The sequence below is a fragment of the Rhodococcus sp. JS3073 genome, from assembly GCF_026810085.1.
Taxonomy (GTDB): domain Bacteria; phylum Actinomycetota; class Actinomycetes; order Mycobacteriales; family Mycobacteriaceae; genus Rhodococcus_F; species Rhodococcus_F wratislaviensis.
Genome location: NZ_CP113951.1, coordinates 229,748 through 286,989, shown reverse-complemented (window position 1 = coordinate 286,989; position 57,242 = coordinate 229,748). Strand labels below are relative to the sequence as shown.

General features: G+C 64.8%; 52 protein-coding genes and 2 pseudogenes (2 of these 54 running past the window's edge). 20 read left to right on the top strand and 34 right to left on the bottom strand.

Translation table 11 applies throughout. The features are described from left to right. Together OYT95_RS01335 and OYT95_RS01330 are read left to right on the top strand one after the other, a co-directional pair. Nucleotides 1–120, top strand: the 3' portion of a protein-coding gene (locus OYT95_RS01335; RefSeq protein ID WP_167344014.1) for a hypothetical protein. The gene continues 30 nt to the left of window position 1, outside the view; the window shows 120 of its 150 coding nt (coding positions 31–150); its start codon lies beyond the left edge, outside the window; the stop codon is at nt 118–120. Nucleotides 121–407: 287 nt separating this feature from the next. Continuing rightward, nucleotides 408–788, top strand: a complete 381-nt coding sequence (locus tag OYT95_RS01330) for a hypothetical protein (protein WP_200887698.1) — start codon at nt 408–410, stop codon at nt 786–788. 200 nt (nt 789–988) lie between these two features. Here OYT95_RS01330 and OYT95_RS01325 read toward each other — a convergent pair whose 3' ends face one another. The 8 genes from OYT95_RS01325 to OYT95_RS01290 form a co-directional block, all read right to left on the bottom strand. Continuing rightward, complete coding sequence (locus OYT95_RS01325) at nt 989–1,315, bottom strand: hypothetical protein (RefSeq protein WP_268790683.1); 327 nt, start codon at nt 1,313–1,315, stop codon at nt 989–991. A 151-nt stretch (nt 1,316–1,466) separates the two neighbouring features. Beyond that, complete coding sequence (locus OYT95_RS01320) at nt 1,467–1,907, bottom strand: VOC family protein (protein WP_037227661.1); 441 nt, start codon at nt 1,905–1,907, stop codon at nt 1,467–1,469. 262 nt (nt 1,908–2,169) lie between these two features. Further along, complete coding sequence (locus OYT95_RS01315; RefSeq protein ID WP_128638733.1) at nt 2,170–2,661, bottom strand: pyridoxamine 5'-phosphate oxidase family protein; 492 nt, start codon at nt 2,659–2,661, stop codon at nt 2,170–2,172. A gap of 159 nt (nt 2,662–2,820) precedes the next feature. Further along, entirely contained in the window at nt 2,821–3,102 is a 282-nt protein-coding gene (locus OYT95_RS01310; protein ID WP_235214439.1) for a hypothetical protein, read from the bottom strand. A 516-nt stretch (nt 3,103–3,618) separates the two neighbouring features. Further along, nucleotides 3,619–4,674: an acyl-CoA dehydrogenase family protein gene (locus tag OYT95_RS01305; RefSeq protein WP_268790682.1), complete on the bottom strand. Its 1,056-nt coding sequence runs from the start codon at nt 4,672–4,674 to the stop codon at nt 3,619–3,621. Between the two features lie 8 nt (nt 4,675–4,682). Further along, nucleotides 4,683–5,921, bottom strand: a complete 1,239-nt coding sequence (locus tag OYT95_RS01300; protein WP_268790680.1) for an acyl-CoA dehydrogenase family protein — start codon at nt 5,919–5,921, stop codon at nt 4,683–4,685. Then, nucleotides 5,918–6,682, bottom strand: a complete 765-nt coding sequence (locus tag OYT95_RS01295) for an enoyl-CoA hydratase-related protein (RefSeq protein ID WP_037227650.1) — start codon at nt 6,680–6,682, stop codon at nt 5,918–5,920. The genes OYT95_RS01300 and OYT95_RS01295 overlap by 4 nt, the downstream gene beginning before the upstream one ends. 7 nt (nt 6,683–6,689) lie before the next feature. After that, the gene (locus OYT95_RS01290) at nt 6,690–8,288 is read right to left on the bottom strand and encodes an AMP-binding protein (RefSeq protein ID WP_268790679.1); all 1,599 of its coding nucleotides are present in this window, start codon (nt 8,286–8,288) and stop codon (nt 6,690–6,692) included. 221 nt (nt 8,289–8,509) lie between these two features. Here OYT95_RS01290 and OYT95_RS01285 point away from each other — a divergent pair, with 221 nt between their 5' ends. Together OYT95_RS01285 and OYT95_RS01280 are read left to right on the top strand one after the other, a co-directional pair. After that, nucleotides 8,510–9,301, top strand: coding sequence for a FadR/GntR family transcriptional regulator (locus tag OYT95_RS01285; RefSeq protein WP_052032899.1), 792 nt, complete (start codon nt 8,510–8,512; stop codon nt 9,299–9,301). A gap of 146 nt (nt 9,302–9,447) precedes the next feature. Continuing rightward, nucleotides 9,448–10,794, top strand: a complete 1,347-nt coding sequence (locus OYT95_RS01280; protein WP_268790678.1) for an MFS transporter — start codon at nt 9,448–9,450, stop codon at nt 10,792–10,794. A gap of 24 nt (nt 10,795–10,818) precedes the next feature. On the opposite strand, the gene OYT95_RS01275 is transcribed toward OYT95_RS01280, so the two are convergent. Both OYT95_RS01275 and OYT95_RS01270 read right to left on the bottom strand, forming a co-directional pair. After that, nucleotides 10,819–10,989, bottom strand: coding sequence for a hypothetical protein (locus OYT95_RS01275; RefSeq protein ID WP_156046537.1), 171 nt, complete (start codon nt 10,987–10,989; stop codon nt 10,819–10,821). 343 nt (nt 10,990–11,332) lie between these two features. Further along, nucleotides 11,333–11,464: a hypothetical protein gene (locus OYT95_RS01270; protein WP_255221370.1), complete on the bottom strand. Its 132-nt coding sequence runs from the start codon at nt 11,462–11,464 to the stop codon at nt 11,333–11,335. Between the two features lie 747 nt (nt 11,465–12,211). Here OYT95_RS01270 and OYT95_RS01265 point away from each other — a divergent pair. Further along, the gene (locus OYT95_RS01265; protein ID WP_128638726.1) at nt 12,212–12,559 is read left to right on the top strand and encodes a hypothetical protein; all 348 of its coding nucleotides are present in this window, start codon (nt 12,212–12,214) and stop codon (nt 12,557–12,559) included. A gap of 261 nt (nt 12,560–12,820) precedes the next feature. Here OYT95_RS01265 and OYT95_RS44605 read toward each other — a convergent pair. Both OYT95_RS44605 and OYT95_RS01260 read right to left on the bottom strand, forming a co-directional pair. After that, a pseudogene (locus OYT95_RS44605) lies at nt 12,821–12,902 on the bottom strand (transposase); the annotation flags it as partial. Between the two features lie 889 nt (nt 12,903–13,791). Beyond that, nucleotides 13,792–17,211: a protein kinase domain-containing protein gene (locus tag OYT95_RS01260; protein WP_128638724.1), complete on the bottom strand. Its 3,420-nt coding sequence runs from the start codon at nt 17,209–17,211 to the stop codon at nt 13,792–13,794. 296 nt (nt 17,212–17,507) lie between these two features. On the opposite strand from OYT95_RS01260, the gene OYT95_RS01255 reads away from it, so the two are divergent. From OYT95_RS01255 to OYT95_RS01225, 7 genes are all read left to right on the top strand, one after another. Further along, nucleotides 17,508–18,968, top strand: a complete 1,461-nt coding sequence (locus tag OYT95_RS01255) for an aldehyde dehydrogenase family protein (RefSeq protein WP_128638723.1) — start codon at nt 17,508–17,510, stop codon at nt 18,966–18,968. A gap of 43 nt (nt 18,969–19,011) precedes the next feature. Continuing rightward, the gene (locus OYT95_RS01250; protein ID WP_128638722.1) at nt 19,012–20,145 is read left to right on the top strand and encodes an NAD(P)-dependent alcohol dehydrogenase; all 1,134 of its coding nucleotides are present in this window, start codon (nt 19,012–19,014) and stop codon (nt 20,143–20,145) included. After that, nucleotides 20,138–21,733 (top strand): class I adenylate-forming enzyme family protein, encoded by a 1,596-nt coding sequence (locus tag OYT95_RS01245; protein ID WP_268790676.1) that lies wholly within the window; start codon nt 20,138–20,140, stop codon nt 21,731–21,733. The genes OYT95_RS01250 and OYT95_RS01245 overlap by 8 nt, the downstream gene beginning before the upstream one ends. A gap of 128 nt (nt 21,734–21,861) precedes the next feature. Continuing rightward, nucleotides 21,862–22,278 (top strand): PEP-utilizing enzyme, encoded by a 417-nt coding sequence (locus OYT95_RS01240; RefSeq protein WP_128642115.1) that lies wholly within the window; start codon nt 21,862–21,864, stop codon nt 22,276–22,278. A gap of 44 nt (nt 22,279–22,322) precedes the next feature. Then, nucleotides 22,323–23,759 (top strand): hypothetical protein, encoded by a 1,437-nt coding sequence (locus tag OYT95_RS01235; RefSeq protein ID WP_128969999.1) that lies wholly within the window; start codon nt 22,323–22,325, stop codon nt 23,757–23,759. A 96-nt stretch (nt 23,760–23,855) separates the two neighbouring features. Next, entirely contained in the window at nt 23,856–24,476 is a 621-nt protein-coding gene (locus OYT95_RS01230; RefSeq protein ID WP_128638721.1) for a hypothetical protein, read from the top strand. Nucleotides 24,477–24,489: 13 nt separating this feature from the next. Beyond that, nucleotides 24,490–26,991 (top strand): pyruvate, phosphate dikinase, encoded by a 2,502-nt coding sequence (locus OYT95_RS01225; RefSeq protein ID WP_268790675.1) that lies wholly within the window; start codon nt 24,490–24,492, stop codon nt 26,989–26,991. Nucleotides 26,992–27,112: 121 nt separating this feature from the next. On the opposite strand, the gene OYT95_RS01220 is transcribed toward OYT95_RS01225, so the two are convergent. The 8 genes from OYT95_RS01220 to OYT95_RS01185 all read right to left on the bottom strand — a co-directional run bounded on the left by OYT95_RS01220 (nt 27,113) and on the right by OYT95_RS01185 (nt 35,277). Then, on the bottom strand, nt 27,113–29,311 hold the full coding sequence (locus tag OYT95_RS01220) for a helix-turn-helix domain-containing protein (RefSeq protein ID WP_158461216.1): 2,199 nt from the start codon (nt 29,309–29,311) through the stop codon (nt 27,113–27,115). Nucleotides 29,312–29,338: 27 nt separating this feature from the next. Next, nucleotides 29,339–30,376 carry an alcohol dehydrogenase catalytic domain-containing protein gene (locus OYT95_RS01215; protein WP_128638719.1) on the bottom strand — a complete coding sequence of 346 codons (1,038 nt, stop codon included), beginning with the start codon at nt 30,374–30,376 and terminating at the stop codon, nt 29,339–29,341. After that, nucleotides 30,373–31,704 carry a malate dehydrogenase gene (locus OYT95_RS01210; protein WP_268790674.1) on the bottom strand — a complete coding sequence of 444 codons (1,332 nt, stop codon included), beginning with the start codon at nt 31,702–31,704 and terminating at the stop codon, nt 30,373–30,375. Before OYT95_RS01210 ends, OYT95_RS01215 begins: the two co-directional genes overlap by 4 nt. Then, a complete protein-coding gene (locus OYT95_RS01205; RefSeq protein WP_268790673.1) occupies nt 31,701–32,336 on the bottom strand; it encodes a hypothetical protein in 636 nt (211 codons plus the stop codon). Before OYT95_RS01205 ends, OYT95_RS01210 begins: the two co-directional genes overlap by 4 nt. Continuing rightward, on the bottom strand, nt 32,333–33,142 hold the full coding sequence (gene eutJ / locus OYT95_RS01200) for an ethanolamine utilization protein EutJ (RefSeq protein WP_052032892.1): 810 nt from the start codon (nt 33,140–33,142) through the stop codon (nt 32,333–32,335). The genes OYT95_RS01205 and eutJ overlap by 4 nt, the downstream gene beginning before the upstream one ends. Next, entirely contained in the window at nt 33,142–34,518 is a 1,377-nt protein-coding gene (locus OYT95_RS01195) for an aldehyde dehydrogenase family protein (RefSeq protein WP_200887694.1), read from the bottom strand. Before OYT95_RS01195 ends, eutJ begins: the two co-directional genes overlap by 1 nt. A gap of 73 nt (nt 34,519–34,591) precedes the next feature. Beyond that, entirely contained in the window at nt 34,592–34,915 is a 324-nt protein-coding gene (locus OYT95_RS01190; RefSeq protein ID WP_052032891.1) for a BMC domain-containing protein, read from the bottom strand. A 71-nt stretch (nt 34,916–34,986) separates the two neighbouring features. Next, nucleotides 34,987–35,277 (bottom strand): EutN/CcmL family microcompartment protein, encoded by a 291-nt coding sequence (locus OYT95_RS01185; protein WP_037227912.1) that lies wholly within the window; start codon nt 35,275–35,277, stop codon nt 34,987–34,989. A gap of 259 nt (nt 35,278–35,536) precedes the next feature. On the opposite strand from OYT95_RS01185, the gene OYT95_RS01180 reads away from it, so the two are divergent. The 4 genes from OYT95_RS01180 to OYT95_RS01165 all read left to right on the top strand — a co-directional run bounded on the left by OYT95_RS01180 (nt 35,537) and on the right by OYT95_RS01165 (nt 38,693). Next, a complete protein-coding gene (locus tag OYT95_RS01180; RefSeq protein ID WP_268790672.1) occupies nt 35,537–36,532 on the top strand; it encodes a DUF7064 domain-containing protein in 996 nt (331 codons plus the stop codon). Next, nucleotides 36,430–37,491 (top strand): HAD family hydrolase, encoded by a 1,062-nt coding sequence (locus OYT95_RS01175; protein WP_268790671.1) that lies wholly within the window; start codon nt 36,430–36,432, stop codon nt 37,489–37,491. Before OYT95_RS01180 ends, OYT95_RS01175 begins: the two co-directional genes overlap by 103 nt. Further along, nucleotides 37,488–38,285, top strand: coding sequence for a 5'/3'-nucleotidase SurE (surE, locus tag OYT95_RS01170; RefSeq protein ID WP_268790670.1), 798 nt, complete (start codon nt 37,488–37,490; stop codon nt 38,283–38,285). Before OYT95_RS01175 ends, surE begins: the two co-directional genes overlap by 4 nt. Nucleotides 38,286–38,405: 120 nt before the next feature. Beyond that, nucleotides 38,406–38,693: a BMC domain-containing protein gene (locus OYT95_RS01165; RefSeq protein WP_037227571.1), complete on the top strand. Its 288-nt coding sequence runs from the start codon at nt 38,406–38,408 to the stop codon at nt 38,691–38,693. 399 nt (nt 38,694–39,092) lie between these two features. Here the strand turns inward: OYT95_RS01165 and OYT95_RS01160 are convergent, their stop codons facing one another. From OYT95_RS01160 to OYT95_RS01150, 3 genes are read right to left on the bottom strand one after another with little or no spacing between them, the layout of a single operon-like run. Further along, nucleotides 39,093–39,869 carry an enoyl-CoA hydratase gene (locus OYT95_RS01160; protein WP_268790669.1) on the bottom strand — a complete coding sequence of 259 codons (777 nt, stop codon included), beginning with the start codon at nt 39,867–39,869 and terminating at the stop codon, nt 39,093–39,095. Next, on the bottom strand, nt 39,866–40,945 hold the full coding sequence (locus tag OYT95_RS01155; RefSeq protein ID WP_268790668.1) for an enoyl-CoA hydratase/isomerase family protein: 1,080 nt from the start codon (nt 40,943–40,945) through the stop codon (nt 39,866–39,868). Before OYT95_RS01155 ends, OYT95_RS01160 begins: the two co-directional genes overlap by 4 nt. Further along, nucleotides 40,942–42,105, bottom strand: coding sequence for an isobutyryl-CoA dehydrogenase (locus tag OYT95_RS01150; RefSeq protein WP_268790667.1), 1,164 nt, complete (start codon nt 42,103–42,105; stop codon nt 40,942–40,944). The genes OYT95_RS01155 and OYT95_RS01150 overlap by 4 nt, the downstream gene beginning before the upstream one ends. 203 nt (nt 42,106–42,308) lie before the next feature. On the opposite strand from OYT95_RS01150, the gene OYT95_RS01145 reads away from it, so the two are divergent. Both OYT95_RS01145 and OYT95_RS01140 read left to right on the top strand, forming a co-directional pair. Then, nucleotides 42,309–42,830 (top strand): MarR family transcriptional regulator, encoded by a 522-nt coding sequence (locus OYT95_RS01145; protein WP_268790666.1) that lies wholly within the window; start codon nt 42,309–42,311, stop codon nt 42,828–42,830. Further along, nucleotides 42,827–43,738, top strand: a complete 912-nt coding sequence (locus OYT95_RS01140) for a LysR family transcriptional regulator (RefSeq protein WP_128638713.1) — start codon at nt 42,827–42,829, stop codon at nt 43,736–43,738. The genes OYT95_RS01145 and OYT95_RS01140 overlap by 4 nt, the downstream gene beginning before the upstream one ends. Before the next feature lie 85 nt (nt 43,739–43,823). Here the strand turns inward: OYT95_RS01140 and OYT95_RS01135 are convergent, their stop codons facing one another. The 7 genes from OYT95_RS01135 to OYT95_RS44410 form a co-directional block, all read right to left on the bottom strand. Then, nucleotides 43,824–45,038: a CaiB/BaiF CoA transferase family protein gene (locus OYT95_RS01135; RefSeq protein WP_268790665.1), complete on the bottom strand. Its 1,215-nt coding sequence runs from the start codon at nt 45,036–45,038 to the stop codon at nt 43,824–43,826. Between the two features lie 14 nt (nt 45,039–45,052). Further along, nucleotides 45,053–46,555 carry an aldehyde dehydrogenase family protein gene (locus OYT95_RS01130; RefSeq protein ID WP_268790664.1) on the bottom strand — a complete coding sequence of 501 codons (1,503 nt, stop codon included), beginning with the start codon at nt 46,553–46,555 and terminating at the stop codon, nt 45,053–45,055. A 52-nt stretch (nt 46,556–46,607) separates the two neighbouring features. After that, complete coding sequence (locus OYT95_RS01125) at nt 46,608–47,177, bottom strand: adenylate kinase (protein ID WP_112302352.1); 570 nt, start codon at nt 47,175–47,177, stop codon at nt 46,608–46,610. 77 nt (nt 47,178–47,254) lie between these two features. Further along, nucleotides 47,255–48,160, bottom strand: a complete 906-nt coding sequence (mmsB, locus tag OYT95_RS01120; protein WP_112302353.1) for a 3-hydroxyisobutyrate dehydrogenase — start codon at nt 48,158–48,160, stop codon at nt 47,255–47,257. Between the two features lie 282 nt (nt 48,161–48,442). Further along, complete coding sequence (locus OYT95_RS01115) at nt 48,443–50,149, bottom strand: DEAD/DEAH box helicase (RefSeq protein ID WP_268790663.1); 1,707 nt, start codon at nt 50,147–50,149, stop codon at nt 48,443–48,445. A gap of 647 nt (nt 50,150–50,796) precedes the next feature. Further along, a complete protein-coding gene (locus OYT95_RS01110) occupies nt 50,797–51,258 on the bottom strand; it encodes a QcrA and Rieske domain-containing protein (RefSeq protein WP_052033557.1) in 462 nt (153 codons plus the stop codon). Nucleotides 51,259–51,522: 264 nt separating this feature from the next. Continuing rightward, nucleotides 51,523–51,663 (bottom strand): hypothetical protein, encoded by a 141-nt coding sequence (locus OYT95_RS44410; protein ID WP_328286529.1) that lies wholly within the window; start codon nt 51,661–51,663, stop codon nt 51,523–51,525. 34 nt (nt 51,664–51,697) lie between these two features. On the opposite strand from OYT95_RS44410, the pseudogene OYT95_RS01105 reads away from it, so the two are divergent. Next, a pseudogene (locus tag OYT95_RS01105) lies at nt 51,698–51,829 on the top strand (IS6 family transposase); the annotation flags it as partial. A gap of 57 nt (nt 51,830–51,886) precedes the next feature. Here the strand turns inward: OYT95_RS01105 and OYT95_RS01100 are convergent. From OYT95_RS01100 to OYT95_RS01085, 4 genes are all read right to left on the bottom strand, one after another. After that, nucleotides 51,887–53,152: an ATP-grasp domain-containing protein gene (locus OYT95_RS01100; RefSeq protein ID WP_128638709.1), complete on the bottom strand. Its 1,266-nt coding sequence runs from the start codon at nt 53,150–53,152 to the stop codon at nt 51,887–51,889. A gap of 8 nt (nt 53,153–53,160) precedes the next feature. Beyond that, on the bottom strand, nt 53,161–54,330 hold the full coding sequence (locus OYT95_RS01095; protein WP_268790662.1) for an MFS transporter: 1,170 nt from the start codon (nt 54,328–54,330) through the stop codon (nt 53,161–53,163). An 83-nt stretch (nt 54,331–54,413) separates the two neighbouring features. Beyond that, complete coding sequence (locus OYT95_RS01090) at nt 54,414–55,523, bottom strand: AMP-binding protein (RefSeq protein WP_245973279.1); 1,110 nt, start codon at nt 55,521–55,523, stop codon at nt 54,414–54,416. Between the two features lie 289 nt (nt 55,524–55,812). Further along, the gene (locus OYT95_RS01085) at nt 55,813–56,343 is read right to left on the bottom strand and encodes a phosphopantetheine-binding protein (protein ID WP_268790661.1); all 531 of its coding nucleotides are present in this window, start codon (nt 56,341–56,343) and stop codon (nt 55,813–55,815) included. Nucleotides 56,344–56,712: 369 nt separating this feature from the next. On the opposite strand from OYT95_RS01085, the gene OYT95_RS01080 reads away from it, so the two are divergent. Continuing rightward, on the top strand, nt 56,713–57,242 hold the 5' end (the start) of the coding sequence (locus OYT95_RS01080; protein ID WP_268790660.1) for a KamA family radical SAM protein. The gene runs 931 nt beyond the window's last position; only the first 530 of its 1,461 coding nucleotides appear in the window; its start codon is at nt 56,713–56,715; its stop codon lies off the right edge, out of view.

Genomic DNA, 57,242 nt, shown 5'->3' with positions numbered 1-57,242 from the left:
GTCGCCTGGGGTGCTGAGGGTTTTCTGAACGGAAATCCGGTGCAGTCGGCAGTGGGTGCGGTGCTGTTCCTGGGCCTGGGACTCTGGGACCTCGTCACGGGTGCGCCCATCGTCATCTGAACCGGCCACACGTACGGTACTTGCCAGAGAATGCCCATCTGTGGGCTGAGCCTGGCCGAGGCCGATGGTTGACCCGAGGTCCGAGACATTCCGAGTCCGGCCACTCGACGCCGGACAACATCCGTGGCACAGCCGTGCCCAGTCTTCGCATCGACCCTCTTCTGGGCCTAGTGGATTCGCAAAAGAACAGCAACGTCCTGTCACCGGGCGATGGGCGGGCCGTCGGTCATCGGACGGGCCCAGCAGGACTGCTCGGCACCAGACGTATTGCTACTGAAAGGATCTCAATGAGAAGCACAATTAGGGCTACAGCACGCGTCACGGCCGCCGTCGTTACGGGTGTCGCCTTCGCGGCGATCATCGGCTCCGGCACCGCCCAGGCGGCCCCCCAGGACTGCGTCATCCAGCGGGATGCCTTCAGCGCGACGGCGACCTGCCATGACACCGACGCACCCCCTGGTAGGGAGTACGCGCTGATCGTCGACTGCTGGGGCCTTCACGGCATCCCCAACGCCTTTCCGTTCTATGCGATCGGGCCCTTTAGCCAGTCCAGTCGCTCATTCGTGCCGACAGGTCAGGCCACAGGGGCTTGCGGCACGAATTGGGGTGCCCCCGCGTTGGATGCCGGCGTGATCACCAACGCCCACGTGGAGATCTATCGCCAGTAGCAGGTACCAGGGACGCGATCCGCGTGTCCGCCGAAGCTGTGCACCTGGTTGACGATCCACATCCCGACCTCGACATCGCCAGCCACGAAGGACTAGCGCGTCGTCTTGGGATGGGGCCAAGGGAGCAGTTTCGCGATCGTGCTGCGCGCGTTCAAGTCTGAGAGCTGGACCGTCCCGATGCCTGCTGACGGAGAGTGTGGCTACTCGGGGAGTGTGTCGCCCGGGAAGCCGAGGCACGGGAGGACCTCACAGGTCATGATTCCGGCCTGCACACACGGGTCGGCGGCCATGATCTGCCGCGCCCGTTCAAGGGGCTCGGTCATGATCGCCACGCCGGCAACGGAGTCAGAGATGACGGGACAGAGGATCGCGATCACACCTTCGGCGCGCAGCGACACCATGCGACGTTGGTGCTCGAGTTCGATCGCCTCGGCTCCGTCCTGGTATCGGTCCGAGCTCCATCGAAGCTGAACCAGGCTAAAGGGCTTGGCGGTCGCGGCCAGGGCTTGAATCTGGTCGTCAGTCACGTCCGAGCTCATCTCGTTCACATCCCTCCTCTTGGCGTTCGACTTCGATCAAACCTACGACCCGCTCCTGATCTCGTCCGTACGGCGCCTCTTGCCACGCCGTTGTAGACGATCTGGGCGCACAGACACACGTGGGCAACGCGCACGCGCGTCAGCCGATCTGCTCGAACAGCGACACGATGATCCCTTCGGGCCCGCGCACGTAGGCCATCCGCACGCTGTTCTCGTACTCGCCGATGCCGCCGATGAGCCCGTACCCGTCCGCAGCCACCGCATCGACGGCCGCCTGGAGGTCGCCGACCTCGAAGGACACGTTGCGCAGGCCAAGCTCGTTGGCCATCGCCGAGGGCGATCCGGGCTCGTGGTCGGGCGTGACGAAGGTCGCGAGCTCCAGCCGGGACCCTCCATCGGGCGGCCGCAGCATCGCGATCTCACAGTGCGCGCCGGGGATGCCGCAGACGGTCTCCACGAACTCGCCCTCCACGGATCCGGTGCCCTCGACCTCGAGACCCAGTCCGACGAAGAACGCCGTCACCGAGTCGAGGTCCGCGACGGTGATGCCGATGTGGTCGAAACGTTGTACGTGTGCCATGGGACCATCCTCCATTGTTGTCGGTGCCGATTCGATGCTGGGACGGAGCCGGTGCTGGGATCTCGACATGTTCTTGCCGCAAAGCTGCAGTCAACCTAAGGGTTCGACAGATCGTGCGGGACGACAGGTTGCTTTCGCGGCTGGAAGACCCGGGCACGCCCCTGGTGCATGACGGTCCCCGTGAACCACTCGCGACCTTTCGTTGGGTGTTCGCCGGCGTTGTCCCGGCGCGCAATCGACCGATCCTAGATGCCCGAGACAGTCACCCGGTCCGCTCGACCAGCTGCTGCAGGAAGTGCGGAAGTCGGCCGGCGCCGAAGTCGAAGTAGCGCACCCAGTGCGGCGTGATCGCGATACGCGCCATCTGGTCGTACAGCTCGCGGCAGTTCTGCTCGAACTGGGCCGCCGCCTCGGCGTCCATGGCCTTCCTGGCGCTGGCGAGGTATTCCTCGGTCACCCCGTCGACGATCTGGACACTCGCCCGTCCGCGAATCGACAGGGATCGTGCGTCGCCGGGCGTGTCGCCGCTGTCGATTGTCAGGGCGACATCCGGGTGGGCTGACAGCGCCGCGACCTTGGGTGCGGTCGCGGCGGTGCAGACCACGATCTGGTCGCCCGTCCAGTAGAAACCGATCGGGATCACCCGCGGGGTTGCGTCCGTTGCGAGGTACGCCAGGCGGGCCACCGAGCTGGACGTGAGCAGCTGCTGCGCGCCGGTGCTGGTGAGTTCGTCGTCGATCTCGTGCCGCTTCATGCGTGTTCACCTTCCGTCGTAACGCGGCCTTTATGGCCGGTTCACATCAGGGACGGCGCCGGCCGCGGATTCTCGACATCGGTCCGCGGAGGAATTCGCAGCAGCCCCGACGACACTGGGTCGCACGGTTTCCACACCTGCGAGCAGGTCCGCGGGTCCTCAAGTGGTCGAGGGCCGGCCGAGTACTCGGTCCCACCAGTCGGCGAGCGGGCTGGGGTCGGGCCAGACGATCGGATCGTCGGGTAGCGACAAGGATTTGCTCGGGTCCTCGCCCTCGGATTTTCGATCCGGATCGGCGTCGGCCAGGGGGCGCCGCACAGCCCCGCACCGGCCGGCGGCCAGAGTCGGTGATCGGTCCGGGTGAGTCGCTTGTCGGAGCGGCGGCGGATCGGCGGGCGGTGGTGGGATGCGGACTGTGGGGTGGATTTCGTTCTCGCGCACGAACGTTTGCTCCTTCGCTGCATGCATCGGTTACCGGACGTGTGGTGCCGGCCGGTCTCCATCGCGGGGGTGATCCACCCACGTCACTGTCGATGCCCCTCAGTTGTATCCGACCCGGCCCGCCCTGTCAGCTGAACGTCTTACACTGCCGCGGTTCGGGGACATCCCCACTGCAAGGACCGCGGTCGCGGCGAGGGCCGAGGCGGACCTGCGTTGCGCCGACGCCCATCGCAAATGGACGTCCGCGAGGACCCGAAACTGACGTTGCGAACCACGCGTTAACGCGCATCTCATTGAAGGTCGGTCGGTGAAGCGCAACTTGGACTCGGAAAGTGTCGTGCCCGTCGATCGCACCCTGCAGACGACATTCTCACCAGACTGAAAGCGGACAGTGGGCCGCTCCATCCGAACTCGCTCGTCCGGGCACGTCCGTGTGTCAACCGGCAACTGATGGTGATCAGCTGCGATCATTCCGGCAGGCGATTCCGGCTGCGGGCGGCCGTCCGCTCCGAACCCCTATATCACCGAAGCTGCAATGACCTCGTGGTGCGTCTCTGTACTGCCGAATAGCAGTGAGTCACTCTTGGCTCGCCGAAAGTACCTGTGTAGGGGGTGTTCCCAGGTGAATCCGATGCCGCCGTGGATTTGGATGGACTCTTCGGCGGCGAAGGTGAAGGCCTCGGACGCCAGTACATGAGCGATGCTCGCTGCAGTGGCCAGTTCGTCCGTTGGCCGGTCGTCAGCGTTCGCCGCGTCCAGCACTGCGGCGTGCGCCAGCTCGAGTGCCACCAGAATGTCGGTGAGGCGGTGCTTGATCGATTGGAACGAGCCTATCGGTCGGCCGAACTGCTCCCGGTTCTTGGCGTACTCGACCGACATTTCCAGGCACGCCTCGGCAGCGCCGACCTGTTCGGACGCAAGCGCCACGAGGGCTGACGCCTGCGCGCGTGGCAGCGTCGCAGCCAGGTTCGGGTTGCCGACCGCCTGCGCGTGGGCGTCGAAGAACTCGATCCGGGTCAGTGGGCGGGTGGTGTCAAGGGACTCTAGGGGGGTACGCACGACGCCGGGTGTGGTGCCGTCGATGACTGCTAGCTCGAGGCCCTTCTCTCCGCGTGCGACAACGACGAGGAGGTCTGCATTGGCGCCGTCTACCACGAATTCTTGTGTGCCCCGCAGAATCAACTGGCTGTTACCGGTTGCGGTGGCGGTAATCGGGGTGTCCGAGTAGGGGTACCCGGCGACCAGCGTGGCAGTGCGTTCGCCTGCTGCGATTGCGGGCAGATGTGTGGCGCGGCCCGTGTCGGAGGAGCATTCCGAGAGGGTGAGCCCGGCAAGACACACGGACGAGAAGAAGGGGGCGTTGGAGATGGTGCGGCCGAGTTCGTGCATTGCGACGGAGGTGTCTTTGAGGGTGCAACCGGCTCCGCCGAAGCGTTCGGGGAAGGGGATCTCGGTCAATCCCAGGCCGGTGAGCCCTTCCCACAGTGCTTGTTCGGTGTCGGCGTTCTTCGTAAGGAAGGCGCGGACGCTGTCGCGAAGTTGTTCTTGTTCGTGGGTCAATTCGAGGGCCATGTTTGCTCCTAGCGCGGTTCTCTGGGCAGCCCGAGGCCGCGTTCGCCGATGATGTTTCGCTGGATCTCGTCGGAGCCGCCGGCGATGCGGTAGCCCGGGGCGCCCAGGAGATGCTCGGTCCAGGCATAGGTGTTCGGAATGCCCGTGTCGGCGAGGATGCGGGGTCCGAGGAATCGGGCCGCGGCGTCGCCGATGCGCTTGAGATTCTGCGTCCACACGAGCTTGGCGATCGAGCCCTCGACTCCAGGAACATGGCCGGCGAGTTCACGTTCGGCATAGCGGGCGTTGAACATTGCGGTGGCTCGCTCGTAGACGACGACTCGGGCAAGTGTCTGACGCACGTGGGGGTCGTCGGTGATACCAAGTTGCTTGGCCAGGCGGATCAGATCGGCTGCGCTTCCGCCGGCGGAGACGATTCCGCCGCTGGAGCTGCGTTCGAAACCGAGGGTGGTCAATGCGACGTTCCAACCGTCGCCGATCTCGCCGAGACGCAGCGAGTCAGGCAGTTCGACGGCGGTGAGGAATACCTCGTTGAACGTGGAACCGCCGGACATCTGGCGGATTGGCCGGGTTTCGATTCCTGGGGCGTCCATCGGCACCAGGAACGCTGTCATTCCGCGGTGCTTGGGTGCGGCGGGGTCGCTGCGCGCGATGAGTAGTCCCCACTCGGAGAATTGTGCGCCGGAACTCCACACCTTCTGACCGGTGATCTTCCAGCCGGTGTCGGTGCGAACTGCGCGGGTCGCGAGCGCGGCCAGGTCGGATCCGGCGCCGGGTTCGGAGAAGAGCTGGCAGCACAGTTCGTCGGCACGCAGGAACGGTTGCACGAATCGTTGTTTGTGTTCCTCGGTGCCGAGCAGGTGGATGGTCGGTGCGATCAGCTCCACGGTCACCAGGATGGTCTCGTGCCGCTCCGGGGCACGGAACTGACGTTCGAGCTCGACGTAGATCCGTTCGTGGGAGGCGGTCAGGCCCGGTCCGCCCCATTCGGGGCCCCAGGTGATCGCGCCGAATCCGGCGTCGACGCGTGCGGATTGCCAGGCCTTGCCGCGGACGAGTAGTTCGCGCTCTTCGGCCACTGTGCGGTTGTGGAAGATGGCGTAGGACGGCTCCGCGTCGTTTCCTGGCAGGTTGGTTTCGGTGGCCGGGGGATGCCGGTCCAGCCGCTGTGACAGCCACGCGGTGGCGCGTTCCTCGAACGCGTCCAGGTCTTCCGGTGTTGCCAGTTCGCTCGTTGCCGTACTCATATGTTCTTGCCGTTCGTTAGTGCGGCCATTCGTGCCTCGACTGCAGTCTTGGAGTCCGGATGCTCGGACAGCCGGACGGTGAAGGTCTGTTCGAGCTCGTAGCCGCGCTTGAGATCCATACCCTCGCAGCCGTTCAACGATTGCTTCGCCAGGGTCAGCGCGTAGCGGCTCTTCGAGGCGATGGACCGTGCGCGGGTGAGCGCCGTGGTCATGAGTACGTCGTGGGGGACCACCTCGATCGGCGCGCCCCACCGCTCGAGGGTGTGTGCGTCGACGGCTTCTGCGGTGAAGAACAGCCGGCGCATTGCCTGCTGCGGCAGCATGCGGGCGGTGAATCGGCCACCGCCGAGTACCCCGACGTTCATTTCCGGCAGTCCGAACGTTGCCTTCGCCGACGCCACCACGAGGTCGCAGGATGCGGTCAGACCAAATCCGCTGCCTAGTGCCGGGCCGTTGACGGCGGCAATGACGGGGATCGAGCAATCGATGAGGTTGAACATCGCGCGGCGGACGTTGCGCATCTGCAATTCACCGCTCGTCGTGTCCATGGTGCGGAAGTCGTTGAGGTCGTTGCCCGCGCAGAACACGTGACCGCGTCCTGTGAGCACGGCGACGTTGACTGTCGGATCGTCGGATAGCCGGTCGAAGGCCTCGGCAAGTTCGCCGTACATTCGGTGGTCGATTGCATTGACCTTGCCGCGGGCGAGTTCGACCAGCGCGATCCCCGGTTCGGGTTGGGAGATGAGAATGTGCTCGGTCATGTCGTCCTCACTTTTCATGCGCCGCATGGAGGCTGACGCCGACCATCTGCGGCGGGAGGTCGGTGCGGTTACGGGTCCAGTCGCGGAGCGCGAACTTCTGGATCTTGCCGCTCGCGGTCTTGGGTAGTACGTCCACCACGAAGACGCTCTCGGGGATTTTCTGTTTGGCGACCTCGCGTCCGGTCAGGAACTCGTGGACGTCTTCGAGGGTGAGGTCCTGTGCGTGGTGGGTGACGACGAAGGCGCAACCCCGTTCACCGGTCGTCGCGTCCGGCCCGGCGACGACGGCGACCTCGCTGACGGCGGGGTGCTCACTGAGCAGGTTTTCCACCTCGTGAGTGCTGATCTTCTCGCCGGAGCGGTTGATGATGTCCTTGATTCGGCCCTCGATGTGGATTGCGCCGGTGTCGTCGAACCGTGCGAGGTCACCGGACCGGAAGAAGCCGTCCTCGGTGAACGCCGCGGCGTTGAGCGAGGGGTCGAGGTACCCGAGGAAGGTGTCGGGGCCGCGCCACAGTACTTCGCCGACGGAGCCGGGCTCGACGGGGCGCTCGGAGGGGTCGACGATGATCACCTCGGTGGGCGCGAGGACTCGACCGTCGGTTCGGGTGCGTAATTGTGTTGTGTCCCAGCGATTGCCTGCTGTGACGGACGGTCCCTCGGTGGCGCCGTACATTCGGACGACGGTGCCGAGTCGCTCGGTGGCCCGACGGGTCAGGTCGTCCGGCATGTCAGCGCCGCCGCACACGATGTACCTGATCGACGGAGTGGGGCGACCCTCCGCGATCGCGGCGTCGAGCAGCCCCTGCAGGAACGGTGTGGAGAAGATCATGAAGCTGGCGGCGTCGCGGGAAATCTTGTCGAGCGCGGCGACTGGATCCCACTGATCGTGCAGCACGACGGGCGCCCCGAGCAGGAAAGGCAGGGTCAAGGCACAATTCACGCCGGTCACGTGCGTGACCGGCGACGGGTTGAAGATGACGTCGTTCTCGTTGAGGCCGAACAACTCGATCATCGAGAGGTTCTCGAATACCAGGGTGTTGTGGCTGTGCAGCGCGCCCTTCGGATCCGCGGTCGTCCCAGAGGTGTACAAGAGCAGGCAGACCTGATCTGGATCTGGGTGTGGCAGTGCGGCAACCACCTTCGCGGCCCCGGCCGGGGCACTGTCGAGCAGCTCCGTCCAGGTGGTCATCCGCTCGTCGGTGCCGCGCTCGCCACGGTCGCCGAGGATGACGACCTTCTTCAGGTGCGGCAAGTCGTCGAGCAGCTGGTCATACATCGCGGCGTAGTCGAATCCTCGGTAGGTCGCGGGAATGAAGACGGCCGACGCCCGCGCCTGCCCGAGGATGAACCGCAGCTCGCGCCCTCGGTAGATCGGGACTATGGGGTTGGCGACGGCGCCGAGCTTCATGATCGCCTGGTAGACGATGACCGCTTCGGCCCGGTTGGGGAGCTGGAACGAGACCACGTCGTCGGCGCCGATCCCGGCCGAATGCAGCGCCGCAGCGAGCATGGTCGCGTCGCGGTCGACGTCGGCGAAGGTCAACCGTGTGTCGCCGTCGATCACGGCCACTGCGTCCGGGAACAGCGAGGCGGCGCGTGTCAAGTAGTGCCCTATCGGCTGATCACGCCAGTGCCCTGACTCGCGGTGGGAATGGGCAAGGTCGGGCGTCGGTGGGCGCGTCGGCCACATCTGTACCTCCGGGAGAGCATCACGTTCGGATGTTGACTGGTGCCACGTGTTGACTGGAGCCCACGCTAGCCACTTTCCCTAAATATGTACAGAGTTTAGCGATACCGTCTCGGAGCTGGGTAGGGTTTGTACGCATGGCGGCTACACATCGAACTGTCGACGAGCGCACCGGGAACGCACTGACGCCGGACGACGCCCATCGCGCACCGGGCAGGGCCCCGAAAATGTCCGAACGCATCGCGAATCAGATAGCGGACGAGATCCTCGGAGGCGGCATCGAGGCCGGTGACCGGTTGCCGACCGAGAAGGAGATGGTCGCCGAGTACGGCGTTGCGCGCACGACTGTGCGCGAAGCCCTCCGACTGCTCGAGAGCCGGGGCCTGGTCACCATTCGGGCCGGCGTCGGCGGCGGCCCCGTCGCGTGCCGACCGCAATTCGAATCACTGGGCAACACCATGAAACTGTTCCTGCAGCTCGAGGGCGCAAATCTCAGCGACGTCATCGACACTCGGCTGACCCTGGAACCGGTGGTCGCGCAACAGGCCACACCTCGAATTACGGACGGTCAGCTGGACGAATTGCAGGCAGCGCTCGACAGCATGCGGACACAGCCCGACGACTACGACAACTTCATCGAGAAGAACGCGCTGTTCCACACCACCATCTACACCGCATCCGGAAACCCGGTGCTGCGCATCCTCATGGAAACGCTGCTGCTGCTGGTGCGGGACGCGGAACCCTCACGGCATCCTGAGATCACCCGCACCGCCGCCGTCGAAGCGCAGCAACTGGTACTCAATGCCATGCGCTCCCGAAATGCGTCCGCCGCGGGAGAGGCGATGGAGGCCTTCGTCCACGACACCGCGAAGTACTACCGCAAGCGCCTTGCACACATCATCTCCGAGCCCGTGCACTGGCAGCTCTAGCGGTCTGCTTCCGTTCATTTTCGTAAACATGTACAGATTTAGCGGATGCGCGGTTATGGTGTGGAAGCGCTCGCATGAGGTGACCCACTCCCACCTGCGGTAAGCGCACCTTCGGTCAACGCATTCCGCACAGAAATGAGACGTTCGTGGCGACCCACACGAATTCCACATCGCGCACCCTCGAGCAAACCAGACGCCGCGGCGTCCTCGCCGCAGCGGTCGGCACCATCGTCGAGTACTACGACCTCACCGTCTACGCCTACCTCGCCGTGGTCGTCAGCCCACTGTTCTTCCCCGGCAACGACCCCACCGCAGCACTGCTCGCCAGCCTCGCCGTCTTCGCCTCGGCCTACCTCATGCGCCCCATCGGCGGCATCTTCTTCGGCCGCCTCGGGGACCGGCACGGACGCAAGCGCGCTCTGCTGGTGTCCGTGCTGCTGATGGGAGTCGGCAGCCTCCTCATGGCATGCCTGCCGACGTACGCGTCAGCAGGCATCGCCGCGCCGATCCTGCTCGTCCTCGCACGTCTGGTGCAGGGATTCTCCGCCGGCGGAGAACTCGGCGGAGCACTGACCTACGTCTACGAGACCGTCGGAGAAAAACGCAAGGGCCTCGGCGCCTCGTTCGTCGCACTCGGCAGCAACGGTGGTTTCGCGCTCGCCGCAATCGCGGTCGGGACCGTCTCAGCGCTCACCACCGAACCGCAGATGACCAGCTGGGGCTGGCGAATCCCGTTCCTGCTCGGCGTCCCACTCCTGCTGTTCTGCCTGTGGACCCGGACCCGCATCGAGGACACTGCACAGTTCGAGAACGCCGCGGCCACGGACGACCTGGCGAAGTCACCGTTCACCGAACTCATCCGCACACACCCCAAGCAGGTTCTGCAGGTATTCGGACTCGGCGTGGCACAGAACGCCACCGGCTACATGGTGCTCACCTACATCGGCATCCACCTGGTCCGCCAAGGCGGATTCGATCGGACCGCGGTCACCTGGACGACCGCGCTCATCATCGTGCTCATCGCGCTGCTGATGCCGGTCGCCGGTCTACTCGTCGACAGCTTCGGCAGCGTCCCGGTCGCGGCAGCCGGACTGATCGGATCCGGCATCCTTGCCTACCCAGCCATGTCCCTGATGGGCGGCCACGGGCTGGTCGTCGCGGGCGTGGCATTCTTCGTCTTCGCGCTCGGCACCCCGCTCATCCAGGTCGCCACGGCACCACTGTTCCCGTCGCTGTTCAACTCCCGCGTCAGGCTCAGCGGCGTCGCCCTCGGCTTCAACCTGGCGACGATCGCGACCGGTGGAACTGCCGCCTATATCGCCACCTGGCTGATCGACCGGACCGGCAGCTCATTGTCACCGGCATACTTTCTCGCAGGCTCGTGCCTCATCGGGTTGCTCACCTTGTTCAGCATCCGAACTGCAACCTACGGCGGCGTTCGCCGCGAGTCCGCCTCCCACACGGAAACCGCTGCGCCGCAGACCGTCCGATAGTAGGGGGCAGAGGCCCCGACGGGTTCACAGGAACACCACATGCACTCCCCACCCGGCGATCGTCAGTCTCCTGGGTTCAGCCGGGCATCCGGCCTCCAGCGGGCCCTGGCTCGGCTCGCGGGGGCTGGTGGTGGGGTCATCGGTGTCGGCGAACAACGGGTGTTGCGCGCCGGTGCTGGCACCCGATGAGGGCATGCCCTCAGCCAGCGGTCGTCAGCAATCCGACTATCGCAATCGCAATTGCCGAGGCGGCACCACAGATTGTCCAGGCCTGCACAGCGGTCCGGCGCCAGCGGGGATTGCGGATCTGGGTGGGAGGCGCGGGGGCAGTGCCTGGTCCACCGGCACTTGACGATTCGAGTTCATGTTCGTGACGATCCGACATCGCATCCGCGGCGAGCGCTGCGCCGAGAGCGGCGACCACCACGATCAACGTGACGGCGATGAGCTCAACAGTCCAGGGCATATTTGTACCGAGCCTTTACGATTCCTGGGATGCCGACTGGGTGCGGTCGACGTTGGCTGTTGTCGGTCGCCGTCAGCCGTTGAGATGGAACGGCACGCCGCGCGGGCGGCGTCTCTTGCCTGGTCGGTTCAGTGCCGTCTGTCCGGCGACGACGCTACCCAGGACGAGGGAGACGGTGACGAGTAGGGCGGCGTTGGTTTTCATCGAATCTCCCGTGTTCGCTGGGTGGTTGCTTGGTGTGGTCGGCGATAGTAGGGCTGGCGAGCATGGCCGCGATGCGGTCGGGTGGTCGTCGAGGTCGTTCGCTGATCGGATCGTGTGCTCAGCGTGTACTCGGTGTTGGCGTGCGTTTACGGAGAAGGTCGGAGCATCACGGCTGCCGCGATGAGGCCGGCGAATGTCGCGGCGACGATCGCGGCGGTGGCGGTCAGTGAGTTGGTGACAGTCCAGGCGGGCATGGCTACGGATAGTGAGGCACCGGCACCGATGATTGGCTGGGTGAAGCGTTCTGTACCGCCCGGTATCCGCTGCTTCATGGGTAGCGAGGGATGCATTCCACGCTCCTTTCGCAAGGTAGATGCAGGCGGTGGCGATATCGGGTCCGATTGACGGAGACCGCCTGTGAGGTTTGTCTGTCTCCTCCGGTAACGATTAAGAGTGATTTGGGTCACAATCTAGTTGCAGGGTTTTGTTCTTACCGCATTCCAGTCGAGAGCGCCACTGGGCAACTGTCCATGTTCGGATAATCCCGAAAGGTCCGGTGTGACTCGCGGTGACCGACATCGACGCGAACGTAGAATCGACTCACTGCGGCATGTGCCGAGAGGTAGGCAGCCTCAGGATCGTGACGATGACCCACTCGGCATGAGCGCTCGGTGGAAGGCACGGCTATCAACAACGGGACTTAAGACTCTATTCGCGAGTGCTTCCGCCGGGCTTACGATTCCGCGCGTGACACTTGGCTCCCTGTCCTTGGCCCTTCTACGCGCGAACTATCGACTGGTGCGGCTTCCGCTGCAACTGTTCGAAGACGTGGCGGTGTCTCGGCTCGACGAACAGGAGCCGGTACGGCTTGCCTACGAGCAGATCTTGATCGACTGCGACCGCGCCGCGGCGTTCTTGCTCAACGATGAGGACGCGGCCAGGCGCGCAGCCGACCTGAAGCGGCGGACCGCGTCGGTGCGACTGCTGATTGCCTGTGAACATCACCGCGTCCAGAAGCAGGGTGTGATCTTGCTCGACGAGCAGCGCGAGCGGTTTCATCAACGCCGTCAGCAGGACGCAGGTCCGCCGACATGACGAGTGCGTCCGAGATGCCAGGAACGCGTTGACGATCAGAGACAAGGCGAGCACACCGATGAGCTTGTTCGGGACGCTGTCGACGATCAGGCTGAGGTTATGCCTGGTTTGCGATGCGAGCGTTATGCGGAAATCCGACTTTCGTCCGCAGATCCGGCGCGTCGAGTTCAGACAGCGGGACCCCTTCATTCATGAGTTCGCTCTTACCCGAGGAAGATTCCGTTGCTGCCCATCGTGCTCTTCCCTTGCCGGCCCGGGTGGCCAGATCCAGGCACTTGAGTGCTGCCTGGTCGTTGGGGAAGTGTCCTCGCGCTCGCACAGCCCGGCGGTAGCGGTCCTCGAGGATCGGTTGATTGGGAGCTTGGACGTTCCGCTCAACCTGGACGGCAACTCGCGTAACTCCTTCTATCTTCAGTTGAAGGCTGCGCGTGCCGCTGCGAAGCGCCGGGCTGAAGATCTGCCAGTTTTTCCGAACCCCGGCGTGGGTGGGCGGTAGATCGAGGTTCTCTCGGGTTTCATCCAAATGCTTTGCGACCCAGGGGTCTCGTCAAAGGTTTTGGCAGATCATTGATATGGACAGTGTGGCGGCGATTCGTGGCGCGAGCGGTTTGCGAGGTCACGGACGACGTCTTCTGGGATGCGTGCCGAGCGGCGGGGGCGAATGAGACTAAGCGTCGCAATGAAGGCATGGAGGAATTGGGTTGGCATCTTGCAATTCCTGCGGGGTGGGTCGTGGCGCGGACGTTTCGTGAGATGTCTCGGATGTCGCGGAAACGACCAGCAGTCGTTGGTGAGACCCTCGTCGTCGGAACCGGCGCGACGAACAGAATGTGAGGATCAGGTCCTTTACTTCCGGGGGATACCTGCGAATTCGATTGCTGCAGGCGAGGTCGTAGAGGCGATCTTCGTACTCATGTTTGGAGATTCCGAAGTTGACCATGATGTCTTCCGCAGGTCCTCCGCCGAACGCGGACCAGCGTCGGAAAAATTGCACCATGAAGTCATCTTCACGAGTGCTCGCTTGATGCTCCTCTGGCCTGTTCTTCATTTCCACTCCTCTTACCCCGCCGCCCCAGCGTCAATGTCCTGAGCTGTGTGCGTGCCTAGGTCTCCACCGGCGTACCCGCTGGGACAGACGTTAGGACTGCGGGCTATCTGACCGCATTACGTTGGGAGATAGCCCGAAACCGTCTTTTCCTCTGCTGAGGATGAGGACTGCGCCACATGTGGAATTACTGTTTGTGCGCGACCACCCACGCTGCGATCTGGGCACGTGAGGTGAAGCCCAGTTTCGTGAGGATGTGCTCGACGTGCCCCTGGGCTGTTCGGTTGGCGATGACCAGCCTGGCCGCGATTGCTCTGTTGGTCAGGCCTTCTGCTACAAGCCCTGCGACTTGGTGCTCGCGTTTGGTCAGGTGACAGTTGTCCGAATCGACGTGCGCCGGAGGTGGCGGCGCATCTTCGTCAAGGGCGAAGGCCACCGCCTCCTCGAGCGTCATCTGCCGTCCGGCTTGATAGGTGTCGTCGAAGCACCTGCTGCTCAGAGCGTTACGCGCCTGGTTGGCACATTCTTCGTGGTACACATGTAAGCCCGGTATGTGAACTGGTGCGCTGCCGACGCTCTCCCAGAGTCCTTCGGCGGCGCCCATCAACTGCGTGGCGTGCTCCGCTTGATCGTTCTTGGCAGCGATCCATGCCAGTGCCTCCAGGCACCAGGCTGTACTGAGCGGATCGTCGACGGTCCGTGCCATCCGGAGTCCCTGACCGAGGAGCCCCGTCGCTCGGTCACGGTTGCCGAGTTGCCAGACCTGCAGACCCAGAACCCAGAAGGATCGGGCGCGGTAGACCGATTCTCCCAGGTCGGCGCTGAGAGTGAGGGCTTCCTCGTTGCGGGCGATCGCTTGTTCGGTGTCGCCGAGGAGTCCGCTGGCGAGTCCGAGTCCTTGGAGTGTGGAGATCCGCAGGAAGGGCATGGGGTGGGTATCGAGGACGGCGAGAGCCGCGGTAAAAGACGTTGCAGCTATCTGTAGGTTGCCGGAGTACAGCGAGTGCATGCCTTCGGCGTGGTGCAGATGCGCCTGTGCCACTACGTCGTCGACTTGGACAGTCGCAGTGCCGGCTACGGAAAGTAGTTGCTCTCCAGCGGAGAGGTCGCCTTGGCGACCGGCGAGCACGCTCTGAGCGCACAGTGCCCTCACAGTGTCCACCGGATGTGTGCCGTCATCTGTAGGCAATGCGCTGTCGAGCCATCGTCGCCCTTCGGTGAGAAGACCGCGAGAGAACCAGAAGGGATACAAGGCGGCGGCGAAGTCAATCGAATCCGGTTCCCGGTGTGCGATGCGGAACTGTAGTGCGTCCCGAAGGTTCGGTTGCTCGCGATCCAATCGAAGGATCCACGTCAGCTGGTGCGTACTCACCCATTCGGCTTCTGCCTCACGTGCCATTTGCCGGTACCAATCGCTGTGGCGGCGCCTCTGCGTCATGATGTCTTCAGAGCCGTGCAGTTTCTCGCGGCCGTACTCGCGCAAAGTTTCGAGCATGCGGTAGCGGACCGTGAGTCCCTCCTCCTCTCGAACCAAAATCGACTTGTCGACCAACGACGCGATGATGTCCAGGACGTTGTGGGTGGCCAGGCCATCGGCGCAGATAGCTTCGGCTGCATCCAATTCAAAGCTGCCTGCGAAAACCGATAGTCGTGACCACAGCGTGCGCTCCTGGGGTGTGCAGAGGTCGTGACTCCAGTCGATGCACAGCCGCAGGGACTGCTGGCGGGTCGGTGCGCCCCGCCGACCTCGTGAGAGCAGTTTGTAGCGGTCGGTGAGTTTGTCACAGATCTGGTCTATTGAGATCGCGCGTAGGCGGACCGCGGCCAGCTCGATCGCGAGTGGTAGTCCGTCGAGCTGTGTGCAGATGCGAGCGACCCGCTTCCAGTTATCCTCTGTGAGTCCGAATTCGGGGAGTGCGGTGGTGGCGCGGGCGAGGAACAATGTGACGGCGTCGTATTGGCTCATCGCCTGCATCGATCGTATTCTTCGCGTGTCCGGGGTGGCCAACGGTTGTACCCGATGCAGTGTTTCACCGCCGAGGCCCAGTGGTTCGCGGCTGGTAGCAAGGATTCGTAGCTCGGGGCAGGACTTGAGGAGGGTCTCGGTGAAGGCGGCGGTGGCTTCGATGAGGTGCTCACAGTTGTCGAGGACAAGCATGCATTGGCGTGATCGGAGGTGCTCGATGAGCCCGTGAAGGCGGTGTTTGTCGGGTTGTTCTTGGATTCCGAGCGTGAAGGCAACAGTGTCGACGAGGAAGTCGCTGTCGGTCAGCTCGCTGAGTTCGATCAGCCACACACCGTCTCCGAATGCGCGATGCGATTCGGCGGCCACCTTTGTCGCGAGCCGGGTCTTTCCGACTCCTCCGATCCCGATCAGTGTCACGAGGCGCGACTCGGCCAGTAGGCTTTTGGTGGTTGCAACTTCGTGGCGGCGTCCGACGAAGGTGGTCAGGTCTGCGGGCAGATTGCCTCGGACCCTGGGGGAGGGGCTCAAGCCTTGGCCCGTAGCAGTGGACACGACGGTGAGAGCCGGTTCCGTGTGGGAGTGGATGGCTTCGCCCGCGGTGTCCGGCAGGGGTGGGCGTGCCGACTCGGTGGTTGGGTGAGGTTCGCGATGAGTGATCAGGGCCATCTCGTCCACCGGGCAACCGTTAAGGCGTTGCATTCGCCGAAGACGGGTTCCGAACTCTGCGGCTGTGGAGGGACGGTCCTCGGGTTTTGCTGACATGGCTCGTTCAATCTCGGCGCAGACATTGTCGGGAACTCCGAGGTGTCGGAGGTCGGGAATCGGTTGGGTAGTCACTCGGAGGTATTGGGCGACAATTGGTTCGTTGGCTTGTCGCTCGTATGCGGCGTGGCCGGTCATGGCGCAGAACATTGTCGATGCGAGCGCGTAGACGTCCGCGGCAGCAGTCGGGCAAGCCCCTTGCAGTATCTCCGGGGCGGTGTAGGCGAGCGTGCCGGTGACGGCGTGTTGGGCGGTCTCGAAACCACCAGCGATGTGGGCGATACCGAAGTCCGCGAGCTGCGGTTCGCCGTAGTCGGTGAGCAGTATGTTCGCGGGCTTGACGTCGCGATGAAGGATGCCGGCGCTGTGGGCGGCGGACAGGGCGCCGGAGATGCGCACCCCGAGGCGTAGCGCGTCGTTCCAGGTAAGCGGGCCCTGTTGACGAGTCCGATTCTCGAGAGACCCGCGGCGATGGAATTGCATCGCAATGTAGGGCAAGTCGGATGCCGTGCTCCCGCACTGGAAGACGCTGACGATGTTCGGGTGGCCGGATAGTCGGCCCATCGCGCGCTGTTCGCGAAGGAATCGTCCGAGATTCGACGGATCGAGATCTGAGGTCATGACTTTGACGGCGACGGTCCGCTCCAGGGCTGCCTGGGCGCAGCGGTAAACGGCTCCGAAACCACCTCGTCCGATCTCTTCGGCGTCGTCGAACCCGGCCATCGCCAGTTCGTCGAGAAGGGATAGTGGTGCGATTTGCCATGCCGCGGTCGCCGCGGTCGAGTGCCGCGGCGTTGCTCGCGGGCGGTGGTCGTCCGTGCGGTGGGGATGGGTGTCGGCGGACAGCTCATCCGGTGTGACTCGAATGCAGGTTTTCATGCGCTTGACCAGCTTCTGGATCGTCGAAGACTCGAGCGATTTACCAGTCACAATGCTCCGGTTCCCGGCGAGCGGCTATTCCCTCAGGGATAGAAGGCTGCCCCGGTTTGCTCTCTAAAGGATGACGCCCCCATCACGCTCGGACAGTAGAACTTGTAGTCGCCACCCCACCTCGCTGTCGAAGATACAAAACCCTCGTTTCGCTCGAGGCCAGGACGGGACGTATGTGCCCGCTCGGGCGGCACCTCGTCGATGCAGTCTCACCCTCGGTGGAGCTGCGCACCTGAAGGAGATGAATGTTGTCTACCGAAGCACCTTCCCTCGTCCTCCCTGCAGAGTTCCCGATGACGATCGGTGGGCGGACTGTGACCGCACAGGCCACGGCGCCGGTGTACAACCCGGCGACCACAGAGATGATCGCCGAAGTTCCTGTTGCGACCTCTGATCAACTAGACGAGGCCGTCGCGGCCGCTCAGAGCGCGTTTACCGGCTGGTCGGCGACACCGCTCGCCGAACGCCAGGCCATCGTCGCGGCGATCGGCGATCGGCTCGAAGCCCACGCCGAAGAGTTCCTGGCATTGCTGACCGCCGAGCAGGGCAAGCCGCGTGCGATGGCCGAATGGGAGATCTATGGGTCGGTCGCGTGGTTCCGGGAGATCGCCAAGCAGTCCCTGCCCGACGAGGTTCTCGAGGACACTGCCGAGCGCAGGGTGATCAGCCGGCACACGCCGCTCGGGGTCGTCGGCGCCATCGTGCCGTGGAACTTCCCGATCCTGCTGGCGGTCTGGAAGATCGCGCCGGCCCTGGTGGCCGGCAACACCATCATCGTCAAGCCGTCCCCTTTCACCCCGCTGTGCGACCTCAAGCTTGTCGAGCTGGTGCAGGATCTGCTTCCCGCAGGCGTATTGAGCGCGGTCAGCGGTGACGACGAACTCGGCAAGTGGATGACGGCGCACCCGGGCATCGCGAAGATTGCGTTCACCGGCAGTACCGAAACGGGCAAGCATGTGATGCGGTCCGCTGCCGGCACACTCAAGCGGGTCACCCTCGAACTCGGCGGAAACGATCCGGCGATCATCCTCCCGGACGTCGATCCGGCGAAGGTCGCACCGCAGATCTTCTGGGCGGCGTTCCAGAACAACGCCCAGTTCTGCAACGCCGCCAAGCGCATCTACATCCACGACGACGTCTACGAGGCCGTACGGGATGAGTTGGTCGCGTACGCGCGGACCGTGGTCGTGGGCGACGGCGCTGCCGCCAACACCCAATTGGGCCCGATTCAGAACCTGCCCCAGCTGCAGAAGGTGCAGGAGTACTTCGACGACTGCACGGCCAACGGTTACACCTTCGCCCTCGGTGGACGGATCGACCCGAACCCCGGAGGCTGGTTCGTCCCGGTCACCCTCGTCGACAATCCGCCGGAGAACTCACGCCTGGTCGCCGAGGAACCGTTCGGCCCCATCCTTCCGCTGCTGCGCTGGACGGAGGAAAGCGATGTGATCGCCCGGGCCAACAACACTGTCTGGGGCCTGGGCGCCACCGTCTGGGGTGAGGACCTCGAGGCGATCGAGCGGATCGGTCGTCAGCTCGAAGCCGGAACGGTATGGCTCAACGAAGTCCACCAGTACTCCCCGCATCAGGTCTTCGGCGGACACAAGCAGTCCGGCATCGGTGCCGAGAACTCCTTGCACGGGCTCGCCGAATACACCAACCACCAGACCATCACGCTGAACAAGGTCCCCGATTCGGTCTCGTGAGACCACCCGGGCCCGAAAATCTTTCGAATAGGAAAGTGCAACTATGAAGTCCACAGCAGCCGTCCTGCGTGCGGCGCAGGAGCCGTTGTCGCTCGAGGAACTCGACATCGACGAGTTGCGCCCCCGTGAGGTCTTGGTGCGCATCGTCGGTTCCGGAATCTGCCACACCGACCTCGGGATGATCGCGACCGCTGAGACCGACGCGGCCCCGATCGTGCTCGGTCACGAGGGATCTGGAATTGTCACCGCGATCGGACAGGATGTCGACAGCATCGAGCCCGGCGATCATGTGGTGCTCTCGTACAACTTCTGCGCCGAATGCGACAACTGTGCACGCTCACTTCCGATGCACTGCCGGGACTTCGTCCCGCTCAATTTGGTCGGTACACGCCTGGACGGCTCGAGCGTCCTTCGCTCCGGGGGCGAGCATGTACGCGGACACTTCTTCGGGCAATCCTCGTGGGCGACCTACGCGGTGGCGAACGAGCAGAACTGTGTCCGTGTCGCCCGCAATCTGCCGCTCGAGCTGCTCGCCCCCCTCGGTTGCGGTATCCAAACCGGTGCCGGTGCGGTGCTGAACACCCTCAACCCGGAGGAGGGGTCGTCGATCGCGATCTTCGGGACCGGCTCGGTCGGGCTCGCCGCGCTGTTGGGTGCGGTGGTCGCGGGCTGCGGCACCATCATCGCCGTCGACATCCAGCCCGCACGCCTGGCGAAGGCCGCCGACCTCGGCGCGACCCACACCATCAACTCCGCCGAGGCGAACGTGGTCGAGAGGATCCGCGAGATCACCGGCGGAGTGGGAGCGCAGTATTCGGTCGACTGCATCGGGCTGGCGGGCGTCGTCCGCAGCGCGCTCGAATGTCTGCAGTCGCCGGGGGTGTGTGCCACCGTCGGATTCCAGGGCATCCCGAACGAGATCTCCTTCGACCAGGGTCACCTGTTGTTCGGCCGCAGTCTGATCGGCGTCATCGAGGGCGATGCCATCCCGCAGGAATTCGTCACCCGCATGATCGACCTCTATCAGGCCGGCAGATTCCCCTTCACCGAGCTGATCGACACCTTCGAGTTCGGCGAGATCAACGAGGCGATCGAGGCTGTTCACCAGGGGAAGGTCACCAAGGCGGTTCTGACATTCGACGAGCCCACCCCTGTGAACGGGGTGACGGGTGAATAGCGGTGCCGGTGGCGTCCTGCCGTCGGTGGGACCGGGAGAGATTCTCCCCTTCTCTGCGGCCCGCCACCCGGACAAGATCGCCCTCGTCGTCGGCGATACGTGCTTGACATACCAGGAACTCGACCGCATGTCGGACGCGGTCGCGGCCTCACTTCGCTCGCGCGGGATCGGCGCCAGAGATGTGTGCTCGCTCTACGCGCAGAACTGCTGGGAATGGATCGTCGCGTATCACGGCATCCTCAAAGCGGGTGCGATCGTCAATCCGGTCAATGTCATGCTCACTGGCCCGGAGCTGGCGTTCGTCCTCTCCGACTGCGAGGCCGAAGCTCTCTTCTTCGGGGCCTCCCAAGCCGCTACCGTCGCGAACGTGCTCGGGGAGATGTCCGCGCTCGAGCTCGTGTGCCAGCTCGCCGGCGATGTCGGCGAGGGAATCGGTGCGGTGACCTTCACCGAGCTGCTCACCGCGCCGATCGATGCTGCTCCGGCCGGAAACCCGGCGCCCGGGCCCGCCGACCTGTGCAGCATCGGTTACACCTCCGGGACGACCGGTCACCCGAAGGGTGCGATGCAGTCGCAGCGATCGGTGCTGCTCAATTGTGCTCTGACGGCCACGATGCACGGACGCAACTCCGACGACGTCGTCGTCACCGCGTTGCCCTCGGCGCACGTGTACGGCAACGTCGCTGTCAACAGCACCTTCCTGGCAGGCGGCACGGTACTGCTGATGGAGCGGTTCGACGCCGGGGAAGCCCTGGCGTTGCTCGAAGGAGACCGCGCCACCCTGTTCGAGGGCGTGCCGGCGATGTATTCGATGATGCTGGCACACCCCACGTTCGAGACCACGGACCTGTCCAGCCTGCGCGCAAGCACCATCGGTGGTCAGACGTTCTCCCCAGAACTGCTCGATCGCTGGCAGACCAGGGCACCGGGGCCGATGCTGGAGCTGTGGGGGATGACCGAGCTGTCCGGGCTGGGAACAACCCATGCAGTCCACGCCCCACCGGTAGCCGGTTCGATCGGAGTGGCCCTACCCGGCCTCGAAATCAAGATCGGCGCGATCGACGGCACGGAAGGTGGCGTCCCGACGGGTGAGCATGGTGAGCTGCTCGTTCGTGGCCCGCTGGTGATGCTCGGCTACTACGGCCGCCCTGACGCCACCGCGGAGGCGCTCACCGCCGACGGGTGGCTGCGCACCGGAGATGTCGCGTACGTCGACGAGACCGGTCACTACTTCATCGTGGACCGGCTCAAGGACATGATCGTCACCGCCGGATACAACGTGTACCCCGCCGAAATCGAACGCGTCATCGGCGCGCATCCCGACGTCGCGCTGGTCGCCGTCGGAGGCCGACCGGATCCTGTCAAAGGGGAGATCGCCGTCGCATACGTGGTTCCGGCCCCGGCCGCGCAGCTCCTCCCGCAGGACATCATCGAGCACTGCCGCGCGCATCTGGCCGCCTACAAACGGCCGCGTGAGGTGGTGTTTGTCGACGCTCTACCGACCACCTCGTCGGGCAAACTCATGCGCCGCAAATTGGCAGATCTTGACGTCGCCGACAGTGATCAAGGCGTTGTCCACGCGAGATAATGGTCACACGGAACGCTATCCGCAGAGCCCATGCGGCGGTCACATATCAAAGGGCATTGTGACAAACGCAACAGAGCAAGACGGATGTGGTCGAGGCCACCTTCCTCGATTCGATCAAAGGAGTACCAATGCAGGTTGTAGCCGAAGGGTTCAACGCCTTCGAGACGCAGAAGAGCCCGAAGGGTGAGGTCAAGTTCCTGGGCTCGCCCAAGGACGTGATCGAGGTCGTGCGGTCCGGGAAGTTGCAGGACTACATCCTGCTCGTTCGCGGCGGCACCACGACCTTCCTCACCCCGGCATTGAGCATGGGTGCTCTCGGCGTCATCACGATGTCGGGCGCTCCCGAGTCGCACCTCGGCATCCTCTCTCGTGAGTTCCAGATTCCCTGTGTGATGACCGCGTACCTGACCTCCAGCGATTCGCGCTACGTCGTCGGCGACACCGACGATGCGCACTTCGAGGAGATCGCCGAAAGCCTGATCGGGAAGACCGTCCAGTTGCACTGCGACGACGCGGAGGTCGGGCGCATCAGCATCGTCAGCTGACCGCCTTCCGACCACACACCATGGGCAGAGAGGAACAACCCCCAATGAGCATCGAAATGACACCCGGTCTCCGCTCCACGTACAAGCAGCGCTATGAACCGAACGATGACGGTCTGCGATTCCAGGATCTGGTCTTCGAGGGCAACTTCGTCGGCCAGGAGCCACTGCGCGACGGCATCCTCGGCGACAAGGTTCAGAAACAGCGCGCCAAGAGCAAGGTCCTCGAGAAGGTCAGCACAGAGGACGTCCTGGTCGACCAGTTCACCCTGGACGAGCTCAACGACCTCAACAACTACCTGGCCTGGAACATCTGGGACGTGCTGGTCATGCGTGCCACCGAAGGTGTCTCAGGCATGATCCCCCGCCAGGAATACGAGATCCTCGCGTTCATGCACCAGTTCTACCGGTGGCCGGAGATCCTGCGCATGACCACCGACGAGGTCGGAGCCCAGGGCATCTTGGACATCGGTGCCTCGGCGCGGCGGGAAATCGGCACCAAGGTCAACGCGGTGCACGACTGGTCGATCGGAGCTGTCGGCTTCGGTATGGGCCGCTGCGGTCTGCTTGCACTGGAAGCAATCGGGCCCGACGACTACATCGAGGAGAGCAACGAACTCCTCAAGTTCATGCAGCGGATCGAGTTCGGCAAGCGCCAGGACGGGTACATCCTCAACTCGCAGGACCGCTACCGCTGCCAGATCCACGAGCCGGACTTCCTCGAAGGCATTATCAACCAGCTCGAAACGCTCGAGCCGGGAAGCCCGAAGCACGAATCCTTCACCCGCTTCAACGCGGCCGCAGAACTGCTGTCGTTCCTCGACCACATGGACTGCCGGCTCGGTCTCGGCGACACCGGACCGTACGAGTTGCCCAACGGCAACATCCTCATTCTCCGGGACCTGTTCGTCAACGAGCCGATCTTCCACTGGAGTGATGTGTGCGACGACGCGCAGCTCCCACACGCCTACACTGTCGCGCTCGAAATCGACCCGGAGATACTGGGCCTGCAGGAGATTCGCGTCAACGACATTTCCACCACCTTCACCCGGCCGAAGAACTACATCCCCGCCATCGTCGGCGGCGCAGTCTTCGCCCGCGAGCAGTGGGACACCCCGATGTCGGATGTGCGCACCGTCGCAATCGCCGACCTTGGCGGCGAGCTGCCCAAGATCCAGGACGCCACGCTCAAGATGTACGGAAAGATCTCTCGGATGTGCCGCCGGGACCTGATCTGGGCCGGCCAATACGTCTACTACGTAGACATGATCCTGCCGTACCTGCGTAAGGCCGGAACGTACGAGAAGGCATGCGACGAATATCAGCTCTGGGAAATTGATCAGCGCGTCTCGAACTACTACTACGACATCGGCAAGCGTGGATTCGCGCAGGAAGTCGTTCCGCAGAAGATCTTCTCCGGCCAGGGTTATCTGCCCTTCGGCGAGGGTGCGGATCTGCGTCGGTCGAAGTACCGCTGGCTGTAAGACACCCGTTCACAGATTCGGGGGCGACGGAGTGATATGGCCGTCGCGTGGGCATCTGCGCACCGTCGCCCCCGTTCGATCGTTGGGAATGACCAAATGACACAAACACTGCTCGACAAACGTCTCTACGACGTCCTCAATGCCGTGGCACTCAAGAAGATGGCGACCGCGGCAGCCGTTTCCGAGATCGTCAACTTGGACACCGATCAGGTGCGCGACATCTTCGCCGAACTCGCCGACAGTGATTACCTCGCACTGATGGGCGAGACCGCACTACCCACCGACGCCTCGGGACCTGTGTTGGTCGATTCCGCCGCGGCGCTCTACGGCCAGATCCGCACCGATCCGTCCGTGCTGCAGGTCGCCGACAAATTCGAGGACGTCAACTCCCGCTTTCTGCGCACCATGTCGTCATGGCAGCAGATCGAGGTCGCGGGCCGCAAGCTTGCAAACGACCACAGCGATTCTGCATACGACGCGAAAGTGATCTCCACCATCGAGCGTCTGGTGTCCCGACTGGAGGGACTGCTGGAAGCACTCAGCGAGAAGGACGCACGGTTCCGCACCTACATCGGCCGATTCGAACGTTCCCTGGAAAAGGTCGATGCGGGCGATATCGCTTTCGTCTCCGATCCGACCAAGGACTCGGTGCACAACGTCTGGTTCGAATTCCACGAAGACTTGCTGCGCACGCTCGGTCGCGCACGTAAGGAGTGACAAGGTGAGCTCTGTGACTGTTACGACCGAAATGACACGCGCGTTCAGTGAGCCGGGCGCAATCGACCGGAATGTCCTGGGTGGCAAGGGCTACGGCCTCGTCGAAATGACCCAGGAAGGCCTGAACGTGCCGGGTGGGTACGTCATCTCCACGTCGGCCTGTCACGAATATCTCGAACACGGCTCGATGACGGCGGAACTGATCGACGAAATCCACGCCCGGTTGAGCGAACTCGAAGACAAGACGGGCAAGACCTTCGGCGGTGGACCCTTCCCGTTGCTGCTGTCGGTTCGCTCGGGCGCGCCGGTATCCATGCCAGGGATGATGGACACCGTCCTCAACCTCGGCCTCGGCCGCGACGCGGCGATCGCGCTGGCCGACGTCACCGGCGATACCCGCTTCATGGCCGACGTGCTGTTCCGCTTCCATGGCATGTATGCCGAAACCGTCCTCGGTGCGCTCGAAACACCGGACCGAGAGGACCTCAACTCCCTGATCGACGGTGTCACCGCCACATCGCAGCCGGGACCGGTGTACGACACAGTGTGGCAGCACTGCCAGGCACTGCTGCGCGACGAGCTCGACGAAGAAGTCCCCGACGATCCGCGCGCTCAACTCATCGGTGCGGTCGAGGCGGTCTTCCGATCCTGGAACACCCGGCGCGCAGTGAAATACCGCGAAGTTCACAAGATCCCGAACGATCTCGGGACCGCAGTGGTCGTGCAGTCGATGGTGTTCGGCAACCTCGATCAGGACTCGGGATCGGGCGTGGTCTTCACCCGCAACCCGGTCACCGGCGAACCCGGACTGTTCGGCGAGTTCCTCTCCGCCAGCCAGGGCGAGGACGTCGTCGCCGGCATCCGTACCCCGGACCCCGTCACCGCACTCCGCGATCGGCTGCCGCACGTCTACACCGAGCTCGAGAACACCTGCGCCGAACTCGAACGCCGTCGCGGTGACGTCCTCGACATAGAGTTCACCGTCGAACGCGGCATCTTGTACATGCTGCAGGTCCGTAGCGCCAAGCGCACGGCACAGGCCGCGATCCGCATCGCGGCGGATCTGCTCGCCGAGCAGGTCGTCACCACCGCGGGAGCACTGTCGACGGTGTCGCTGGAACAGATCCGGCAGGTGCAGCGTCCCGGATTCGACCCGGACGCTTATGCACGGGCCCGCGACGACGGGCGAGTGCTAGCCACCGGTGTGGGCGCCGCGCCGGGGCATGTGGTCGGTGCGTTGTACTTCGACTCCGATGCTGCGCAGCAGGCGGTGAAGGAGGGCGTGACGGTCATCCTTGCTCGGCCGGTCACCAGCCCGACGGATCTGCACGGGATGATCGCGGCGGACGGCATCCTTACCGCCACCGGTGGCTCGACCAGTCACGCCGCGGTGGTCGCTCGTGCGCTTGGGACGACCTGCGTGGTCGGCTGCGGTGCCTTGGACATCGACCCGGCGGCCGGGACGATGCAAGTGGGCGGACAGACACTGGTCACCGGTGACGTCGTTTCCCTCGACGGAACCACTGGCGAGGTGATTCTCGGTGAGATCGAACTGAGCGAACCCGCCGCCGAGGACGATCGGTTGACCGCCCTGCTCGAACTGGCTCGCGAGCGATCCGGTGCGCAGATCTTCGCCCGATCGACGACCCCTGATCAGGCGCGTCAGGCACACGGCCGCGGGGCCACCGGGCTGGTTGCCGGCATCGACGACGTTCTCGCTACCACCGGCCACCTCGACGGCATCATCACGACTCTGCGCGAGGGGGAAATCAGCGACGCCAGCGCCGCCCTCGAACGTGCGGTCGCAACCGAGTTCGGGAGGCTGTTCGCCGAGGCGACCGTCACCGAGTTCGGTGTCCGAGCGATCGACTTCCATGCCGACGAATCAAGTGAACTGCTCCGTACCGCCGAACTGTTCATCGCACATCCGGAACTGGCATTGCCGCTGGGCTCGGAGGAGATCCTCGCCGCCCAGCTGCGCGGAATCGCCGCGGCCCTGCAGGAGGTGACGACCGACTTGACGGTGCACTTCACGGTCCGCAAGATCGCCGACAGCAGGGAGATCGCCGCGTTGGTCAAGCTGCGCGACACCCTCCCTGGTGCCGCACGGGTCGAGATCGGGGCTTACTTGACCAGCCCCCGGGGCATCGCCTCCATCGACGGCATCACCACTCACAGCGACGTCGTGTGGATTGAACTGCGGGTTCTGCAGGCCGCGGTCGCCGGTATTTCGGCGCGGCACCTGCTGACAAGCGAACCACTCGATTCGTATCTGCGTCGGGGGCTTATTACCGTCGACCCGCGCGTGGAGATCGACGACCAGGTCGGTGGCCTGGTCGACAGCGTCGCCGACGTCGTCGCCCGGGAACCCGGCCGGAGGATCGGGATCCGGCTCACGGGCCCCGTTTCAGTGGAACTGCTCAGCTCACTGCAGCAGCGAGGGTTCGCCCGGTTCGCCGTTGACGGCGACGAAGTGAGGCCTTCGATCTTGGCGCTGGGGCAGCGCGAGCGCTAACCCTAGCGCGCACGCACACGTATGGGTGGTGTGCGGTGGAACCCAGTCGGGGACCACCGCACACCACCCATACTTCTACTTCGTTGCTGCCGGTTTCACGGTGAGGGCGTGCACCGGGCTTCTAGCCGAGGGAAGGCGGGGACTCGCCGTCGAGGTCGCTGACCGCCTGAGTGACCTGCAGCAACCGCAATGCCAAATCCGCACGCATTCGGTCGGCATGCCGGGACAGGTCCAGGTTGGTGAGTTTGCGGATCAGCTCGAGCCGATACGCGAGCGTCTTCGGGTGCACGAACAACCGTTCTGCCGCGTCCTTCTGTGAGCAGTTGGCGTCGAAGAAGGTGCGCAACGTTTTCAGCAGCGACCCATCGGATTGCTGGTCGTAGTCGAGCAGGGGTTCGGTCACTTCCTTGATGAAGCCCTGCAGGTCGGGGTTGTCACTGCTACCGAGAAGTAGGCGGACGATGCCGAGTTCGTCGTACAACGACACCGTGCCCAGCCGGCGGGAGGCGGCGTGCGCGGTCTTCGCCTCGCCGAATGCTTGCGGATAGTCCACGGGATCACTGCGCGCCGAGCTCACCCCCCAGGAGATCCGCAGATCGGGGTGTGCCTGTGTGGTGATTTTGTGCAGCTCGTCGAGCAGGTCGCGGGAGCGTTCGCGATCCTTGATCGGGGCCAGGGCAACGATCCAATTGCCCCGCACGCTGGTCAACGTCAGCGGTGTCGGCTGGGTGCAGCTGCGGATTCCGTTGAGCATGGTGCGGCGCAACGCGTCCGAGGAGGAAGTGTTCCAGCCCTCCTGGGCGGCGAGGGCGTCCATGTTCTCGAGGACACCGTAGAAGATGCGGTGGTAGCCGCGTAGCCGGATGCCCATCTGGTGGGTGCGGCTGCGGGCGGCCGACCGCTGCTCCGCAGTGCCTTCCATCAGATCCCACAGGATCTGGTCGAGAGCTTCGGCACGGGCGGCGCTGGCGGCGCGTTGCTGCAGTTGTGCCAGCGAACACACCATCGCCGCTTGGCCACAGGCCACTTCCATGATGTCGGCGTCCTCGGTTCCGCCCACCAGGCACACGGCCCCGTACTGGTTCTCGGCGGCGATGACCGGGTGTGCCCAAATCGTCTTGCCGTCGGCGGCGGTCAGCCGGGTGGCCCGGTGGGGGAGGGTGCCGTTGCGTCCTAAGACTTCCCGAAGCAGGGTCGTGGTGTCGAGGGTTCGCGGGTAGGTGGCCTCGACTTCTCCGGTGGCCGACAGGATGGCGACACCACACCCGAGGTCGGTGCCGACCGTGCGGGCCACCGAGCTGGTGACCGCGGTGTTCGCGAGCACGATTTCGATCAAGGAGTGCTGCAAGGTGGAGGAGCGGTTGAGCAGGCTCAGCTGCCTCTCGAGAGATATGCGGGTGGATTCGAGTTCGTCGACGGTGGCTCGCTGGGCGTCGTAGAGTCGGCCGTTCTCGATCGCGATGGTGGCCAGGTCAGCCAACGCCACCAGGCGGCGGACGTCCCGGTCGGTGAACGAGGAATACCGCCGCCGCCACACCTCCAGGACACCGATCAGGTCGCCGTGCACGACGAGCGGAACGGCCAGCGCCGACCGGGTGGCTTCCTGCTCGGCGAGTGACATGAAATCCGAGCTGATCGTCGAATCGTGCAAGTAGCTATCGATTTTGGCTACTTTCCCGGTTTCGAAGACCAGGCCCGCAACGCCCTGTCCGCGCTTCATCACCAGCCGCGCGGTGTCGACGACGCGGTGACCGGCGCAGCTGCGCATCCGCAATTCGTCGCCTTCTCGCAGGAATACCCCGCAGATGTCCGATTCGGACATGCGCAGGGTGTGGTTCGTGATCGACAGCAACACCTGGTCGAGGTCGCGGGCGCTGAGGATCTGGTGTGTGACCCCGCGCATGACCTCGGCTTCGTCGTCGAGTGCGGCCAGTTCGTCCGTCAAGGATGTCGCCCGGGCGGTCAATTCGATCCAGACGCATACCTGTCGGAGAAGATTTTGATCGAGTGCGGGCCTCGTGTGCTCGTTGAAGGGCTCTGCCAGAACGACGGCGAATGTGCCGATGGTGGCGGCGCGATCACGCAGCACACCCGCTCCGCACTCGAGAGCGGCTAGCTGGGCCTGGTCTGCGCAGTCTTCGGCACCGGCAAGGACAACCCAGTCCAAATCCTGGCGTTGCAGGACACTGGCTCGGGTGTCGCCGCATGCCGCAACTACTGCCTCGGCCGCGGCGACCGGGTTTTCCGGCAGAAGACTGGCCAGTAGTGACCGCAGCCGGTTGGCAGACCCCATTGGTCCGTCGTCGGTGGTGTCTGCCACGTCCATACCCGCCTCGCCACTCCGCCTCTAGGGCACTTCGATGACTGCCTTCAGCGTACGGCGCTGGGTCATCGCGTCGTATGCTGCGGGCGCGTCGTCGAGGCTGACCCGTCTGTCGATGATGATCGTCGGGTCGATGGCCCCCGCGGCCACCAATCCGGACAGTCGATCCCGGTCGCGAATCGCGTTGCCGATCGCAAATCGTAGGGTCAGCTCGTCGGCGAACGACTTGGCTACCGGCAGCGGCCAGGTCGGCTGCTGGTGGACGCCGACCGAGACGACGGTGCCGCGGCGGCGGACGAGCCCGAAGGCGGTGTCGAGTCCGCGTGGTCCGCCGACCGCCTCAATGACGGCATCGGCGCCGCGGCCGTCGGTGACCGCATCTATCAGTCTCCGGGCGTCGTCCGGAGCGGCGACGAGGGCGCCGTGCTCATGAGCGATGGCGCGGCGGTCCTCGACCGGCTCGACGAGGACCACCGGGCCGGCCGAGCACGCCTGCGCGGCGAGGCTGGCCATCTGGCCGACCGGACCACCACCCACGACGGCGACGGTGTCGCCCGGAGAAACGTCGCAGCGCTGCACGGCCGCGTACCCGGTGGCCAGGATGTCCCCGAAGAACAGTGCGCTCTCGTAGGGGATGTCATCTGCGATGGAGTGTAGGACGACATCGGCGTGGGGAACGCGGACGATCTCGGCTTGAGCGCCGTCGAGAGCAGGACCGAAGGCAGCGCCTGTACCGAAGAACTGACGCTCTGCGCACTCCCAGTGGTTTCCGCTCCGGCACCACCAGCAATGTCCGCAGGCGGTGAAGTCGGCGCCGCTGACCCGGTCGCCGGGGCTGAAGGTGCGCACGGCGGTGCCGATCTCGAGGATCGTCCCGGCGAACTCGTGGCCGAGGACCGCACCGCTGCTCATCCCATTGGGGTGGGTGATGGTGTGCAGGTCCGTTCCGCAGATCGCGGCCCGGTGCACCCTGACCAACGCGTCGGTGGGAGCGATGAGGGAAGGGTCGGGCACCTGGATGACCTCGACGCGCCCGGTATCGGCGAACACTACGGCCTTCATGAGGCGACCGTCGCTTTCTCGAGAACCGAGACTCGCTCGGATATCCGCGCGGCAGCAGTCCGTACCGCGGCGAGCTCGTCCTCGGCGAGTGGAAGCTCGACGATCTCCTTTAGTCCGCCGCGCCCCAACTTGGTAGGCAATCCGACGTAGCCGTCGCTGATGCCGTACTGGCCGCGAGCGCGGACCGTCGCCGCGATGACCTCGTCGGAATCGGTGGCCATGGCCAGGACCATCCGGGCGGCCGAGGCGCCGGGGGCGAAGAACGCGCTTCCGGACTTGAGCAAACCTACGACCTCGGCACCGGAATTGCGTGCGCGGTCGACGAGTGCGGTGACTGCGCCCTGCGGAAGAGTCTGAGTGATCGAGGTGCCGGCGACTCTGGCTTGGGACAGGGGGATGACCATCTCGTCACCATGACTGCCCAGCGCCAGTGCGGTGATGTCGGAGGGTGCGGATTGGGTGGCCAAGCCAGTGAGGGCCTGGAAACGGGAGCTGTCGAGTACGCCAGCCATGCCGATCACGCGTTCGGCTGGGAGCCCGGCGGCCTGCCACGCGTGGTGCGTCATCTCGTCCAATGGATTCGTCACGATCAGCAACACGGTGTTGGGGGAGACTGCGGCGGCGTCGCGGGCGAGCCCACCGACGATCCCGGCGTTCACCTCCACGAGGTCGGTGCGACTCATTCCGGGTTGGCGGGCCCTTCCTGCGGTGATGACGACGTAGTCGGCGACACCGGCGTCGGCCAGGCGCGTGACCCCGCGAACCTTGGTGTCGAACCCCAGCAACGCCGTCGAGTGTGTCAGATCCAATGCGATGCCCGCGGCGAGCCCGTCAGCGATATCGACGAGTACGACTTCCTCGATGATGTTCGCCTCGGCGAGCTTCATGGCGGTGATCATGCCGACGTGTCCGGCGCCGACAACCACGACTCTGTGAACGGATTTGCTGCTCGCCGGCTGTGACGGTGGGGTGGAGCGGGGGCGGTGCAGGACCGCCGGTGCGACAGCTGGGTCCAGCGGTGCGCCTCGCCGATACAGCGCGGGGGCGGGCGGCCGTAGCGGCCGGGGCGGCGCCTGAAATCCGTTCGACCGCGGCCGGCGGAAGGCCGGCGCCTCCGGTGGCACCGGTGTTGGTGCCGATCCGTTTCGGACCGTCGGAGGTGTCGGGGTTCCGCCGCCGGAACGGGGGCTTCCGACGATGACCGTGATTCCTCGTTCCCGGGCACGCTCCCGCGCCAGCGGGGTCACGATGTCCTTCGGGCCCACAACGAGTTCCGCCACTGTCGACTCGGTGGCCGCCTCGACCGCATCGACCCCGAAGACGGTCATCGCCGCGTCTCCTCGGTCCCTTCGAGGGATTCGAGTGCGGCGACCGCGGCGTCGCGGGCTGTGGCTACTTCACTTTCACTGCCGGCCAGGAACAGTCGTCCGAACCGCCCGACGGCGCGGATTTCGATCACAACGATATCGGCCGCCTTTTCTGCTTCGTTCGCCGCCAATGACACATAGGCTGCCGGCGCGACTTCCATGACGAACAGGCTCGAACCGGGCATCAGCAGGGTGCCTTTACGCCACTTGTTGAGCAGCTGCGCCTGGTAGCCGTGCACGTTGGTGATGAACTGAGTCGAGGCCACCACCGGCTTGATGCGGTCGGTTTCCTTCATACCCAGCGCGTCGAGCAGCGCCTCGCCGGCGGCGAGGACCTCGGCCTGGTGTTCGGAGTGAATCTCCAGCAGGCCGAATTCGCGTTCGATGATCTGCAAGGCGGGCCGGACACCGGAGGACTTCAAAGCGATGTCGGCCGCTCGGAACACCTCGTTGCCCGGTGCCATCTCGACAAACAGCTCGGCCATACCGGCCAGGGGCGGATCGCCGGGGCTGGTCGCGGCGATGTGGGCCGCGCACTGCGGCTGCATCCGATCGATGAATGCGTATGTCCGTAGAGTTGCCTTGCCTGTCATGACGCGTACCTCGCGATTCCCAATGGTGTGATGAGCAGCGCGTGCGGGTAAGCCCGCACGCTGCGACCCAGATATTTGCTGATGGTGGTGTCGGCGCCCGGAAGCATCAGAGCGCCGCCGGCGAGATGAAGTTCGAGGTGCTCGGCGCCTCGGGTCAGATCCCGAATCGACGAACCGATCCGTTCGATTCCCGGTCGCAAGATTGCAAGGTGGTCGTCGGTGCCAGCGCGTTTTAGTTCTTCTGCCTCCGCGACCGTCAGACCTCGGGAGCCGGCCAGGATCAGGTCCAGGTGATGACCGCCGCCGGGACGGTCATCGAGTGCGGTGAGCTCTCCGGACTGGAAAACTCCGACCCCGGTCGAGCCACCACCGACATCGATGACCACGCCGTCGGTGACCTCGAGTGTCTTGTTCGCGGCGCTGACCTCGTCGATCAGCGTGACCTCGTCGAAACCGGCCCCTTCGAGCACGAATCGGCAGGCGCGGCTGTCAGCTTCGCCGATGCATGGGGGGAAGGCGGTCGCGGCATTGTGTAGCTCGACACCCAGTTCTGCTTCGGCGGTTGCTTTCAACTTCCTCACGGCCGCCGCGGCGGCGGCGAAGTCCACTACCACCCCGTCGCGGACCGCGGCGGTCCGGTCGAAGTCGATCCATACCGGCATGCCTTCGGCATCGACCACGGTGATGACGCAGGTCGCAGTCCCGAGGTCGATGCCGGTGCGCAGGTCGCCGTCGTAATCCGTTCGGGCCGAACGGATGCGCTGATGTGCTTCCTCGAGTGTCCGCGCGACCTCTTGTGGAGACATCAGTCGAACACTCCACGCCAGGGCCGGGCTTCGTGGGCGATCCGTTTGATGTTCACCAGGTGTAACGGTGTGACGTTGTCCGAGCAGATCGAGCCACTCCAGGTACCGGTACCGATCTGGAAGGACGGGTCGACGTTCGTCGAGTAGCCCATTCCGCCGAACAGGGCGGGAGTGTTGACGACGATCCGGCCGGCGGGCAGTTCACCGAACTTGGCCACGACCTCGGGGTCGGAGGTGTGGACAGCGACGGTATGGCCTTCCCCGCCCAGGGCCAGGATTTCCCGGCAGCGCCGCCACCCAGCCTGGTAGTCCGGCTCCCGATACACCGTCAGGACCGGGCCGAGGATCTCCCGTGACAACAGGACGTGATCGCCGACCTCGTCGAGTTCCGCGGCGAGAACCTTCGTCGACGCGGGGACTGTGAAGCCCGACATCTCGGCCAGCCGAACCGCGGATTGGCCCACGGCGTTCGCGCGTAGCCCACCGCGCTCGTCGAAGAGCGTCCTGGTCAGGGCCGCCTGCTGATCCTTGGTCATCCAGGTTGCCCCGGCGCGCCCAAGTTCCTGGACCAGCTGGTCGGCGACGGGCGCCGCGATTACCACCGATTGTTCTGCCACACACGCCGTTCCGTTGTCGAACGACTTCGAGGTCACGATCATTGTCGCGGTTTCGGCAAGATCCTTGACCGTCGAGTCGACATAGGCGGGTACGTTGCCGGCGCCGACCGCGATGGTGGGCTTCCCGCTCGAGTATGCGGCGGCCACCATTGCTGGCCCGCCGGTCGCAAGGACCAGTCGTATGTCGCCGTGCCTCATCAGTTCCCGGGTTGCATCGAGGGTCGGCTGTCGCAGGCAGGAGACGAGATTCTCCGGGGCACCGGCGTGTACTGCAGCTTCCGCCATGATCTCCGCGGCTCGGGCCGAGCAGCGTGCTGCGCGGGGATGAGGGGCGTGGACCACTGCGTTTCCGGCTTTGACCGAAGCCAAGCTCTTGAACAGTACGGTTGCCGTCGGATTGGTAACCGGGATAATCGCCGCAATCACACCCATCGGTGATCCGACCGCGGTGACCTTGTTCTCCTCGTCGGCCCACAACACTCCGACCGCCCGGCGTTCGAGCATCCAGTCCGCGACGAATCCGGTGTTGAAACGGTTCTTGATGATCTTGTTCTCATACACGCCGTAGCCGGTTTCGTCGACGGCCATCCGGGCGAGCTCTTCGGAGGCGTCGTAGCCGGCCTTCGCCATTGCTCGCACGATCTCGTCGAGCCACTGCTGGTCGGCGCCTTCGATAGCGTCGAAAGCCTTCTTCGTTGCGGAGACTTGCGCGCGAACATCCGCCAGCGCCGCCAGGTCCGCGTCAAGCGTTGCTGTCACGGTCATTTACCTTCCATGGCTTGGTGTCTGGGCGTAGCCGTCGGCTACGCCCAGAGCTGTGATGGATTGCGTCTCACGCGCCCTTGGGTCGAGCCAGGTTCGACAGCACGCCTTCGGTCTCATCGTGGGGGCGGGGAATGACGTGCACGGAGACGACCTCACCGGCCTTACCGGCGGCGACCGCGCCGGCATCGGTGGCAGCCTTGACCGCACCGACGTCGCCACGCACCATCACGGTGACCAAGCCGCCGCCGATTTCGCGGTGTCCTAGAAGCTGCACGTTCGCCGCCTTGACCATGGCGTCGGCCGCCTCGATAGCACCGACGAGTCCCTTGGTCTCGATGAGGCCGAGCGCTCCGGCACCTCGTGCGGGAAGGGTGTTCTGGGTGGTAGCCATGGTGTTTCCTCCATTTACGTTGGGGCTGGGTGGATCAAGTGGTGTTCTGTGCGGTGCGCGAGTCTGTGTCGTCATTTCGAATACGTCACCTCGCCGTGCGTGATGACCGTGTCGGCGATCGCGACGATCGCTTGGTCGACCGGGACACCTGCGGTGGCCGCGTCGACCCGGGCTGCGCTCCCTGAGACGACGAGGACAACTTCTTCCTGTCCCGCGCCGACGAGGTCCACGGCAGCGTACGACTGGCGTGGCACAGCACCCGGTGCGGAATCGATATCCTCGACCACCAGAATCGTTGTTCCCCCGAGTTCGGGGACTTTGGCGGTGGCCACGACCTGGCCGACAACACGTGCGAGTCTCACCGGTGACCGCCTCTTCTTCGGGTGTCGAGTGAACGGGATCGATGCACTCCCGCTCACCCCAAGTGACCCGGGAGTGCATCGAGGAGGACGCTACGACGATGCCCACCCAAGTCTGTTATCTCTGACGGATAGCCTCAGCCCGGGTAGTTGTCCCGCAAGTATGTGGCGGGGGCATCTGGAGTTCGGCAAGGTGTGCAATTGATGAACGGCCGCTCGACGTAGTGACCGTGCGGCCACAGCGAGAGCCAAGGAGACCCAGATGATCGAAGACATCGACGCAGATTTCCACACTCCGACCAGCGACGATCCGACCTGGACCGAGACAAATTTCTTCGGGTTCTACATCCCGGAAGCCGCGCTGAACGTCGGCGTCTACGCCCTGTTCCGGCCGAACGTGGGCGTCGCGATCTCTACGATCGCCATGAACTCGAAGTTCGTGCAGGCGCCATGGCAGGCTGAGTACTGGGATGCCCAGCATCACCTCCCCATTCCGGAGCCGCGCAACCTGCGCGACTACCGGCTCGCGAACGGCCTGCACGTCGTGTGCAAGGAGCCGAACCGGGTGTGGGACGTCGAGTTCGACAACGGTGACGATGTGTCGCTTGCCTTCCGGTACACCGCGGTGGCTGATGCGTTCGATATTCACGATCCGAAGCAGGACCCGATCGTCGCCAAGCAGGCCGAAGACGGTGTGTTCGCCTGGGGTGAGGCGTACGCCGGCCACTTCGATCAGACTGGACACTTCGAAGGCGAAGTGAACCTGCGCGGCAAGAACTACGCCGTCGACTGTGTCTCGACGATGGACCATAGTTGGGGACTGCGGTCCGAGCACCAGGGCCACACGATGAGCTGGCTACACGCGCACTTCTCCAAGGACTTCGCCGTGCACGGCATCTTCGACTTCGATCCCAACGGAGGGCCGGACGCCCCCACTGAACTGTCGCTCCAGCACGGCTATGTCGTAGACAAGGGCGAACTCTACGGACTGGCCGCCGGACGGGGACGCACCATCCGAGAGGGGTTCTTCGCCAAGTCGGTCGAGCTCGACCTCACCGACAGCGAAGGACGCGAATACGAACTCCAGGGATTCGCACGGACCAGCTTCCCGTGGCAGGCGGGCCCCGGAACCGTCGGGTACAACGTGCTCGCCGAATGGCGTTCGGGTTCGCAACGCGGCTGGGGAGAGATCCAGGACTTCATTGGCCCCCAGCAACTCTGCAAGATTTACAGCGCGACACCGTCCGCCGGCCGCTGACCATGTGCCGACCGGAACCGCCTCGAGCGGTGATCTTCGATCTCGACGGCACTCTGGTGCAGACACGAGAAGCATCCTGGCGAGTATTCGAGAAGATCAGCGCTGCGCACCATCTCGGAATCGTCGACCCCGAGCAGTTCTACGAGATGTTCGCGAACAACTTCTTCGTCTCCCTGCGTAACCTCTGCCGTGACGCCGAGCACGCGCACGCCGTCGAAGCGGACTTCATGCGCAGTCTCGGTGCCGACTACGCCCCCCTGCTGATTCCGGGGATGGTTGACATCGTGAAGGCGCTGGTCCCGCACGCGACTCTGGCCGTCCTGTCCTCGAACTCCACCGAGGTGATCCGCAGAATCCTGCGCAAAAACTCACTGACATACTGCTTTTCGCACGTCTTTGGCGGTGACGTGGAACCGGACAAGAGAAAAGGGATCCAGCGTTTTCTCGACGATGCAGCTCAAGGGTCCGGGCGGCGGTGCCAGGCTTTCTACGATGAGTCGGCGATCGGGAGTCCCGTGCCGGCCCAGTCGACGGCCATCATCACCGACACGGTCGGTGACGTCGAGGCGGCCGTGAAGTCGGGGATCCGCGCCATCGGCGTCGCCTGGGGGATGCACACCGAGGAACAACTGCTCACTGCAGGAGCGGAATTCGTCGCCATCTGGCCCCAGGAGATCTTGGCGCACCTGTTCGGCAGTTCAACCGCGACGCCGGCATGCGTGTGCCCGGCCCAACCCGCCATAGGGCTGCAGACGTCCGAAGCGGTTTCGGCCGCTCCGGCGGCCCGGATGCAACGTAGAGCGGCCGGAGCGAAGGCAATGCAAAGACGGATGACCTCGCACGGGGCCCTGCCGCACGAACATCAGCAAGTGCAGTCCATGCCGGGTCCAGCGCCATCCTCGCACGAACCTGGGGGAGAGAACGAGTTGCTGCTCGCTGTCCGATTGGCGATGCCATGACGCATCGCCCGCACGTGCTGGTCACCAATGACGACGGGATCGACGCGCCGGGACTTCTCGCCCTCGCGCACACGGCGTGTGAACAGGGCTACGACGTCACGGTCGCGGCGCCTCATCAGCAAGCGAGTGGGAGCGCGGGCGGGTTGACGATGTTCTTGGTCGACGAACGCATCGAAGTGAGCCATCGTCGGCTTCCCGGCCTGCCGGGAGTCGAGGCGTACTCGGTCGCCGCGCATCCCGGCATGATCGCGCTGGCCGCGGTGCTCGGCCGCTTCGGCCCAGTGCCCGACCTCGTGCTCTCCGGCATCAACGAGGGCTCCAACCTCGGTGCCGCGGTGTTGCACTCCGGTACTGCCGGCGCGGCGATGGTGGCGGGGGCGCACGGTGTGACTGCGCTGGCGGCATCGCTGCACCTCGATTTTGAACTCGAGGAACCCCCCGCCGACGGCTCTGCGCGTTACTGGGGCACGGCCGCGGATGTTGTCGGCGCGATCTTGCCGAAGATTTTGTCCGCCGATGCGGGATCGGTGTTCAACCTCAACGTGCCCAACCTGCCCACCGAGGAGACACGGCCCCTGGTCGGAGCGGCGTGGACCCTGGCGGGCACGGCGCCGACCTTGCTTCCATTCATCGCCGACTTCGACCGGCGTGCCGCTGCACTTCCTGTCGGGAATCTGTCGGCACCCGGCATCAAAATTATCGACGGGTCCGACATCGCGGAAGTGCGGAACGGACATCCCACGCTGTCACTGCTCCAATGGCGCGGAGACACCGCGATCGACTGGATCGAATAGGTCCACGAGGCGAGCGAGCGCAGCCGGAAAGTGGCAGTCGCTGCAGTGTCGGCCTCGCCTGGTGCCGATATCGGCAATGTCTTGATCAATAACGCTACTCACGAAGTGGGAGGTAGGACAATGAGTTCTGGTGCTGTTGGATTGATTGAAACGGTGGGCTTGATCGGTGCCATCGAAGCCGCTGACGCCATGGTCAAGGCTGCCAACGTCGACCTCGTCGGATACCGGACACTGCGCAACGGGCTGGTCACGGTGATGGTCCGCGGCGACGTCGGAGCGGTCCAGGCTGCGGTCGACGCAGGGGTATCGGCAGCGCGGAGCACGGGCGAGTTGGCGACATCGCATGTTATCGCGCGTCCGCACGGTGATACCGAGGACGTACTGGCCGCAGCGATACCCGCGGTCTGATCCATTCCCATTTGTTAGCGGGACTGAGATCAAGTTCTCACGCCGCAGTTGTTGACCTCCTCGCCGAGGGCGCTCACCTCGTTGGAATCTCCATGGGAGGTGTCGTAGCGATGTGAGCGACGGGTCTGGCCCCCCGAGATAGTCCGATCACTGACCGTGATCGAGCCCCCGCACTGCCGAGTGGTGCCGGCCGCCCTGCGGCCCATAAACTTGCAACAGCAATACGCGAGCATTTTGAAGCAGCAGATCCCACTGACTTGGAAACATTCGCCGGCGGATTTCTCGCCGTAGGGCAACGAAGGCCGGAAACCAATCCGATCCACCGTCGCCGAAACGCGTCACGCAACCACGAAGGCCCCGCACCGACGACGTGGTGCGGGGCCTTCGTGCCGACAGATACTAGCGGTGTGTGAACTGCGGCGTGCGCTTCTCCACGAACGCGGCCATGCCTTCCTTCTGGTCCTCGGTGGCGAAGGTGGAGTGGAAGACTCGCCGTTCGAAGCGGATCCCTTCGGTGAGGGTGGTCTCGAATGCCCGGTTGACGGCTTCCTTTGCCATCATCGCGATGGGCAGTGACATCTCGGCGACGGTGGTGGCGGTCTGGAGTGCTTCGTCGAACAGGTCGGCGGCAGGGACGATGCGGGACAGGAGGCCGGCGCGTTCGGCCTCCTCGGCGTCCATGGTGCGGCCGGTCAGGCACAGTTCCATGGCCTTTGCTTTGCCGATGGCGCGGGTGAGTCGTTGCGATCCGCCGATGCCGGGGATGACGCCGAGTTTGATCTCGGGCTGACCGAACTTGGCGGTGTCGGCGGCGAGGAGGATGTCGCACATCATTGCCAGCTCGCAGCCGCCGCCGAGGGCGTATCCGGCGACTGCGGCGATGATGGGTGTGCGGGCGGCGGCGATGCGGTCGCCGATGGAGAAGAAGTCGTCGAGGTAGACGTCCATGTACGACTTGGGCTGCATTTCCTTGATATCGGCGCCGGCGGCGAAGGCGCGGTCGGAGCCGGTGATGAGGATGGCGCCGATGTTGCTGTCGGTGTCGAGTTCTTCGACGGCGGTGACGATTTCGCGTAGAAGCTGGGTGTTCAACGCGTTGAGTGCTTTCGGGCGGTTGAGGGTGATGATTCCGACTCGGCCTTTGCGGTCGAGGAGGATGGTGTCGTAGTCGGTCACAGGTTGTCTCCGGTTGTGGTGGGTGGGGTGAGGCCGAGTTCGAGGTCTCCGAGTGGTGCGAAGAACGCGTCGACCTGCGCGTCGTCGACCTCCTCGATCGTGGCGGGCGACCACTGCGGGTTGCGGTCCTTGTCGACGACCTGCGCCCGAATACCTTCGACGAGGTCGGGCGAGCCCAGGCAGGCGACGGACACCCGGAACTCGTCGCCCAGGACTTCCTCGAGGCTGCCGGCCTGCCGGGCGCGGCGCAGCGATTTCAGGGTGACCGCGCACGCGGTCGGCGACTTCGAACGCACCTGCTCGGCCGCCTTCGCCGCCTCGGGGATCCCGCTACCGCGCAGGCGGGCGACGATGTCGGTGACACGGTCGGCCGAGTACGCGGCGTCGATCCAATCCTGCTGCGCCAGCAACTCCGATGCCGGTGCCGGTTCGGTGAACTGTGCGAGCGCATCCTGAACGGTCGTGGTCGACAGCGCGTCGAGGAACTGCCCGATCTTCTCCGACGGGATGAAGTGGTCGGCGAACCCGCAGGCGATCGCGTCGCCGGCGCTCAGCCGTGCCGTCGTCAGGGCGATGTGGGTGCCGAGCTCGCCCGGGGTGCGGGCGAGCAGGTAGGTGCCCCCGACGTCGGGGACGAACCCGATCCCGGTCTCGGGCATCCCGATCATCGACCGTTCGGTGACGATCCGCACGCTGCCGTGCGCCGACACCCCGACCCCGCCGCCCATCACGATGCCGTCCATGATCGCCACGTACGGTTTGCCGTAGTTCGCGATGGCCGCGTTGAGGATGTACTCCTCGCGCCAGAACTCCCGCGACCCGGTGCCGCCGTCCTTGGCGTCGTGGTAGATCGACACGATGTCGCCGCCGGCGCACAGGCCCCGCTCCCCGGCCCCGGTGATCACCACCGCCCGCACCTCGTCGTCGCCGGACCACACCGCCAGGGCCGCCGCGATCTGCCGGACCATCGCATGGTTGAGTGCGTTGATCGCCTTGGGCCGATTGAGCACGATGCGGCCCAGACCGCCGCTCTTGTCGATCAGAACTTCCGGTTCGGTGGATACCGCGTCAGTCATGCCGCTCCTTGCTTTCCCTGCCGGGCTCCCCCGACGACGCTCCGGGCGATGACCAGGCGCATGATCTCGTTGCTGCCTTCGAGGATCTGGTGCACGCGCAGGTCCCGGACGATCTTCTCTATTCCGTACTCGGCAAGATAGCCGTAACCCCCGTGCAGTTGCAGCGCCCGGTTGGCGACCTCGAAACCGGTGTCGGTCGCGAACCGCTTCGCCATCGCACACAACTCCACCACATCCGGGGCGCCCTCCTCCAGCGCGGCCGCCGCCCGCCACAGCAACGTGCGTGCCGCTTCCAGTTCGGTGCGCATGTCGGCGAGCTGGAACTGCAGCGCCTGCGATTCGATCAGCGGCGACCCGAACGCCGTGCGGTCGGCCAGGTAGGCGACGGCCTTGTCCAGCGCGGTCTGCGCGCCGCCCACCGAGCACGCCGCGATGTTGAGCCGGCCACCGTTCAGCCCGGCCATCGCGATCCGGAAGCCACCACCCTCGGAGCCGAGCAGGTTCGCCGCCGGCACCCGCACGTCCTCGAAGATCACCTGACGGGTGGGCTGGGCGTTCCACCCCATCTTCACCTCGTTCGGCCCGAACGACAGACCCGGCGAACCCTTCGGGACGATGAACGCCGAGATCCCCCGCGGACCGCTCTCCCCGGTGCGGGCCATCACGACATAGACATCGGACGTACCGGCACCGGAGATGAACTGCTTGACCCCGTTGAGCACGTAGTCGTCGCCGTCGCGGACCGCCTTGGTGCTCAGCGCCGCCGCATCCGAACCGGCGCCCGGTTCGGTGAGGCAGTAGCTGCCGAGCTGATCCATCGAGCACAGCCCGGGCACCCACGCGTGACGCTGCTCGTCGTCGCCGAACCTGTCGATCATCCACGTGACCATGTTGTGGATGGAGATGTAGGCGGCGATCGACGGGCAGCCCTTGGCGAGCTGCTCGAAGATGCGGGCGGCGTCGACGCGAGTCAGCTCGGATCCACCCACGTCCTCGCGGATGTAGATCCCGCCCATCCCCAGCGACGCCGCCTTGCGGAGGACGTCCACGGGGAAATGCTTGGTCTGATCCCATTCCACGGCGTGCGGTGCGAGATGCTCGGCCGCGAAGTCGCGGGCAGTGTCGCTGATGGCCCGCTCGTCATCGGTCAAGGTGAACATATGAATCGACCCTTTCAGATCGGGGAAGTTGGAAGTACTATAGTTGGACATCCAGGTAAATCGCCAGTGGGTGTGACCCAATCCAAACCAATCGGGCCGGGACGCGCCCTCAACAGGGGCGAAGATCTCGGCCATCAACGGCGACGATCCGAAACACGCACGCAAAGTGCCGATTTCGACTCCCGATAGCAAGGAGGCTTCCGGTGGCCATTGCCCAACCACCCATCTCGGCGCCGGTCGCCGACTCTGTGGCGGCGCCCTATGCGCCGCTGCTCGCCGCAGTACTGCAGACGCAGAAGCTGATCGCCCATCACCTCAACGCAACGCTTCGTCCACTCGGACTGTCCTTCGCCCGGTATGAAGTCTTGGCCATGATCGTCGCCGCGAATGGCCCACTGCCCATGGTGCAGATCGTCCGCGCTCTCGATCGTCATCCCACCACCATCGGAACGCTGATCGACGGACTCGAAGGTTCCGGGTTGGCCGTACGGGCGACCAATCGCTCCGATCGCCGCTCGACCCTTGTCTCGGTCACCGACAGGGGCCGCGAGGTGGCTGTCTCGGCGACCCGCGCCCTCGATGCCCTCGCCCTCGTGGACCCGAATATCATGAGTCGTCTTCACGACGATCTGCACCATCTCCTCTCCGCAACCCGACGTGCATTGACCGCCGCACCGGGCGGACAGCGCATCGCGGCGGCGGACTTGCCGGGAGGCCGGCCGTGACCGACGCACGCAACATCCGCTCGGATGACCTGCGGTATCTGCTCGCCGTGGCGCGAACCGGTCGCCGCCGATCCGCGGCCCTGGACCTGGGCGTCGACCACACCACCGTCTCACGGCGAATACGCGCCCTCGAGAAGGCCCTGGGTGTCCGTCTGCTACAGCGCAGCGCCGACAGCTGGGAGCTGACCGACGTCGGCCGATCGATCGCCGAAAAGGCGCGACTGATCGAGGACGCGGTTCAGGAAGCCGCCGACGTGGTCCTCGGCATCGGTGAGAGTTCACTGCGGGGAACCATCCGGATCACCGCCCCGGACGGATTCGGGTCGTTGTTCGTCGCGCCCGCTCTGGCCAAGCTGCGGATGAGTCACCCGCACCTTGTCGTCGAGTTGATCACGGATACAAGGCAACTCAATCTCTATCAATCAGGGTTCGACCTCGCCGTTGCGGTGGGCACACCGATCACCAGTCGACTGGTCTCCGAACGCGTGTGCCAGTACTCGCTGGGGCTGTACGGCAGCGAACAGTACTTCGGCGACCACGGTGAACCCGGCAGCCTGGACGAGCTGACAGCGCACCCGCTGGTTTTCTTCGTCGATTCTCTGCTGCAGGTCGGGGATCTCGACCTGAGCCGTCATCTCCCCGGTGTTGCGGCAAAGTTCATGTCCACCAACATCTTCGCCCACGTTGCTGCCACACGGTCCGGTGGCGGCATCGGACTGTTACCGGCGTTCATGGCGGACCAACACGCCGATCTGCGCAGGATCTTGCCCGATGCCGTCGACGTCCGGCTCGCCTTCTCTCTGGCCGCGCGCCGCGAAAGCCTCACCAATCCGGCGGTCCAGGCCGTCCGGCAGGCGATTCAGGAAGAGGCGCGCAGTCGGCGAGCCGAACTGGTCCCCACCGTGTAATTGCCGACGGCACTGGGGGCGGCGTCGCAGGACGCAGACTCCTGCAACGCCGCGGACCGTTGTGCCAGTCGGACTCTCACCGCACTCACACCTGCGCGGGCACCATGGTGTCGAGCGGATCGGTGGTGTCGACCGTGTCGAGCCAGTGGAGGATCTGTTCGGTGTGTTGTCCGAGCACCGGCGGCGCAGCATGCGCGGACCGCACCAGTGACTCACCGCCGGCCGTTTCCATCCGCAGCGAGGGACCCGGCAACTGCACCGGCCCCACCACGGGGTGGTCGACCTCGAGCAGTAGTCCCTGGCTGCGGGTCTGCTCCCACTCGTAGACCTCGTCGATCGTGCGGATCGACCCCGCGGGAACACCCGCGGCCTCGAGCTCGGCGAGGATATCGACCCGTGTGCGGCCTGCGAAGTCGGCCTCGATCGCGGCGATCAACGCATCCCGGGCCGCGACCCGGTCCCGGTTGACGGCGAACCGCGGATCCTGTGCCGACAGACCTGCCACCGGCGCGAACTTTGCCCAGATCGCCTCGCTGCCCACCGCGATCTGGACGAATCCGTCCCCGCAGCGGAAGCTTCCGTACGGTGCGATCTGTGGGTGGTGATTGCCGGACCTCTGCGCGACCTGGTCGCCGACCGTCCACTTGGTGCCCTGGAAGGTGTGGGCGCTGATCGCGGCGGCCAACAGGGACGTCCGCACAACCATGCCCTTGCCGGTCTTCTCCCGCGACGCCAGCGCCGCCGACACCCCGGCGGTGCCATGCACGCCGGCGAGGACGTCGGCGATCGGGACTCCGATCCGCGTCGGCTCCCCGGCGGGGTCACCGGTGACCGACATCAGCCCGGCTTCGCCCTGGGCGATCTGGTCGTAGCCGGCGCGGGACCCCTCCGGGCCGTCATGCCCGAAGCCGGTGATCGACAACGTGATCAGACGCGGGTTGAGCTCCTCGAGCACGTCGGCGGGAAAGCCCAACCGGTCGAACGCGCCCGGCCGCAGGTTCTCGATCAGCACGTCGGCCCGCCGGATCAGCCGACGCAGCGCATCCTTGCCGTGCTCGGATTTGAGGTCGAGCACGATCGATTCCTTGTTCCGGTTCGCCGACATGAAGTACGACGACTGCGGGTCATCTTGCGGCCCGACGAACGGCGGCCCCCACGTGCGGGAGTCGTCGCCGGTGCCCGGGGCTTCGACCTTGATCACGCGGGCTCCGAGGTCGCCGAGCATCATCGCGGCGATGGGTCCAGCCAAAGCCCGCGAGAGGTCGAGCACGAGGATGTCGTTCAGTGGTCCGACAGTCATGGTGCGCTCCCTTCTCAGAGTGTGCGCAGGCGCACGTTGACCTGCTTGGTCTGGGTGAAGCCGGCGATCATGCCCTCGAGTGACACTTCGCGGCCGAGGCCACTCTGCTTGTATCCGCCGTAGGACTGGCCGACCATCTGGCCTCCGCCCTGGTTGACCTGCACCCACCCGGTTTCGAGGGCGTGGGCGGTGGACAGAGCCAGATCGAGGTTGTGTGTCCACACGTAGGCGGCCAGACCGTAGTGCGAGTCGTTGGCCATCTCGATGACGTCGGAGTGGTCGTTCCACGGGATCGCGACGAGCGCGGGTCCGAAGATTTCCTCCCGGGACAGGCGCCAGGAGTTGTCGGCGCCGGAGAACACGGTCGGTCCCATGTAGTAGCCGTCGGAGTTCGGGATCGTGGCGGGGGATCCGTCGAGGACCGTCGACACCTTGGACGAGCTCAGGCCGTCGTCGAGGAACCCGCAGACGGAGGCGAACTGCGTCTCGTTGATGATGGCGCCCATGTCCGTGGATTCGGCGAGCGGGTTCCCGACCTCGAGTCCGGCCAGGGTGGTGACGAGCCGGTCGAGGACCTCGTCGTAGATGTCCTGGTGCAGGAACAATCGGGAACCAGCCGTGCAGCTCTGGCCCTGGCGGTGCACCCGGGTCGACAGCAGCAGTTGATTGATGAAGTCGTCGTCGATGTTCACGTCGGGGAACACGATCGAGGGGTTCTTGCCGCCGAGTTCGAGGGAGACGTGTGCGAGACGGCCACCGGCCTCGCGGGCAACATGCCGGCCCACCTCGGTGGAGCCGGTGAAGGAGATCTTGTCGACGTCGGGGTGCTGGACGAGGGCTTCGCCGGCGACCCTGCCGGATCCGGTGAGGACGTTGAGCACACCGGCCGGCAGGTGTTCGGCGCAGATCTCGGCGAGCAGCAACACGCTCAGCGGGGCCGCCTCGGCAGCCTTGACCACGACGGTGTTGCCCGCGACGAGGGCGGCGGGGATCTTGAATCCGGCGATCATCAGCGGGGAGTTCCAGGGCAGGATGCAGCCGATGACGCCGAGCGGCTCCTGGCGGGAGTACTGGAGCTGATCGTCGCCGGCGGGCAGGACCGTGCCCTTGATCTCGCCGGCGACACCGGCGAAGTACCGGAACAGGTTCGCCAGTGTGGCGACCTCGGGGCGCGCCTGGGTGCGCAGCGCGTTTCCGGTGTCGAGGGCGGTGAGGCGGGCCAGTTCCTCGGCGCGCGCGTCGATGGCGTCGGCGATCTGGCTCAGGATCCGGCCTCGTGCCGTGAAGTGCTGAGAGCGCCACCGGGGGAAGGCCTTCTGCGCGGCACGCACCGCGCGATCGACGTCTTCGGTGCCCGAGGCGGGGACACGGCCGATCACATGCTTACGCAGGATCGGGGTGGTCACATCACTCCACTGACCGGACAGGGCTTCCACCCAGGCCCCGTCGACGAACATGGGGTAGTCGCGGGCGTCGGGAATGTCGAGCTCAGCGAGTGAGGTTTGTGTGGAGGTCATGTCGGAATCTCCTTGATATACGGATGGCGCTGCTGGGGTGCAGGGAACAGTGCTAGGTGGACGGAGCGACGCTTCCGCGTTCGGACAGCGCGCCGATCGCGTGGGCGTAGACGTCGTCGACCTCACCTTCTGCATCGACCGAGAGAAGGAGTGGCGAGTAGTAGTCGAGCAGCGGTCGGGTTTCGTCGTGATAGACCCGCAGACGTCGACGAATGACGTCCTCGGTGTCGTCGGCGCGGCCGCGGGCCAGCATCCGTTCGACGACCGCATCGTCCGCGATCGAAAAGTCGAGGACGGCGTCGATCTGGCTCAGCTGCCCGCCGAGGAGCTCATCGAGGGCGATTGCCTGAGTCACGGTGCGGGGGAAGCCGTCCAGAATGAATCCTGTGGCCGTGTCGTCGGCTGCGAGACGCTCCGCGACCATACCGATGGTGACCTCGTCCGGGACCAGTTCGCCGGCGTCGAGGAACGATTTCGCCGTCCGTCCCAGTTCCGTGCCCTGTGTGATGTGGCTACGGAACAGATCGCCGGTCGAGATATGGGGGAGCTGCAAGGCCGTCGAAAGCGACTGCGCCTGTGTGCCTTTACCCGCCCCCGGCGGCCCTGTCAGAATGATGCGCACAACGAATTCCTTTCACATCGAGCAGCGTCTCACGCCCGGCGCCGCAGCAGCACGGGGTGAGGTCTACGTGGGAGGGGCTACGACTGTTGTGCCTGCGCGTCGAATGCGCCGGCACGGATCGCCGTTACGATCGCCGAGAAGTCGCGGCCCGGGCCGTCCTGGGCGACGAACTGTTCGTAGAGTTCGGTGGCGCGTCGTCCGAGCACTGTGTCGACACCGTTGTCCGCCGCGGCTGCCTGCGCGAGTCGAAGGTCCTTGAGCATCAACGCGCTCGCGAATCCGCCGGCGTAGTCGCGGTTGGCGGGGCTGGTCGGAACCGGTCCGGGAACCGGGCAGTTCGTGGTCAACGCCCAGCACTGACCGGACGCGGTCGACGAGACGTCGAACAGGGCCTGGTCGGTCAGACCCAGCTGCGCGCCCAGCGCGAAGGCTTCGCTGACGGCGATCATGGAGATCCCCAGGATCATGTTGTTGCAGATTTTCGCAGCCTGACCTGCTCCGGAGTCGCCGCATCGGACGATGCGGGCTCCCATGGCGTCGAGAAGTGAGCTGGCCTGCTCCACCGCGTCGGCCGGGCCGCCGACCATGAACGTGAGGGTCCCGCCGTCCGCGGCGACCGTGCCTCCGGACACCGGGGCGTCCACCGCGCGATGCCCGGCGCCGACAGCCAGTTCAGCGGCTGCCCGCGCATCGGCGACATCGATCGTCGAGCAGTCGAGGAAGAGGGTTCCCCGCTGGGCGGCCGGAACCAGGTCGGCATAGACGTCGAGCACGTGCTTACCGCTGGGCAGCATCGTGATGATCACCTCGGCACCTTCTGCTGCCTCGACAGCAGATGCAGCAGAGCCGATTCCGCGTGATGTTGCCATCTCCGCTGCCGCAGGGGAGGGATCGAATCCGATGACCGTGTGGCCGTTGGACACCAGATTCGTGGCCATACCCAGGCCCATGTTCCCGAGCCCGAGGAAAGCGATCTTGCTCATCTGTACTCCTAGCGGTGTGATAGCCGAGTGTCACGCGGAGACCGAGGGCGTGCCCAGCAGGTGACATCAACTCGTACGAGCTCATGGATGACCCCGAAAACTGTTCGTTAGCTTTCTGGCGGGGCCGAACACAAGTGTGCCGGGGGAAGGAAGGCGGGGGAATCACCGAACCTGCAACCGGGATGTGCAAACTTGCATCGCCGCAGGTAACACGGTGTGAACTGCTCCCGATATACCGCCGGAAAATGCCCACCTGGGAGCTGGCTGGTCCAGGCATCATTCCTACTCGAACATGCTTTCGGGAAGCCAGTCTGCGTCGAACAGTCGCGCGAGCTTCCCGAACGCCCCGAGATCACCATCGACACTGGCTGATGTCACCATGAGCCGATTGATCATGATCCGAGCCGCCTGCTCCTCCACCGTTCCGGCGGCGAACAGGAGTGACCATGAGCAAACCTGCCCGTCGCGATGCGCACGACCCATCGTTTGGTGTGCGGCAATTCCGGAGTAGCGAGGCTGGTGGAAGAACCCGATGCGACGTGCCGATGAGGCGCGGGAACCGTCGACCATCAACTCGGACGCCTGCAGATTGATCGCAGATGCGGTGTTGAACACCACGACCGGGTTGTGGCCGCGCTGAAATCTCATGCGCTCCGTCTCGAGATCGCCCCCGCCGAAGATGCGCGAGACGCCAATGCCGTGCTCCTCCAAGAGGCTGGCTACCGGGTCGGCGGCCGTGGTGACCAATTCGACGGCGACGAGTACCTGGTAGCCGCGTTCGACGTGTGCGGCTACCAACTCGGCGGTCTGCGGGGCTCGCAGCATGCCTGCCTTCTGCCGGAACCGCATCAGAGCGGCACGGCCGCGGGCGGTGTCGTTCCCCTGGCGGGCGATCCTCATCGCGCTCCGGAACTCACTCCAGTCCTGGTGGTACGCAGCCCATTGTGTGGCGGTGAAGTCGAGTGGCAGGCCGTCGACAGGTGGCGGCCCCCAGGGTGCGTCGCGATGCACCATGACGGGCGGGTCGCAGTCGGTCATCCACTTCCGGACGCGGGTGACGGCCTGATGCTGCAGCCGCTGAGAACCTTTTGCTTGGTCGTTCCAGTCCCATTTCCCCTTGTCCCACCCGGGAGCCAGGGGAAGTCCACGCTCGACCAGCCTCTGACCAAGATCGGCCCACTCGCCCGGCGGGTCATCGTGCAGCTGCGCGAAAAGCGAAGACAAGTAGGTGTATTCGCCTGGGTGATGCCCCGGCGTCGCCGTCACGGTTATCACGAACGGCGCCTTCTCTGGCGGCGCGGAGAGGCGGTTAATGCGCCGCTGGTACTGGGTGCGCTGGGCCGTGAGGTGCCTGAATTGCTGTGCCTCGTCATTGATGATGAGGGAAAAGGAGTATTTCGGTTGGCCGTTGCGTCCGAGCAACTTCTTCAGCTGGTCCGGAGAGATGATCAGCCACCGATACCCACCGTCGCCGAACGCAGCGAGGGCGTCGCGCCACGCGGCGATGGTGATCTGGGCTGGCCGGTCCACGGTGATGAGTACGGTGTCGCCGCCCCCCAATTTCAGCGCAGCTTTCGCGCCGATGATTGCGCTGCCGGTCTTGCCTACACCGGGCTCGTCTGCCAACAGAAATCCGCGCTTGCCGTGGTGAAAGGCCATCGCGATCGCCTCCGCGGCGTCCACCTGTTCTGGCCGCGGTATCTTGTGGAAACCAGTAGCGCCCGGTTGCCGCACGCCGTTGAAGTCCTCTTCGACCCAGCGAGCGTATGAGTACGGCTTCGACGCGTAGACGGCGAGTTCGTCAGGCAATCGAGCGCCGATGTAGGCATACGCTTTGAGTGCCTTGTAGTACTTGGCACCGGGCGCGGATGCCCGATAAGGGACATCGAGGATCCAGATCCGCTCCCCGTGCCCCGGGGTGGGTATCAGCGGCGCGGCGCTGGCTCGTCTGGGACTGGAGCGTCGCCGGGTGGTCTTCCGTGCGGCCATGATCGTCGGCTAATCCCGGGGCGAATCGCCGGGATCGACGATGTCGACTGCGGCCGGTGTGGCGGCGACCGTCGCGGCGGCTTGCGTCGAGGAAACGCGGGCTGTCGCAGCGGGCGCGGGGGCCGACGCAACGGCAGGTCGAGTATCTACGTCGATAGTTTCCACAACCTCAGGTTCGGCCAACGGTTCCAGTGCTGTCGACTCTATATTGGTTTGCGGCATTGGTTTGCGGCGCAGCCACGAAGTCTGGCGGATTTCATGACGTGGGGTTGTCGAAGGCATCGAGGCGTTGGAAGCTGAGTTGACTCGGAGGCCTTAGTGTCCATCGCGACTCCTGTGAGGCGAATGACCGGGGTAGCGGCACAGCGGGGTTGTCTGGATTGCGTCATGCGTGAGTGATTTGTTTCGACGACTTCATCCGTCTGCCTCATCGAGGCAGGGGTGACACCGCCCGGGCGGGAGGGACCCGTGGCCAGGGCGGTCCAATAAGAATGTAGGAACTCGCTATCGGGCAGGGCGCGTAGCGCCACGCTCATGGCAGCTCCTCCGTTGCGACAGTATTGACGGTCCACGCTGTCGTCTTTCTGTCGCACGACGAGTCGGTGGCGCCCGCATCAGCGTGGCCACCGACGGCGCTGTCACATACCTCAGCCGACCACGACCGAGTCACCCTGAACGGAGACGCTTCGTGGGACGAGCGGAGCGAACGCCGGACCGGTGTGCACGGACCCGTCGAGATTGAACTTGCTGCCATGGCACGGGCAATTGATGGTGCCGCCGGAGACGTCGGAGACGGTGCATCCCGCGTGCGTGCATGTCGACGAGAACCCGCGGAAGTCACCACCGGTGGGCTGTGTGACGACAACATCGCCGAGCACCGTGCCGCCACCGACGGGAACGTCGCCGGTCGGCACGGTTGCACTCGCGGGCTTCGCGGCTGGCCTGGCGCTGGCGCCGGGCGCAGCCGAGGCGTGGGTTCTACGGAACAGCGCGCTGCCGGCAGCCAAGGCGGCTGCCGCAGCGCCGATACCGACGAGAACTGTTCGGCGGGGAAGCGCTAGTTGATCGCTCCGCAGGCTCTGCTGCTGGTTATGGTCGTCGGACGGCATGTCAGGTCGCTCCCTTATCTGGGGCTGAGGTCGATGGACTCTCATTAGTTATAACGAGAGACGGGGACGACTGGTTCACACGCGCCACACCGGGCAGGCTGTGCCCGACTCCACTGCTGCACCTGAAGCGTCGCGAACGATCAGGTGGTTGTTCTCGTTGCTCAGGCGCTCGGGCTCGATCGAGCGCGGGGGAGTGGGCGGGCTCGCCTACGCGGGCTCGAGGTCGCGCTCGAACTCGAACTCGTTTGCATCCCGAATCGGGACCTAGTAGTAGCCCACATCGGGGATGTCCGGCTTCAGGGTCCGTCTCGTCTCGTCCACTGCGTCGCATCGAACAGCCGACAAGCGGAAGCCGCGTCGCTGGTAGAACTGCATCGAGTCGAGGTTGTCGTTCGGCGTGACCAACCACAGTCGCGAACAGCCTTGTGCACGGGCGATCGAACGCGGTGTCGTGTTGTCCTACGGGACGATCCGGCGCTGGTGCGCGAAGTTCGGGCAGGACCGAGCGAGCCGGCTGCGGCCACACCGGGCACGACCGGGCGATAAGTGGCACCTCGACGAGGTCTTTATGAGTAGCGCGACCACCACGAGTCGCGCCACATCCGCGCTCTCACCCAACCGTTCCCAGTCAAATCGGCGACGTTGAGCGCAGGGGAGGGAGGAGCACCCGGATCTCGGTCGCGTCCAGAGCCCCTCGGGCTCGCGAAACCGCTACTCGCGGGTCGTCTGCATATGCACGAGCATGTCCGAACCGTGAATCAGAAGTGCGCAGTGGCTCCAACCTGGCACCAGCAGCGCGGTACAGCTCCACTTCGCGCACACCCTCGCCGAGTCGAGCCGACTCGAGGCCGCTTATCGACTCGAGCGTGCAGTCCATCTCGCTTGACGCGAACCAGATTGCCTCGTACATGGGTGGTCGCGTCGCCGCGTGGGCGAGCTCGGCGCGGAGCCCGTTGAGGAGGTTCCGTTCGCCGAGGGCCTGGCGGACGGTGTACTCGGTCAGGTTCACCGCAAGAGCGTCCTGGACCAGCTGGGGGATGCAATCGCCGGCGAGCCGGGTGTGTGTCTCGATGATCCGAGGCCCGCCCTCGGTCAGCACCAACTCGGTGTGGGTCGGGCCGAAGCCGATCTCCAATGCCGACAGCACCGAGCGGACGTAGGCGCCGATCGCTGCCAGTTGGTCGGCGCTCACCTGGGCTGGCAGCACGTGGCCTACCTCGACGTGGGCAAACGGGTCGGAGTACTTCTGGGTGACGCAGACGATTTCGTGAACGCCTCCCTCGGAAAATGCCTCCACGCTGACTTGCGACCCGATGTGTAGCCGTTCGACCAGCACACCTCCGCTGGTCCACTCGCCGGTGACGCCGGCTGCATCGAAGGCGGTCGCCAGATCGGCCTCGGTTTCGATCCGGCGGATTCCTATGCTCCCTGCGCCGACGGCGGGCTTGGCGATGCAAGGGAATCCGTGGATCCGTGTAAACTCGCGCAGCTCGGTGACGGACCGGACGATGGCGTGGGGTGTGTCGTCTATGCCGAGCGCGGACAGCCGCTCCCGCATGCTTGGCTTGTGGTGCACCCAGTGAATGGTTTGCCTGGTGTGCATAGGAAGGCCGAGTTCCTCTGCGATCACGGCTGCCCGATCCTGATCCCGTTCGGCGAACGACGCGATCTTGGTGAAGGGGTCGAGGCGATGGACCGCTGACGCAATCGCCAGCCACTCCTGGTCGCTAGCCTCCGCCCGCAGACCCAATATGCGCTGATGCAAATGTTGCTCACGCAGTTTTGGCACGATGGCGAGCTGGCAGACGACCGATGTCCGCACATCGGTGCCCAAGGACCGCAACAACCCTGGCATGGTCATGCCTCCACCGACGACAAGCACGTGATCGGACATCGTTCGCCTCATTTCGAAGCCGTTAGGTGAATGTCATTGCCCCGAGAGGCAGTTGATATCGTCGTGAAGCCAACGGTGGCCGCGGCAAAGACGATGGCGAGAACAAGCCAACCGGTTGTGGGCAGCGCGAGTACCACACCGGTCATGAGCACCGGCCCGACGATCCGCTGGAGGCCGGATCCGCTGTTGAATGCGCTGAGGTACTCGCTACGGCGGCCATCCGGAGCCAATTCGAAAGATACCTGCCACGCCGCGATGCTATGGAGGTTCTCACCCAGAGTGAGTAACGCAACTGCCCCCGCGCAGAGGGCAATTGCCGTTGATCCGGTGATTCGTTCGGCGGTGAGACAGCAGAGACAGGCGGCGACGAGGGCACCGGCGGCGACGAACAATGTCGAGTTCGTCGCGGTCGTCAACCGCCGAATACGGCCGAACCCCAGTTGCATCACCACCGTGAGCCCGGTGTTCAACGCGAGCATCAGTGAGACCCACAGTGGCGAGGCCCCCAGCCGCAACACCATCCACAGTGGCAGCAGGACAAACAAGACGGAGTCGTGTAGAAGCAACAGACCGTTGAGCCCGGCCAGGCTGAGAAACGCCGGGTTGCGCAATGCCGGTCTCGAGGTTCCGCAATTCTTCTCCTCCTGTTGGGCCGGTGGTGTTGCACTGCGGCGAAGCGAGTACACGACCCACGCAAGTACGAGAAACGAGGTCCCGTTTATCGCGAGGAGGCCCGCCACCAGTGGCTGCGAGTGCGTCGTCAATGCGGCGCCCGCGACGAGAGTTCCGGCGCCGAGTGCGACGTTGCGCGCGGCCCTGATCGAGGACATCACCCGGATTCGGGCATCACCGGCGAACAACTGCGCTACCAGCGACTGTTGTAGTGGCGGCGTCGCCGCCTCCAATGCCATCAACGGAAGTGTCAACAACAGGAAGGTGACGTACTGGGTGGCCAGGGCATAGGCGACGAATCCGACTCCGCGCAACGCGAGGGCAGTGCAGTAAATCCTGATCAGCCCGAATCGGTCCGCCAGTCGTCCCACGAGGATGGGACTGAGGACACCGAAGACCGCGCCGGCCGACATTGCGGCGACGACCGAGTTGGCGGTGAAACCGACGATCGTGACGAAGTAGACGATCGTGGCAGCCGCGCTGATTCCGGTGCCGAATGAGTCCACGGCAGCGCCTCCGACCAGGCGCTGCATGCTTCTCGGCTGCGAACGTGCCGGCGTTGTCGGCTCACTTGCGACGTCGGGAACGCTCATGAGTTTCCCGTTGTGCCGTTGCGAAGTGCCGCACGATCGACCTTGGCCCGCCTGTCCAACGGGAGTCGCGTGACTAGGAGGATCTTGTCCGGCAACTGGGCTGGGGCGAGCGTGTCGAGCAGCGCCATCCGAATAGCGCGAAGTGACAGCGCGTCCGCACCTGCGGATACACCGCAGTACAACACGATCCGACCGCCCTGCTGCACCACCGCGGCTGCGGCGTCGACGGCCGGGACTGCGACCGCCGCTGCCTCGATGGCCGGCAACGAGACCTTGACGCCGCGGCGCTTGACGACGTGGTCCAGTCGGCCTTCCACAACGACGCTGCCGTCGGGCGCGAGCGAGGCGAGATCTCCGGTGCGCAGTCGACGCCGGCCCGCCGCATCACGCTCGAATCGGGTCGACCCCGTGACGGGTGTGAGGTAACCCAGCGCGAGGTCCTCACTGACTATACAAAGCTCCTGGGCATCGTCGAGGTCATCGACCGGCACGAGTTCGACCGCGGTACCAGGTATCGGTGTGCCGACGGGCACGATTGCAGTGTGTACCTCGGCGCCCGCCGGCAGCACGTGGCGAAGTTTGATCACGGTGGACTCGGTGGGTCCATACAGGTTGATGACGACCGGGTAAGGGGCGTGTGTTCGCCAACGCCTCAGCAGTGGCTGCGGAAAAGGTTCGCCGGACACCAGGAGTCGCCGTAGGCGCTCGGTCGCCGAGCGGACCGTTGTCGGGTCGGCTCGGTCCATCGCCGTAACCAACCGGGCAAGCATCGATGGAAGGAGGCACACCATTGTGGGCTGATGCTCGGCGAGCCACGTCAGCAACGTCGTCCCGCCGGTGAGCGCGGCAGCTGGTGTCACTGCGATCGTCGCGCCGGCGACCAGAGCGCCAAGTGTCTCCTTGAACGAGAAGTCGAACCACGGATCCGCAGTGTTGGATACCACATCGCTCGGGGCGAGGGCCAGTTCTGCCTGCTGCCATTGTAGGTAGCGAGCCAGCCCACTACGCGAGCCGACGACGACTTTCGGTTCACCCGACGTGCCCGAGGTGGTCAGCAGGTATCCGCAGCCTTCCGGCGTGTCGGGGAGGGTGGCCGGATCGCTCATGGAATCTGGAGGAACTGGTAGGAACGGGCGTTCGGCCAGAATGCATCCCACCATCTCGGTGAGAGACTCCACGCCCCGTGGTTTTCTGATCAGAACTGGGCCCGTGCCAGAGGTGAGTTTCGCGGCGAGTTCCCGCGATTTCGTGAGCAACTCACCATAGGTCAGGACGGCATCGCCTTGCACGACTGCACGGTGCATCGGGTCGGTCCCGCACAATCCGGACTCGATCAGCCGACGCAGTGGGACGTCGATCGAGCCGGCGGCGTAAGTGGCTGGTGAGCGCATCGCTCTACCCGGTGGGATGGTCGGTGACGAGGATCCGCACACCGGCAGTATCAGAGTCGCAATCAAACCGCAGCACCGTCCCTCCCCGTCGTATCAGCACGTCGCCGCCCTGCATAGGAAGGCGTGTGCAGGCGCCGTTTCCGCGGGCCTGACGCAACAGCGCAACCCGGGATCCGTCGCCATCGCCGTAGGCGAGCGTCACCTCGGCGGGCAGCAGGGCGTCCGCCGCCGAGGCACCGAGTTCAGCCAAGGCGTCTGCGACGACGCCGAGGTCGAAGGCAGCGGCCAAAGTTGTGCGGTATTCGCCGAGACGTCGATTCAGATGGTCGAGATAGCTGGAGAACTCACGCGGAGTTGGGGCCAGATAAAGATCTCTGAGTTCGACCGGCAATCCCGTGGACACCGAAAGTTCCGAAACGATCGAGGCGGCGAGCAACGAGTTCCCGTCGAGGTCGAAGAAGAAGTCGTCATCGGGCCGGACAGAAGCCCCGTCGAGTAGCCGACTCCACAAAGCTGCGATTGAAACGGCATCCATAAGTAAATCCCTTCCAGCGGAACGCCCAGGACGAATTGCTCAATGAGACAATCATTTAGGAGAGATCACCCCCAAATGGACAGACACATCATGGGCGCCGGACACGCTTGGAGTAAATCCACCCTTGGTGTGGAGTATCGGACCCCTTGCCCGGCAGATGTGGCTTGGCGTCGCGCACCTTGCACGTCAGTCGCGTTCGGGAATTGCGCTCGGTACCCCGGTGACGCATCTATCGGCCGTAGTTGGGCGAGTAGGTTCCGCGCCGATCGGACGGCCCGTGGATGGGTCACTTTGCACCCAAGGGTGTCTATCGGTGGCGTGGAGAGCCACCCATGATTTTTCCCAGGCCGCCGAGGAGTCGGTCTCGAGATGAGGACGAACGACCTGACCACCATCGAACTCGCGGAGTGTGTCTCTGCCGAAACCGGGTTCGAGCTCAGTCGGGCGATCTTTGTCGGTGGTGTTTCCAGCGGGCGCGACGATTGGATCGGGGCAAGCTACATGAAGAACCCAATGCGAACCTTCCGCGGCGTGCAGCTTGCCGACCTTCCGCAGCTTGAAAAGTTCACGGAGCAGGACCGGCACGAAATGCGGGTCGTCGCAAACCTATTGCCTTTCAAAGTCAACAACTATGTTCTCGATGAGTTGATCGATTGGTCGTCGGCTCCCGACGACCCTATCTTTCGGATGACCTTTCCGGTCCGAGAGATGGTGCCTCCGCGTATATACGATTTGGTGTCGGACGCGCTCTTGAACGGCGTTGACCGAAAGCAGCTGGAAGCAATCGCGCGGAAAGGCCGCCAAGACCTCAACCCGCATCCGTCCGGCCAGCGTGAGTACAACGTGCCGCTGCTCGACGACGAGCCGGTTCCTGGGCTCCAGCACAAGTACCGACAAAC

What these genes read in the sequence shown, in the direction of transcription:
- OYT95_RS01215 (WP_128638719.1), bottom strand. Translation starts at nt 30,376, where the DNA reads ATGAAGGCCGTAGTGTTCGCCGATACCGGGCGCGTCGAGGTCATCCAG.
- OYT95_RS01230 (WP_128638721.1), top strand. Translation starts at nt 23,856, where the DNA reads ATGACACAAACACTGCTCGACAAACGTCTCTACGACGTCCTCAATGCC.
- OYT95_RS01135 (WP_268790665.1), bottom strand. Translation starts at nt 45,038, where the DNA reads ATGACTGTCGGACCACTGAACGACATCCTCGTGCTCGACCTCTCGCGG.
- OYT95_RS01115 (WP_268790663.1), bottom strand. Translation starts at nt 50,149, where the DNA reads ATGGCCGCACGGAAGACCACCCGGCGACGCTCCAGTCCCAGACGAGCC.
- OYT95_RS01275 (WP_156046537.1), bottom strand. Translation starts at nt 10,989, where the DNA reads ATGCCCTCATCGGGTGCCAGCACCGGCGCGCAACACCCGTTGTTCGCC.
- OYT95_RS01250 (WP_128638722.1), top strand. Translation starts at nt 19,012, where the DNA reads ATGAAGTCCACAGCAGCCGTCCTGCGTGCGGCGCAGGAGCCGTTGTCG.
- OYT95_RS01315 (WP_128638733.1), bottom strand. Translation starts at nt 2,661, where the DNA reads ATGAAGCGGCACGAGATCGACGACGAACTCACCAGCACCGGCGCGCAG.
- OYT95_RS01130 (WP_268790664.1), bottom strand. Translation starts at nt 46,555, where the DNA reads ATGACCTCCACACAAACCTCACTCGCTGAGCTCGACATTCCCGACGCC.
- mmsB (WP_112302353.1), bottom strand. Translation starts at nt 48,160, where the DNA reads ATGAGCAAGATCGCTTTCCTCGGGCTCGGGAACATGGGCCTGGGTATG.
- OYT95_RS01100 (WP_128638709.1), bottom strand. Translation starts at nt 53,152, where the DNA reads ATGTCCGATCACGTGCTTGTCGTCGGTGGAGGCATGACCATGCCAGGG.
- OYT95_RS01305 (WP_268790682.1), bottom strand. Translation starts at nt 4,674, where the DNA reads ATGGCCCTCGAATTGACCCACGAACAAGAACAACTTCGCGACAGCGTC.
- OYT95_RS01085 (WP_268790661.1), bottom strand. Translation starts at nt 56,343, where the DNA reads ATGGATGCCGTTTCAATCGCAGCTTTGTGGAGTCGGCTACTCGACGGG.
- OYT95_RS01190 (WP_052032891.1), bottom strand. Translation starts at nt 34,915, where the DNA reads ATGGCTACCACCCAGAACACCCTTCCCGCACGAGGTGCCGGAGCGCTC.
- OYT95_RS01155 (WP_268790668.1), bottom strand. Translation starts at nt 40,945, where the DNA reads ATGACTGACGCGGTATCCACCGAACCGGAAGTTCTGATCGACAAGAGC.
- OYT95_RS01330 (WP_200887698.1), top strand. Translation starts at nt 408, where the DNA reads ATGAGAAGCACAATTAGGGCTACAGCACGCGTCACGGCCGCCGTCGTT.
- eutJ (WP_052032892.1), bottom strand. Translation starts at nt 33,142, where the DNA reads ATGTCTCCACAAGAGGTCGCGCGGACACTCGAGGAAGCACATCAGCGC.
- OYT95_RS01300 (WP_268790680.1), bottom strand. Translation starts at nt 5,921, where the DNA reads ATGAGTACGGCAACGAGCGAACTGGCAACACCGGAAGACCTGGACGCG.
- OYT95_RS01110 (WP_052033557.1), bottom strand. Translation starts at nt 51,258, where the DNA reads ATGCCGTCCGACGACCATAACCAGCAGCAGAGCCTGCGGAGCGATCAA.
- OYT95_RS01090 (WP_245973279.1), bottom strand. Translation starts at nt 55,523, where the DNA reads ATGAGCGATCCGGCCACCCTCCCCGACACGCCGGAAGGCTGCGGATAC.
- surE (WP_268790670.1), top strand. Translation starts at nt 37,488, where the DNA reads ATGACGCATCGCCCGCACGTGCTGGTCACCAATGACGACGGGATCGAC.
- OYT95_RS01320 (WP_037227661.1), bottom strand. Translation starts at nt 1,907, where the DNA reads ATGGCACACGTACAACGTTTCGACCACATCGGCATCACCGTCGCGGAC.
- OYT95_RS01270 (WP_255221370.1), bottom strand. Translation starts at nt 11,464, where the DNA reads ATGAAAACCAACGCCGCCCTACTCGTCACCGTCTCCCTCGTCCTGGGT.
- OYT95_RS01295 (WP_037227650.1), bottom strand. Translation starts at nt 6,682, where the DNA reads ATGACCGAGCACATTCTCATCTCCCAACCCGAACCGGGGATCGCGCTG.
- OYT95_RS01180 (WP_268790672.1), top strand. Translation starts at nt 35,537, where the DNA reads ATGATCGAAGACATCGACGCAGATTTCCACACTCCGACCAGCGACGAT.
- OYT95_RS01165 (WP_037227571.1), top strand. Translation starts at nt 38,406, where the DNA reads ATGAGTTCTGGTGCTGTTGGATTGATTGAAACGGTGGGCTTGATCGGT.
- OYT95_RS01175 (WP_268790671.1), top strand. Translation starts at nt 36,430, where the DNA reads ATGGCGTTCGGGTTCGCAACGCGGCTGGGGAGAGATCCAGGACTTCAT.
- OYT95_RS01150 (WP_268790667.1), bottom strand. Translation starts at nt 42,105, where the DNA reads ATGTTCACCTTGACCGATGACGAGCGGGCCATCAGCGACACTGCCCGC.
- OYT95_RS01240 (WP_128642115.1), top strand. Translation starts at nt 21,862, where the DNA reads ATGCAGGTTGTAGCCGAAGGGTTCAACGCCTTCGAGACGCAGAAGAGC.
- OYT95_RS01235 (WP_128969999.1), top strand. Translation starts at nt 22,323, where the DNA reads ATGAGCATCGAAATGACACCCGGTCTCCGCTCCACGTACAAGCAGCGC.
- OYT95_RS01255 (WP_128638723.1), top strand. Translation starts at nt 17,508, where the DNA reads ATGTTGTCTACCGAAGCACCTTCCCTCGTCCTCCCTGCAGAGTTCCCG.
- OYT95_RS01210 (WP_268790674.1), bottom strand. Translation starts at nt 31,704, where the DNA reads ATGACCGTCTTCGGGGTCGATGCGGTCGAGGCGGCCACCGAGTCGACA.
- OYT95_RS01285 (WP_052032899.1), top strand. Translation starts at nt 8,510, where the DNA reads ATGGCGGCTACACATCGAACTGTCGACGAGCGCACCGGGAACGCACTG.
- OYT95_RS01260 (WP_128638724.1), bottom strand. Translation starts at nt 17,211, where the DNA reads ATGAAAACCTGCATTCGAGTCACACCGGATGAGCTGTCCGCCGACACC.
- OYT95_RS01205 (WP_268790673.1), bottom strand. Translation starts at nt 32,336, where the DNA reads ATGACAGGCAAGGCAACTCTACGGACATACGCATTCATCGATCGGATG.